The sequence below is a fragment of the Niveispirillum sp. KHB5.9 genome, from assembly GCF_048066115.1.
Taxonomy (GTDB): Bacteria; Pseudomonadota; Alphaproteobacteria; order Azospirillales; family Azospirillaceae; genus Niveispirillum.
On sequence record NZ_JBLTYX010000021.1, the window covers coordinates 1 to 57,671 of the forward strand.

At 65.7% G+C, this 57,671-nt stretch carries 46 protein-coding genes (1 of these 46 running past the window's edge); 25 read left to right on the plus strand and 21 right to left on the minus strand.

Translation table 11 applies throughout. The features are described 5' to 3' along the window. Nucleotides 1-104: 104 nt before the first annotated feature. Together ACM9HJ_RS25095 and ACM9HJ_RS25100 are read right to left on the minus strand one after the other, a co-directional pair. Nucleotides 105-1,205 (minus strand): LLM class flavin-dependent oxidoreductase, encoded by a 1,101-nt coding sequence (locus ACM9HJ_RS25095; protein ID WP_416574524.1) that lies wholly within the window; start codon nt 1,203-1,205, stop codon nt 105-107. Between the two features lie 147 nt (nt 1,206-1,352). Further along, entirely contained in the window at nt 1,353-1,976 is a 624-nt protein-coding gene (locus ACM9HJ_RS25100) for a helix-turn-helix domain-containing protein (protein ID WP_416574525.1), read from the minus strand. A 210-nt stretch (nt 1,977-2,186) separates the two neighbouring features. Here ACM9HJ_RS25100 and ACM9HJ_RS25105 point away from each other — a divergent pair, with 210 nt between their 5' ends. Further along, nucleotides 2,187-2,768: a nitroreductase family protein gene (locus ACM9HJ_RS25105; protein ID WP_416574526.1), complete on the plus strand. Its 582-nt coding sequence runs from the start codon at nt 2,187-2,189 to the stop codon at nt 2,766-2,768. A gap of 323 nt (nt 2,769-3,091) precedes the next feature. Here the strand turns inward: ACM9HJ_RS25105 and ACM9HJ_RS25110 are convergent, their stop codons facing one another. The 6 genes from ACM9HJ_RS25110 to ACM9HJ_RS25135 form a co-directional block, all read right to left on the minus strand. Next, complete coding sequence (locus tag ACM9HJ_RS25110; protein WP_416574527.1) at nt 3,092-4,189, minus strand: ABC transporter substrate-binding protein; 1,098 nt, start codon at nt 4,187-4,189, stop codon at nt 3,092-3,094. A 173-nt stretch (nt 4,190-4,362) separates the two neighbouring features. After that, entirely contained in the window at nt 4,363-5,154 is a 792-nt protein-coding gene (locus tag ACM9HJ_RS25115; RefSeq protein WP_416574528.1) for a nucleotidyltransferase domain-containing protein, read from the minus strand. A 4-nt stretch (nt 5,155-5,158) separates the two neighbouring features. After that, the gene (locus tag ACM9HJ_RS25120; protein WP_416574529.1) at nt 5,159-6,151 is read right to left on the minus strand and encodes a DNA polymerase beta superfamily protein; all 993 of its coding nucleotides are present in this window, start codon (nt 6,149-6,151) and stop codon (nt 5,159-5,161) included. Nucleotides 6,152-6,206: 55 nt separating this feature from the next. Beyond that, complete coding sequence (locus tag ACM9HJ_RS25125) at nt 6,207-8,063, minus strand: ABC transporter ATP-binding protein (protein ID WP_416574530.1); 1,857 nt, start codon at nt 8,061-8,063, stop codon at nt 6,207-6,209. Between the two features lie 2 nt (nt 8,064-8,065). Beyond that, nucleotides 8,066-9,841 carry an ABC transporter ATP-binding protein gene (locus ACM9HJ_RS25130; protein WP_416574531.1) on the minus strand — a complete coding sequence of 592 codons (1,776 nt, stop codon included), beginning with the start codon at nt 9,839-9,841 and terminating at the stop codon, nt 8,066-8,068. Between the two features lie 37 nt (nt 9,842-9,878). Next, on the minus strand, nt 9,879-11,039 hold the full coding sequence (locus tag ACM9HJ_RS25135; RefSeq protein WP_416574532.1) for an LLM class flavin-dependent oxidoreductase: 1,161 nt from the start codon (nt 11,037-11,039) through the stop codon (nt 9,879-9,881). A 213-nt stretch (nt 11,040-11,252) separates the two neighbouring features. Between ACM9HJ_RS25135 and ACM9HJ_RS25140 the strand changes: the two genes are divergently transcribed. The 10 genes from ACM9HJ_RS25140 to ACM9HJ_RS25185 all read left to right on the plus strand — a co-directional run bounded on the left by ACM9HJ_RS25140 (nt 11,253) and on the right by ACM9HJ_RS25185 (nt 26,849). Next, nucleotides 11,253-13,100 (plus strand): ABC transporter ATP-binding protein, encoded by a 1,848-nt coding sequence (locus ACM9HJ_RS25140; RefSeq protein WP_416574533.1) that lies wholly within the window; start codon nt 11,253-11,255, stop codon nt 13,098-13,100. Continuing rightward, nucleotides 13,097-14,905: an ABC transporter ATP-binding protein gene (locus ACM9HJ_RS25145; protein ID WP_416574534.1), complete on the plus strand. Its 1,809-nt coding sequence runs from the start codon at nt 13,097-13,099 to the stop codon at nt 14,903-14,905. Before ACM9HJ_RS25140 ends, ACM9HJ_RS25145 begins: the two co-directional genes overlap by 4 nt. 380 nt (nt 14,906-15,285) lie before the next feature. Next, nucleotides 15,286-17,736 carry a TonB-dependent receptor gene (locus ACM9HJ_RS25150; RefSeq protein ID WP_416574535.1) on the plus strand — a complete coding sequence of 817 codons (2,451 nt, stop codon included), beginning with the start codon at nt 15,286-15,288 and terminating at the stop codon, nt 17,734-17,736. 127 nt (nt 17,737-17,863) lie between these two features. Next, complete coding sequence (locus ACM9HJ_RS25155) at nt 17,864-18,895, plus strand: ABC transporter substrate-binding protein (RefSeq protein WP_416574536.1); 1,032 nt, start codon at nt 17,864-17,866, stop codon at nt 18,893-18,895. A 190-nt stretch (nt 18,896-19,085) separates the two neighbouring features. Continuing rightward, nucleotides 19,086-20,429 carry an LLM class flavin-dependent oxidoreductase gene (locus tag ACM9HJ_RS25160; RefSeq protein WP_416574537.1) on the plus strand — a complete coding sequence of 448 codons (1,344 nt, stop codon included), beginning with the start codon at nt 19,086-19,088 and terminating at the stop codon, nt 20,427-20,429. A 27-nt stretch (nt 20,430-20,456) separates the two neighbouring features. Next, complete coding sequence (locus tag ACM9HJ_RS25165) at nt 20,457-21,140, plus strand: class II aldolase/adducin family protein (RefSeq protein WP_416574538.1); 684 nt, start codon at nt 20,457-20,459, stop codon at nt 21,138-21,140. 115 nt (nt 21,141-21,255) lie between these two features. Beyond that, nucleotides 21,256-22,317 carry a microcin C ABC transporter permease YejB gene (locus tag ACM9HJ_RS25170; RefSeq protein WP_416574539.1) on the plus strand — a complete coding sequence of 354 codons (1,062 nt, stop codon included), beginning with the start codon at nt 21,256-21,258 and terminating at the stop codon, nt 22,315-22,317. A 5-nt stretch (nt 22,318-22,322) separates the two neighbouring features. Continuing rightward, nucleotides 22,323-23,435, plus strand: coding sequence for an ABC transporter permease (locus tag ACM9HJ_RS25175; RefSeq protein WP_416574540.1), 1,113 nt, complete (start codon nt 22,323-22,325; stop codon nt 23,433-23,435). Then, on the plus strand, nt 23,435-25,030 hold the full coding sequence (locus tag ACM9HJ_RS25180; protein WP_416574541.1) for an ABC transporter ATP-binding protein: 1,596 nt from the start codon (nt 23,435-23,437) through the stop codon (nt 25,028-25,030). The genes ACM9HJ_RS25175 and ACM9HJ_RS25180 overlap by 1 nt, the downstream gene beginning before the upstream one ends. A 10-nt stretch (nt 25,031-25,040) precedes the next feature. Continuing rightward, nucleotides 25,041-26,849 carry an extracellular solute-binding protein gene (locus ACM9HJ_RS25185; RefSeq protein ID WP_416574542.1) on the plus strand — a complete coding sequence of 603 codons (1,809 nt, stop codon included), beginning with the start codon at nt 25,041-25,043 and terminating at the stop codon, nt 26,847-26,849. Here ACM9HJ_RS25185 and ACM9HJ_RS25190 read toward each other — a convergent pair. From ACM9HJ_RS25190 to ACM9HJ_RS25205, 4 genes are all read right to left on the minus strand, one after another. Continuing rightward, complete coding sequence (locus ACM9HJ_RS25190; RefSeq protein ID WP_416574543.1) at nt 26,846-27,316, minus strand: MarR family winged helix-turn-helix transcriptional regulator; 471 nt, start codon at nt 27,314-27,316, stop codon at nt 26,846-26,848. The genes ACM9HJ_RS25185 and ACM9HJ_RS25190 overlap by 4 nt on opposite strands. Before the next feature lie 53 nt (nt 27,317-27,369). Next, nucleotides 27,370-28,911 carry an AMP-binding protein gene (locus ACM9HJ_RS25195; RefSeq protein ID WP_416574544.1) on the minus strand — a complete coding sequence of 514 codons (1,542 nt, stop codon included), beginning with the start codon at nt 28,909-28,911 and terminating at the stop codon, nt 27,370-27,372. A 101-nt stretch (nt 28,912-29,012) separates the two neighbouring features. Next, the gene (locus tag ACM9HJ_RS25200) at nt 29,013-29,825 is read right to left on the minus strand and encodes a p-hydroxycinnamoyl CoA hydratase/lyase (protein WP_416574545.1); all 813 of its coding nucleotides are present in this window, start codon (nt 29,823-29,825) and stop codon (nt 29,013-29,015) included. A gap of 28 nt (nt 29,826-29,853) precedes the next feature. Continuing rightward, nucleotides 29,854-31,314 (minus strand): aldehyde dehydrogenase, encoded by a 1,461-nt coding sequence (locus ACM9HJ_RS25205; RefSeq protein WP_416574546.1) that lies wholly within the window; start codon nt 31,312-31,314, stop codon nt 29,854-29,856. Nucleotides 31,315-31,611: 297 nt separating this feature from the next. Between ACM9HJ_RS25205 and ACM9HJ_RS25210 the strand changes: the two genes are divergently transcribed. Then, nucleotides 31,612-32,811: an MFS transporter gene (locus ACM9HJ_RS25210; protein ID WP_416574547.1), complete on the plus strand. Its 1,200-nt coding sequence runs from the start codon at nt 31,612-31,614 to the stop codon at nt 32,809-32,811. 93 nt (nt 32,812-32,904) lie between these two features. On the opposite strand, the gene ACM9HJ_RS25215 is transcribed toward ACM9HJ_RS25210, so the two are convergent. From ACM9HJ_RS25215 to ACM9HJ_RS25225, 3 genes are read right to left on the minus strand one after another with little or no spacing between them, the layout of a single operon-like run. Next, nucleotides 32,905-33,339 carry an ATP-binding protein gene (locus ACM9HJ_RS25215; RefSeq protein WP_416574548.1) on the minus strand — a complete coding sequence of 145 codons (435 nt, stop codon included), beginning with the start codon at nt 33,337-33,339 and terminating at the stop codon, nt 32,905-32,907. Nucleotides 33,340-33,352: 13 nt separating this feature from the next. Next, a complete protein-coding gene (locus ACM9HJ_RS25220) occupies nt 33,353-33,688 on the minus strand; it encodes an STAS domain-containing protein (protein WP_416574549.1) in 336 nt (111 codons plus the stop codon). Next, nucleotides 33,685-33,993, minus strand: coding sequence for a PP2C family protein-serine/threonine phosphatase (locus tag ACM9HJ_RS25225; protein ID WP_416574550.1), 309 nt, complete (start codon nt 33,991-33,993; stop codon nt 33,685-33,687). Before ACM9HJ_RS25225 ends, ACM9HJ_RS25220 begins: the two co-directional genes overlap by 4 nt. A 96-nt stretch (nt 33,994-34,089) precedes the next feature. On the opposite strand from ACM9HJ_RS25225, the gene ACM9HJ_RS25230 reads away from it, so the two are divergent. Genes ACM9HJ_RS25230 through ACM9HJ_RS25240 form a run of 3 tightly spaced genes read left to right on the plus strand, consistent with a single transcriptional unit; the run spans nt 34,090 to nt 37,759 of the window. Continuing rightward, entirely contained in the window at nt 34,090-35,334 is a 1,245-nt protein-coding gene (locus tag ACM9HJ_RS25230; protein ID WP_416574551.1) for a hypothetical protein, read from the plus strand. After that, a complete protein-coding gene (locus ACM9HJ_RS25235) occupies nt 35,268-36,128 on the plus strand; it encodes a hypothetical protein (RefSeq protein WP_416574552.1) in 861 nt (286 codons plus the stop codon). Before ACM9HJ_RS25230 ends, ACM9HJ_RS25235 begins: the two co-directional genes overlap by 67 nt. Further along, entirely contained in the window at nt 36,113-37,759 is a 1,647-nt protein-coding gene (locus tag ACM9HJ_RS25240; protein ID WP_416574553.1) for a beta strand repeat-containing protein, read from the plus strand. Before ACM9HJ_RS25235 ends, ACM9HJ_RS25240 begins: the two co-directional genes overlap by 16 nt. On the opposite strand, the gene ACM9HJ_RS25245 is transcribed toward ACM9HJ_RS25240, so the two are convergent. Further along, nucleotides 37,756-38,415 (minus strand): hypothetical protein, encoded by a 660-nt coding sequence (locus ACM9HJ_RS25245; RefSeq protein ID WP_416574554.1) that lies wholly within the window; start codon nt 38,413-38,415, stop codon nt 37,756-37,758. The genes ACM9HJ_RS25240 and ACM9HJ_RS25245 overlap by 4 nt on opposite strands. A 62-nt stretch (nt 38,416-38,477) precedes the next feature. On the opposite strand from ACM9HJ_RS25245, the gene ACM9HJ_RS25250 reads away from it, so the two are divergent. From ACM9HJ_RS25250 to ACM9HJ_RS25260, 3 genes are read left to right on the plus strand one after another with little or no spacing between them, the layout of a single operon-like run. Beyond that, complete coding sequence (locus tag ACM9HJ_RS25250) at nt 38,478-39,182, plus strand: hypothetical protein (protein WP_416574555.1); 705 nt, start codon at nt 38,478-38,480, stop codon at nt 39,180-39,182. A 2-nt stretch (nt 39,183-39,184) separates the two neighbouring features. Next, nucleotides 39,185-40,042 carry a response regulator gene (locus tag ACM9HJ_RS25255; RefSeq protein ID WP_416574556.1) on the plus strand — a complete coding sequence of 286 codons (858 nt, stop codon included), beginning with the start codon at nt 39,185-39,187 and terminating at the stop codon, nt 40,040-40,042. Between the two features lie 24 nt (nt 40,043-40,066). Continuing rightward, nucleotides 40,067-40,357, plus strand: coding sequence for a hypothetical protein (locus tag ACM9HJ_RS25260; RefSeq protein WP_416574557.1), 291 nt, complete (start codon nt 40,067-40,069; stop codon nt 40,355-40,357). An 828-nt stretch (nt 40,358-41,185) separates the two neighbouring features. Here the strand turns inward: ACM9HJ_RS25260 and ACM9HJ_RS25265 are convergent. From ACM9HJ_RS25265 to ACM9HJ_RS25275, 3 genes are read right to left on the minus strand one after another with little or no spacing between them, the layout of a single operon-like run. Then, nucleotides 41,186-42,520: an HlyD family type I secretion periplasmic adaptor subunit gene (locus tag ACM9HJ_RS25265; protein WP_416574558.1), complete on the minus strand. Its 1,335-nt coding sequence runs from the start codon at nt 42,518-42,520 to the stop codon at nt 41,186-41,188. Beyond that, the gene (locus ACM9HJ_RS25270) at nt 42,520-44,718 is read right to left on the minus strand and encodes a peptidase domain-containing ABC transporter (RefSeq protein ID WP_416574559.1); all 2,199 of its coding nucleotides are present in this window, start codon (nt 44,716-44,718) and stop codon (nt 42,520-42,522) included. Before ACM9HJ_RS25270 ends, ACM9HJ_RS25265 begins: the two co-directional genes overlap by 1 nt. Further along, nucleotides 44,715-46,187, minus strand: coding sequence for a peptidase domain-containing ABC transporter (locus ACM9HJ_RS25275; protein WP_416574560.1), 1,473 nt, complete (start codon nt 46,185-46,187; stop codon nt 44,715-44,717). Before ACM9HJ_RS25275 ends, ACM9HJ_RS25270 begins: the two co-directional genes overlap by 4 nt. 320 nt (nt 46,188-46,507) lie before the next feature. Here ACM9HJ_RS25275 and ACM9HJ_RS25280 point away from each other — a divergent pair, with 320 nt between their 5' ends. Together ACM9HJ_RS25280 and ACM9HJ_RS25285 are read left to right on the plus strand one after the other, a co-directional pair. Continuing rightward, a complete protein-coding gene (locus tag ACM9HJ_RS25280) occupies nt 46,508-47,230 on the plus strand; it encodes an IclR family transcriptional regulator (protein WP_416574561.1) in 723 nt (240 codons plus the stop codon). A 416-nt stretch (nt 47,231-47,646) separates the two neighbouring features. Further along, nucleotides 47,647-50,322: a TonB-dependent receptor gene (locus tag ACM9HJ_RS25285; protein ID WP_416574562.1), complete on the plus strand. Its 2,676-nt coding sequence runs from the start codon at nt 47,647-47,649 to the stop codon at nt 50,320-50,322. A 58-nt stretch (nt 50,323-50,380) separates the two neighbouring features. Here the strand turns inward: ACM9HJ_RS25285 and ACM9HJ_RS25290 are convergent, their stop codons facing one another. Continuing rightward, entirely contained in the window at nt 50,381-51,220 is an 840-nt protein-coding gene (locus ACM9HJ_RS25290; RefSeq protein WP_416574563.1) for an SMP-30/gluconolactonase/LRE family protein, read from the minus strand. After that, the gene (locus ACM9HJ_RS25295; RefSeq protein ID WP_416574564.1) at nt 51,207-52,373 is read right to left on the minus strand and encodes a mandelate racemase/muconate lactonizing enzyme family protein; all 1,167 of its coding nucleotides are present in this window, start codon (nt 52,371-52,373) and stop codon (nt 51,207-51,209) included. Before ACM9HJ_RS25295 ends, ACM9HJ_RS25290 begins: the two co-directional genes overlap by 14 nt. Before the next feature lie 167 nt (nt 52,374-52,540). Here ACM9HJ_RS25295 and ACM9HJ_RS25300 point away from each other — a divergent pair, with 167 nt between their 5' ends. From ACM9HJ_RS25300 to ACM9HJ_RS25320, 5 genes are all read left to right on the plus strand, one after another. Continuing rightward, nucleotides 52,541-53,794, plus strand: coding sequence for an MFS transporter (locus ACM9HJ_RS25300; protein ID WP_416574565.1), 1,254 nt, complete (start codon nt 52,541-52,543; stop codon nt 53,792-53,794). Between the two features lies 1 nt (nt 53,795). Further along, complete coding sequence (locus tag ACM9HJ_RS25305; protein WP_416574566.1) at nt 53,796-54,524, plus strand: SDR family NAD(P)-dependent oxidoreductase; 729 nt, start codon at nt 53,796-53,798, stop codon at nt 54,522-54,524. A 4-nt stretch (nt 54,525-54,528) separates the two neighbouring features. Then, the gene (locus tag ACM9HJ_RS25310) at nt 54,529-55,386 is read left to right on the plus strand and encodes an aldose 1-epimerase (protein ID WP_416574567.1); all 858 of its coding nucleotides are present in this window, start codon (nt 54,529-54,531) and stop codon (nt 55,384-55,386) included. 114 nt (nt 55,387-55,500) lie between these two features. Next, nucleotides 55,501-56,853 carry a hypothetical protein gene (locus tag ACM9HJ_RS25315; protein WP_416574568.1) on the plus strand — a complete coding sequence of 451 codons (1,353 nt, stop codon included), beginning with the start codon at nt 55,501-55,503 and terminating at the stop codon, nt 56,851-56,853. Continuing rightward, nucleotides 56,850-57,671 carry the 5' end (the start) of an ABC transporter substrate-binding protein gene (locus ACM9HJ_RS25320; RefSeq protein WP_416574569.1) on the plus strand. 1,725 nt of this gene lie beyond the right edge of the window, so only the first 822 of its 2,547 coding nucleotides appear in the window; its start codon is at nt 56,850-56,852; its stop codon lies off the right edge, out of view. Before ACM9HJ_RS25315 ends, ACM9HJ_RS25320 begins: the two co-directional genes overlap by 4 nt.

Consider the following 57,671-nt stretch of genomic DNA (forward strand, 5'->3'; position numbering starts at 1 on the left):
GGGGCGTAGGTCAGGTCGAGGCGTCAGCCGAGCCCTGACGGCAAAGGCATGGGGCTTGTTCTGTCAGGGCTCGCCTTCGGCTCGACCTGACCTACGGATCTGGGTCAGGCGGCGGCGGAACGGTCGGCGGCGAGCAGGGCACGGACGCGGGGGATGACATGCTCACCCACGCGATAGGCCTCCTCCAGGTGCGGGTTGGCCCCCAAGAGGAACCGGTCGATGCCGGCGCGGGCATAGTCGGCCAGGGTGGCGGCCACGGTCTCGTACCCGCCGACCAGACCCACGCCTTCCTCCCCGCGCAGCGCGGCAAAACCGGCCCACTGGCCGTCGGTCTGGCGGAAACTGTCGAAGTCGGGGCGGTCGGCTTCTTCACCGGTCAGGGTCACGGTGCGGCTGCCCGCCGCCTCCCACTGTCGGCGTAGATGGGTCCAGGCGGCCTCGTCCGAATGGCGGGCGATGATATCGGCGGCCAGACCGAAGCGAACCTCCCGGCCGGACGCCCGGGCGCGGATATCGGCGATGCGGGCCTTCAACTGGTCCAGCGGGGCCGGGGTCAGCAGGTAGATGTCGGCATGGCGGGCGGCCAGCTCCAGCTCCCCCTCCGTATCCCCCGACAGGTGGATTTCCGGCAGGGGCTGGCCCGCCAGGGGACCGGCGAAGCCGCCCTTTTCCACTTCGTAATAGGCACCCTTGTAATCGAAGGGCGTGTCGCTCCAGAAGCCCTTGACGATGTCCAGGAACTCGCCGGTGCGGGCCACCTGCTCCTCGCGCGACCGCGAACGGCCATGCCAGGCGCCGTTCTGCCCATCATCGATGTGCAGGTGCCAGGCCAGCCGGCCGGCGGTCAGACGCTGGAAACTGGTGGCGATCTTGGCGGCATAGACCGGGGCGATGAACTGTGCCGGGAAGGAGGGCAGCAGCTTCAGCCGGCGGATTTCCCGCGCCAGCGCGCCGGCGACGATCAGCGGCTCTTCCCCGGCGGCGGTCTGCGGGATCGACAGCCCGTCGAACCCGGCCAGTTCCGCCGCGCGGGCCACCTGGACCAGCAGGTCGTAATAGGTGAAGCCGTCGCGGCGCGTGCCGGTGCGGGCGTAATCATGCCGGTGGCCGGTGGCGGGCGTGTAATCGCCCCGGTTCCAGTCCTGACGGTCGGCGGCGCGGCCATCGCCCTGGGGCGGAAGGCGCCAATAGAATTCGGTGGTCATCGCGGATACTCCATCCAAGCCCGCCCGGATCTCCTGGACCCACGGCGCGACTTCTGTTATATTGGAGAAACTGTCCGCTAAATTCACACCACCGGCGACGGCGTGTCAATATATTTTACACAATGATGTTATAGTGGATGGTGGATTTTACCCAACCGCCTGGGCATAGGTGATGACCATGTACATAACCGCCTCTTCCTCGCCGGGATTGGCGTAGGAATGGGGCAGGTCGGCGTTGAACCAGGTGGCATCGCCGGCATCCAGCGTCACATGGTCCATGCCGACGCTGATCTCGATCCGACCCTTGGTGACCACGATATTCTCGATGGTGCCGGGTGCGTGGGCGCTGGCCTTTTCCAGGCTGCGCGGCTTCATCACCAGTTCGTAGAATTCGGTCTTGCGGTCGCCCTCGAACGGGAACAGGGCGCGCGAGGTGAAGCTGCCATCCTTGGAGGTCAGCAGCTTGGCATCCGCCGCCCGCATGACGCGCAGATTGGCCCGCTCCCCGCCGCCCATCAGCGTGGAAAACGGGATATCCAGGGCGGACGTGATCTTCCACAGCAGGCCGATGGTCGGCATGGACCGGCCGGTTTCGATCTGGCCGATCATGGCGCGGCTGACGCCGGCGGCTTTGGCCAGCGCCTCCAGCGACAGGCCGCGCTTGGTGCGGATACGCTTCAGGTTGGCGCCGATCAGTTCGCCCAGCTCATCCGCACTGGTGTCGGGCTTCACCGCTTCCAGCGTGTCGTCCAGCATCTCGTCCTTGGCCATGGCGCAGCCCCGTTCCGCATCACAAGGGTTGTAAAGGCAGCATGGCACAGGATGCAAAAACATCCACTATATTTTACAAACGTATGTTATAACGTCCATCCAATATAGCGGCACTTTCGGCCCGAACGCCCGCCCCTGCGGTTTACAAGAGCCGCACCGGACTTGGCAAGCCGCGTGCCTGCATTTTCCTTGAGCTTCCGGAGCCTTTCCATGTCGAGCCGCCAAAGCGCGCATCCCGTATCCGCCCAATTCACCGACCGCTGGTCCGCCCGTTCCCTGACGGGGGAGGCGATCGACGACAGCGACCTGCTGACCCTGTTCGAGGCGGCGCGGTGGGCGCCGTCCGGTTTCAACCAACAGCCCTGGCGCTTCGTCTATGCCAAGCGCGACACGCCGCATTTCCCGCTGTTCCTGGAACTGCTGGCGGAGACCAACCGCGCCTGGGCCGCCAAGGCGGCGGCCATCGTCTTCGTGTTGTCGGAGAAGCGGTTCGAGCGCAATGGAGAATGGCATGACAGCACCTCGCACGCCTTCGATACCGGTGCCGCCGCTTTCAGCCTGTCCTTGCAGGCCAGCCTGCTGGGCTGGAACAGCCGCACGGTGGGCGGCATCAACCGTGGGGCGGCGAAGGAGGCACTAGGCGTGCCGGATGATTACGCCATCAATGTCGCCATCATCATCGGCAAGCGCGGCACGGTGGAGGAACTGCCGGAGAAGTTCCGGGCGCGCGAGGTGCTGAGCGACCGGTTGCCGCTGGACAGGATCGTGGCGGAAGGGCGGTTCGTGGCCTGATACGCAACACCGTGAAACGGGGTTGAGGGGGGCGTTGCGCGGGGATGGGCTTCCTGTTCCGTGCGGCGTTCCTGCGCAACCGGGTGAAACGGTTGTGGCGGTGGTGTTGCACAGGTGCTGGCAGCGTACGCTACGCAACATCGTGAAACGCCGTTGAATGCGACGTCGCACAGGGAATGTCCTGCGCAACGCCAATAGCCACGCGCGGAGACGCATGGTGGAAAAAGCCGGAATTCGAGTGATTACGGTCCGCAGGATAGCGCGGAATTGGGGCGGGTAACAAGAGAAACCGGGGCCCGTCCTGCGACGGGCCCCGATCCCTATCAGCCCCGGCTGTTCAACAGCTTGCGGGCCTCTTCCAGCGGCCTTGGATCGGCCCAGGCATGCAGGTCGAAATCATGGTCCAGGAAACCATGGACCCAGAGGAACTTCTTCTGCTGGTCGAACAGGGTCAGGCGTTCCTCGGACAGGTCGGGATGCAGGCTCTTGTTGAAGTCGGCACCATAGGCCTCCGTCACCGCATCCCGGCTGCCGCGGGTTTCGTCCTGAAGGATGTCCTTCACCCCTTCCAGATTGCCGGCGGCCCAATCGGCGGCGCGCAGGGTCTGGGCCAGGAAGCGGACCACCAGGTCGAAATGCTTTTCCAGCAGGTGATTGTTGACGGTGATCGGGCGCGGGGTGCCGTTATTCACCCGGAACCGGCGTTCGGGCAGCTTGTCCAGATCGATGCCGACCACGACGCCATACTGCTTGGCGGCATCGACGGCGGACGCACCTTTCACATAGACGGCATCGACATGGCCGGCCGCCAGCGCGTCCAGCGCCCAGAGTGCGCGCACGCCCTCGCCACGCGGATCATTGCCGCCAGCCAGATCGGCACCACGGCCATTGGCGCGGCCCGACCCGACCTCCACGAATTCGACATCGTCGAAGGTCAGGCCGGCGAAGGCCAGCGCCCCCTTGTAACCATGCAGCGACATGCCACGGGCGATGGAGGTGCCGCGCACATGGTCGGGGATGGGGTTGGCGTTGTAGCTGGGCAGGGCCAGCTTCTTGCCCTTCAGATGCTTGGGCTCGGTGATGCCGCTGTTGGGACGGACCAGGATGGATTGCCATTCATCGATCCAGGTCAGGCCGATCAGGCGGGTCGGCGCCCCTTGGGCCCGTGCCCCCAATGCCAACATATTACCACCCTCGCGGATCAGCGAGGGCAGGTCATGGTCGTAATGATGGCGGCGCAGCTGCTGCTGGCCGGTTTCCTGCAGGGTTTCCAGTTCGATCTTGTCATTGGTGAACTCTCCCCCCAGCCAGCCCAGCTTGTAGGCCAGACCCGTGGCGGTGGGCACGGGGCAGCGTGTGAACCAGATCTTGTCGAGCGTGCTGTTATCGGCCACGGGGGCCTGGGCGTGGATGTCGGGCATGGTGGATTCCTTATGATGCAAGGATTGTTGCGGGCACAGGCGGGCCGGCAACGTCGGCAAGGGTGCGCGACGTAGGCGAAAGGGCCGTGCAGGCGGGAATGGATGGTGATTTAACGCCTATACGTCTAATATATTAGACGACACTGTGCAAGCGACAATCAGCGGCGAGGCGTTCAGGATTGCGCCAGAGCGATGGCGCAGAAGGCCCGGTCGATGGCTGCCGCCGCCGCATCCCGGTCGCGGGCAGGCAGGGGCGGCGGGGTGGGGTCCAGCCGTTCGGCCAGGAACCGGTCCAAGACGGGGTCGTGGGGCTGCCGATCCTGTTCCCCGCCATTGGCCTTGCGGGCCACCAGGTCGGCGACGCGGGAACGCACATCGTCAGACGGCGTCAGGCCGGCCAGCAACGAGGGCATGTCCATCGGCGGTGGTGCATGCCGCCTGACCAGCCATTCTAGGCAGCAGGCGGCGCGCAGGGCATAACAATAATCCTTGGGCCGGGCGGCATCACCGCCTTCGCGCACCTTTTCCAGGCTGCGCCGGCCCAGATGCAGGTAATGGCCGGCCAGCGCATTGGGATCGGCGGCATCCGCCACCAATTGCCGGATGGTGGTGACGGACGGCGCCTCTGGCTGATAGGAGATGGGGGAGGACAGCCATTCCAGCAGGGCGGCATTGGAGCGCAGGGACAGTTGCAGCGCCTTGCGCAGGTCCCAGCCGCCAATATCCAGGACCGGGTCGATGGGCCGTTCGATCACGTCACGCTGCGGCGTCACCGACAGATAGTCGGCGACGGGGCGCAGATAGACGAAGCGCACGTCATAATCGCTGTCGCGCGATGGGAAGCCCCAGGACCGGCTGCCGGATTCGATGGCGAACAGGATGGTGACCCTGTTCTCCGCCGCCATCCGGTCCAGTTCCGCCTGGACCCGGACGCGCATGGCGGGATCGATGGCTTCATGGCTCATCTCGTCAGGCTCCGTCGCAGATGCGGGCGCGGTGGGCCCGCAGGACCAGCGTTTCCATATAGTCCATGTCCGGCTGGTCGGGCAGGGGGGAGGCGGTGGCCGCCGCTTCCGCCTGTGCCATCAGGGCTTCCACCATTTCCTCCACCCTGTCCACGGGCACCAGCCCCTGGCGGATGGACAGGATTTCGGCGGCGTCGGGCAGGGGCAGGGTGATGTGGCCGCTGGTCAGCAGTTCCAGCGTCTGCCGGCCGATCCGCACGGCGTGCGCCATGCTTTTCCAGTCGATGCCGCCGGCGGCGGCGGTATCCAGGCTGCGGCGGCCATAATCGGCCAGCAGCCGTTCCACCACATCGCGCGCATTGCGGATGCCAGCCTGGAAGGACAGTTTCTTGCCGCAGACCTCTAGATGGCGGACCCGGTTGCCACCCGGCATGTCCAGATCGACGAAGCCGATATGGGGACCGGTATCGGCCAGACCCGCCTGCGGGTCGGCCGTGCCCAGGGCGGCACCCGGCCCGTGGAGCGCCTCCGCCGCGTTCAGCCAGTCGAGCGCCAGACGGGCGGCATTAAGGCGCTGGCCACGCTCACCGAAACGGTGGGCCTGACGCTGGCAATAGCGCAGGGCGGCTTCGACCTTGCGCGACAGGAAACGGTGGCGGTTGGCCTGGATTTCCCGCCAAAGCGGGTGCGGCGCGCCGATCAGGGCACTGTCGGGGGCGAACAGCATCTCCAGCGCCAGGGTCTGGCCTTCCGCCAGCAGGTCCAGATAGCGCTGCAGGCTGAACAGGTCGCGGTCGATGGCGCCGGGGGCGTTCTTCTGCCCATGGGCCTTGTCCGGTCCTTCATTGATGGTGGCGGGGACGCGTTGCAGCAGGATGTCGCGGACGGCGGGCAGAAACACGCCCTTGTAATCCAGATCGGATTGCGGGGTGGCCGTGCCGTAGAGGTGCGAGCCGCCCCACATTTCCACGATCAGTTCCACGGCCGGTCCCCGCAACCCGTCACATCCCAGTCATGGGGGTACCCGACATCGGCGGCGGGTGCAATGATGGTCACCCCACCGGCACCGCCCCCGATACTAGCCCAAGTGTATTCGCCTCATACGCCCGGTAGAGCCCGGCATAGGCACCGCCGGCGCCGATCAGGGCCTGGTGGCTGCCGATTTCCACGACGCGGCCCTGGCGGATCACGGCGATGCGGTCGGCGTCGCGGATGGTGGCCAGGCGATGGGCGATGATGATCGATGTGCGGCCTTCACACAGGCGGCGCAAGGCGCGCTGGATGCGGCGTTCGGTGTGGACATCCACGGCCGATGTCGCCTCGTCCAGCACCAGCACGGCCGGGTCGGCGATATAGGCGCGGACCAGGCAGACGAGTTGGCGCTGGCCCAGGCTGAGATGGCTGCCCATGGGGCCGACCTGGGTTTGGTAGGCGTGCGGCAGGCTTTCCAGCACTTCATCCGCACCCAGATCGCGGGCAGCGGCGATCAGATCGTCGTCGCTGGCGCCGGGGCGGGCCAGGCGCAGATTGTCCAGGATGGTGCCACCGAACAGGACATTGTCCTGCAACACCACGCCGACATGCCGGCGCAGGCTGCGCTGTGACAAGGTGCGGACATCATGGCCGTCGATGGTCACCGCCCCGCCATTGGCGTCGTAGAAGCGGGTGAGAAGCTGGACCAGGGTGCTTTTGCCATGGCCGGTGGGGCCGACGATGGCCAGCACTTCGCCGGCCTTGATATGCAGGTCCAGTTCCTTGATCACCGGTTCCGGGCGGCGCGGGTCATAGGCGAAGCGGACATTGTGGAAGCCGACATCACCGCGCACGGCGGGCAGATCGACGGCATCGTCGGCATCAACGATGTCGGGCTTGGTATCCAGGGTCAGGAAGATGCGCTGGGCGCAGGCGGAGCCATTGGCATAGCGTTCGAACAGGTCGTTCAACTCCTGCAGGGGCCCTAAGAACTGGAACACGAAGAACAGGCTTTGCGCCAGTTGCCCCACCGTGATCTCCCCCAGCGCCAGGCCGCGGGCACCGACCACCAGCATCACCGCCATGCCGGCCGTGGTCAGCACGGCGGTGAAGGGGGCGAACCAACCGGCGCGGATATTGCCGCTGACCAGGGCCCAGGAAAAATCCCTTACCAGCCAGGAGTAACGGTCCCAGTTCTGCTGTTCGCGCACCATCTGCTGGATCAGGCGCACACCCGACACGCTTTCCACCAGATGCGCGGTGAAGCGGCTGCGCGCCTCCGCCACCCGCGCCCAGTTGCGTTGCGACACCCGCTTGAACAGGATGGTGGCGCCGACCAGTACGGGCACGATGCCGGCCAGGGACAGGAACAGGTCGTGGCTGATGGTCCAGAGCAGGATGCCGGCCAGCCCGCAGCGCAGCAGGGCGGACAGCAGCTCCGGCGGACCCTGGATCAGCAGGGGTTCCAGCGTGTCGACATCGCGGTCGACGCGGGAGATGATGCGGCCGGCCTTGGTACGGTCGAAATAACCGACGCTGAGCCCCTGGACATGGGCGAAGACCTGGATGCGCAACCCGTTCAGCACCTTGAGTGCCGCCGTGCTGGCCAGATAGCGCGACAGGCCGCCCAGGGCGAAGCGTAGGGCCCAGGTGGTGAACAGGCCGATGGCGGCCCAGAGGATAACCTGATTTTGCGTCTGCCAATGGTCGCCGACCTTGATGAAACCATGGTCGATGACATAGCCGATGAAGAAGGGCCGCAGGAACACGGCCACGGCCAACAGTGCCTCGATCCCGATGACCGCCGCAATACGGTGGCTTACGGGGCCGAGCAGCGGCAGGAGGCGTTTGGCCATGGATCGGTTCAGCGACTGTTTGGCCAGATGCTCCTCGATCTCGATATCGGACAGGGCTTTCAGATTGCGGTTGGGCGGCATCGTCAGATCCCCATCAGATCGCGATAGGCTTGATTGGTGGCGGCCAGCTCCTCATGCGTGCCGCTGGCGGCGATGCGGCCATCGGCCAGCAGCAGCACCCGGTCGGCCATCAGGATGGTCGAGAGTTTGGAGGAGACGACCAGCAGGGTGACGTCGCGCAGGCCCCGGATATTTTCCAGCACGCGGCGTTCGGTGGCGGCGTCCAGCGCGCTGGTGGCGTCGTCCAGGGCCAGGATGGAGGCACCGGACAGCAGCGCGCGGGCCAGGCATAGGCGCTGGCGCTGGCCACCCGACAGGGTGACGCCCCGGTCGCCCAGACGCGTGTCGAAGCCGTCGGGCAGATGGTCCAGGATTTCCTCACCCGCCGCCAAAGCCAGAGCGTGGTGCAAATCCTCGTCGCTGGCCTCCGGCTTGGCGAAGCGCAGATTGGCGGCGAGACTGTCGGAGAACAGGAAGCTTTCCTGCGGCACGACATGCACGTGACGGCGCAAAGACCCGGTTTCCAGCACGCGGATATCGGCCCAGCCGCGCGTGTCGGACCCGACCAGGATCGACCCGCCATCGATATCGGCCAGACGCGGCAGCAGGCTGAGGATAGCGCTTTTGCCCGATCCGGTATTGCCGACGATGGCCACGATCTCCCCTGGATCGGCCCGCAACGACAGGTCGCGCAGGATGTCGCGACCACCACCAGGGGCGGCCAGCCGCACCCGTTCCAGGCGGATGCCCAGCAGGCCGGCGGCCAGGGTGCGGTCGCCGGGCTTGATCGCCGGTTCCTCATCCAGTAAATCCCAGATGCGGCCAGCGGATGCGCGGGCATCGGCGAAGGTCTGGATGACGGTGCCGATGCCTTCCACCCGCAGGACCAGGGTGTTGGCGGCCAGCAATGAAGCCACCAGCCCGCCCACCGTCAACTGGTCCGTCCCCACCAGCAGCGCGCCGTAACCCAGCACCCAGACATGGGAGATGGCGACGATGGTCTGTGGCAGGGGGATGTTGCGGGTGGCATAGGCGATGGCGTCGCGCGCGGCGTCGGTGAAGCGGGTGACCTGGGCCTGGAAGCGGCCGATGCGGGTTTCCTCCAGCCCGAAGGCCTTGACCACGCGCACGCCGTTGATGCCTTCCGACAAATCCTGGTTCACGGCGTCGTACGCCTCACCCACCACGCGGTCGAGCGCCACCAGCCGGTCGGCCTGGCGCATCAGCACGGTCAGGCCGGTCAGCATGGCCAGCAGCGGTACGATGCCCAGGGTGGGCGCGTACCAGAACAGGATGGCGACGGAGGAGACGAGCACCATGCCCGTTTCCACCACCTGCCGCCAGAAACCGACCAATGCGTCGCGGACCTTGTCGCTGTCGCGGGTGGTGCGGGTGATCAACTCACCGATGCCGTGGCGCCAGTGATAGGTGAGATCCAGGCGCTGCACCTGGGACAGGATGCGCTCGCGTATCAGCGTCAGCAGTTCCTGGCCGATGATCAGGGCCAGCACGCCCGCCCCGTACTGTATGGCCGAACGCAATGTGGCCAGCCCGATCAGGGCCGCCAGCCAGAACCAGGCCCGGTCGAAATCCAGCCCGCCGTCGGGCAGGAGCTTTACGACCTGCCCGTTGCGCACCTCGTCCACCGCGTGGCCGATCAGCCATTGCTGCCAGGCCATGGAGCCGTTGACGATGGCGTACAGCAGCGCGGTGGCCGTGAAGCGCACCGGCATCTCCCGGTAGATGGCGAGCAGGCGCAGCAGGGGCGAGGCGGCCAGGAAGGGTTTGGTGGTCGCCATGATATTTCCGTTCGAAATAGGAATGACGGAACGCGGATTACTCCGCCGCCTCGGCGAACTTCGCCTTGCGCCCGCGCACCAGGGGGATGACTTCCTCGCCGATGCGGTAGGCTTCCTCCAGATGCGGGGAGCCGGCCAGGATGAAGCCTTCGACGCCGAGATTGATCAGCGTGTCGATGCGCGCCGCCGCCGTCTCATACGATCCGACCACGCCCAGGGGCGTGCCCTGGCCGCCCAGGACGCCCAGGCCGGAGAAGAAACCGTCGATCTGCAAATCCTTGGGGTCCTTGTCGCGCGAGGGGACAAGGTGCGGGGGCAGGGGCGAGCCGATGCCGTCGCCGCGGCCACGGGCCTTCAGCTGGCGGTCGCGTTCGTCCCAATCGACATTGGTCCAGGCGCGGCGCACCTCGTCCCAGGCTTCCTCTTCCGTCTCCCGCGCCAGGATGTTGAAGCGCACGGCGGGTTTGACCTTGCGGCCTTCCTTCGACGCCAGTTCGCGCACCCGGTCGAACTTGATGCGCAGGTTTTCCAGCGGTTCCATATGGGTCAGGTTGAAATCGGCATGCTTGCCCTGGGCCTCTAGTGCGGCATTGGACGAGCCGGCGAAATAGAGGCTGGGGAAGGCCTGGCCGGCCAGGGGGGTGGGCAGCTGGGCATTGTCCAGCTGGAAGAATTTTCCCTGATAGGAGAAGGGCTTGCCTTCCCACAGACCCTTGAACACATCCAGGAACTCGGTGGTGCGGGTATAGCGGTCATCATGGGCGATGCGATCGCCCCACCAGAGCTGCGACGGGCCGCCGCCGCCGGTGATGATGTTGAAATTCAGCCGCCCGCCCGACAGGCGCTGCAGACTGGCCGCTGCCTTGGCAGCGTAAGCGGGGTCGATCCAGGCCGGCTGGAAGGCGATCATGAATTTGAAGGCCTTGGTGTGGCGCGCGATGGCCGCACCGATCACCCAGGGATCGTCGGTATTGGGAAAGGACGGCACCAGACCACCATCGAAGCCGGCCAGTTCCGCCGCCCGCGCGATTTCCAGCAGATGGTCGTGATAGGGGATGCCGTCGGGCTGTTCCCCGCCGACCAGACCGGGCGCCTGATTGCCCGCCTTCAGCGGACCCCAGTCGCCGCGCGTGTCATGCGGCAGGGAGACGTCGGCGCGATCGCCATGCGTGGGCAGGCGCCAGTGGAACTCAACCATCGAAACCTCCATCGATACCGTCCTGGCTCACCAATTCGGCCGGGGCGGTGTCTGGAGGAAGAATGACAATATAACAGACATAATGCAATTATAATGTACGACACGCCGTCGTTATAACAGATGCCATCCCTGCGTCCGGCGCGGTTGAATGACAATATATTGCCTGATATGGGGTTATATTGACATCGAAAAATCCGACCCGGACGGCAGAAAATGGCGCCAGCCCAAGCGACCGATGACTGGAAAAGCCTGCCCACGCTGGATGCGCGCGGCATGCCACGGGTGCTGGCGCGGCTGGCCGGTCTGGCCTGGCGCCATCCGGGCCGGTGCTTGGCGGCGCTGGGCTGCGCCCTGCTGTCGGCGGTGCTGGGGCTGGTGACGCCGGGGCTGCTGGCGGCGGCGGTGGACCGGGCGCATGGGCTGCTGTCCGCCGGTGGGGCCGGGCAGGAGCAGGCGGTTTCGGCGCTGTGGTTCATCGCCCTGCTGACGGTGGCCGCCGGGCTGGGGCGCGGTATCGCCACGGGGCTGCAGGGTTATTTCGGGGAATATGTGGCGCAGCGCGTTGGGCTGGACCTGCGGCTGGAATTTTTCCGGAAATTGCAGGGGCTGGGGGCCGCCTATCATGACGGCATGCATTCCGGCGAACTGATCACGCGCGGCATGCTGGACCTGGAGGGGGTGCGCACCTTCCTGGAATCGGGGCTGCTGCGGCTGGTGGTGCTTTTGCTGCTGGTCGGGGTGGGAAGCTGGCGGTTGCTGCATGTCGATGCGGTGACGGGGGCGCTGGCCCTGTCCTTCGTGCCGTTCGTGGTGTGGCGGGCGACGCGGATGGGCGCGCGGTTGCGCGTGTCCTGGGTGCGGTTGCAGCAGCTGATGGGCCGCATCACCCGCACCATGGAAGAGAATTTGCAGGGCGTGCGCGTGGTGCGCGCCTTTGCCGGTACGGATTTCGAGATGGCGAAGTTCGACCAGGCATCGGAAGCCGCCTTGCTGCTGTCCAACCGCCGCATCACGCTCAGGACCGGGTCGGTGACCATCATGAACCTGGCCTATTATAGCGCCATGGCCGCCGTGCTGCTGATCGGCGGACAGCGAGTGGCGGCGGGGCTGCTGTCGGTGGGCGGGCTGACGGAAATCCTCGCTTTCATGACCATCCTGCAACAGCCGGTGCGGCAGGTGGGCATGGTGGTCAATTCCAGCGCGCGGGCGGCATCTTCGGGCGCGCGGCTGTTCGAGGTGTTGGACCAAAGGCCCGACATCGTGGAGAGGCCGGACGCACCCGATCTGAAGGTGGGTGAGGGGGTGCTGCGGTTCGAGAATGTCGGGTTTGCCTATCCGGGCGGGGCGACGGCCGCCGTGACGCTGAAGAATATCAGCTTTGCAGTGCGGCGGGGCCGCAGCCTGGGCATTGTCGGCCCGCCGGGCAGCGGCAAGTCCACCATCGCCAAGCTGATCCCCCGTTTCTACGACGTCGATAGCGGTCGCATCACCATTGATGAGCAGGATATCCGCGATGTCAGCCTGTCGTCGCTGCGCCGGGCGGCGTTGGTGGTGCAGCAGGATGTGTTCCTGTTCGACATCTCCATCGCCGACAATATCGCCTATGCCGATCCCGAGGCGGGGCGGGAGGCGATCGGGGAGGCGGCGGAGACCGCCCAGTTCCATGATTTCGTTGCCACTCTGCCCGAAGGCTATGACAGTTCGGTGGGGGAGCGCGGGGTGGGCCTGTCGGGCGGGCAGCGCCAGCGGGTGGCCATCGCCCGCGGCCTGCTGGCCCGGCCGTCGGTGATGGTGCTGGATGACAGCACGGCGGCCATCGATGCGGTGACGGAGCGACGGCTGTCGGCGGCTTTGGACCAGGCGCTGGAGAATGCCGCCACCATCATCATCGCCCACCGCCTGGCCAGCCTGCGCCGGGCGGATGAGATCATCGTGCTGGACGAGGGCGGCATCGTGGAGCGCGGCAGCCATGAGGGGCTGCTGGCGCTGGACGGCCGCTACGCCGCGCTGTGGCGGTTGCAGAACGAGACGGCACCTTTGGCCCTGGAGACGGCGATATGAGTGTTTCCACCCTGATCACCCGGCGTCATGGGCAGGAGGAGCGCGACCTGGGTGACGAGGAGGGCTTTGCCCGCCTGGATGGCCAGGTCTTCCGCCGCTTCTGGAGTTTCGTGCGCCCTTATCGCCGGCAGCTGGGCGTGGCGCTGGGGTCGGTGCTGCTCTACACGCTGGCGCAGGTGGCGCTGCCGGTCAGCATCCGCCATGCGGTGGATGCGGCCGTGGGGCAGGGGACGGTGGGGCTGGATACGGCGCTGGCCCTGTTCGCCCTGCTGCTGGCGGTGAATGGCGTTTTCAGCTTCCTGCAGGAATGGCTGTCGGCGCGGCTGGCGCAGCGGGTGATCTTCGATCTGCGCCGCGCGATGTTCGCGCATCTGCAGGCGGTGTCGCTGTCCTTTCTGGACCAGATGCAGGTGGGGCGGCTGATGTCGCGCCTGCAGGGTGACGTCAATTCCTTGCAGGAATTCCTGGAACAGTCGGTGACGGCGCTGGGCGACCTGTTCCTGCTGGTCGGCATCACCGCCGTACTGTTATGGATGGATTGGAAGCTGGGCTTGCTGACCCTGGCGCTGCTGCCGGTGCTGGTTGGTATCCGGGCCTTATGGCTGCCCTGGGCACAGGCGCGGTTTAGGCGGGCGCGGGCCACATCGTCCATCGTCAATGCGGCCTTGGCGGAGAATATCGCCGGCATCCGTACCGTGCAGGAACATCGGCGGGAAGCGTTCAATCTGGGTATCTATCGCCGCAAGGCGGAGGATAATTTCAAGGCGCAGACGGATTCTGCCTGGGCGGGACAGCTGATGGTGCCGACGGTCGATGCGCTGACCGGGGCGGCCATGGCCATCATCATCGTGGTGGGCGGCAATGCCGTGCTTTCGGGCGACCTGAATGTCGGCGTCATGGTGGCGTACATCTTCTATGTGCAGCGCTTCTTCGACCCGATCCGTACCCTGTCACTGCAATATACGGTGCTGCAACGCGCCGTGACGGCGGGCCATCGCATCTTCGAGGTGCTGGATGTGCCCCTCACCATCCAGGACAAGCATGACGCCACGCCGCTGGGCGATGTGCCGCCATCGGTGGAACTGCGCCATGTCACGTTCGGGTACCGACCGGGATTGCCGGTGCTGCATGATATCGACCTGAAAGTGAAGCCGGGCCAGACATTGGCCCTGGTCGGGCCCACCGGGTCCGGCAAGTCATCCATCGCCGCCCTGGTGCATCGTTTCTTCGATGTCTGGGATGGGGAAGTGCGCATCGGCGGGCGCGACGTGCGTGACGTCACACAGGCATCGCTGGGTAAATCCATCGCCATGGTGTTGCAGGACCCGTTCCTGTTCACCGGCAGCATCCTGGACAATATCCGTTATCTTGACGGGACCGTCAGCCGGGAGCGGGTGGAGGAGGCCTGCCGCGCGGTCAGCGCCCATGATTTCATCATGCGCCTGCCCGATGGGTACGACACGCAGCTGGGCCAGCGCGGTGGCAACCTGTCGGTGGGCCAGCGGCAGTTGATCAGCTTCGCCCGCGCCCTGGTCGCCGATCCCAAAATCCTGATCCTGGATGAGGCGACGGCCAATATCGACAGTTTCACCGAACAATCGATCCAGAAGGCCCTGCGCGTGCTGTGCCGGGGCCGGACCAGCATCATCATCGCCCACCGTCTGGCCACCGTGCGCGATGCCGATATCATCGCCGTGCTGCGCCAGGGGCGGATTGTGGAACAGGGCAATCACGCCAGCCTGCTGGCCAAGGGCGAGCTGTATGCCCGGCTGCACGCCAGCAACCGCGCCGGTGACGAGCATTGATTTCACATAATCCACATTCCTGAAATGTTGTTCTGGATAAAATTTTCACATTTTCCACAAAGATGTTATTGCGGCGCATCATCCAATATATTAGACATGCATCTGTCATCCTGAAGTGACGGGATGGCGGGCCGGTGTCGCCAGTGGGGCGGCGGGTCCCGCGAACAAGGATGGATGTCGATGAGCGCCATCGCCGTGAAGGCAAAGACCAGCTGTTGATCGGGACCGCCGGCCGCATGCGCCCGTGAGCGCGCCGCCGGTCCGGTCCCCTGACAACAACCCCCCGGATAATCCGCATCCGTTATGGCAGGGGCGCCCCGATGATCGGCGCCGATGGGACGGGTGCGCCTTTCAAGACCGAATTCCAAGGATAAGAGAGAATGACCCGTACCCGCCGCCTGCTGCAATCCGTCAGCGCCCTGGCCCTGGTGGCCGTTCCCGCCGGTGCCTTTGCCAATGACGTGCCCGCCGGTGCCGCCCAGGTCGCGGAAGTGGCCGCCGACCCCACGGAAGTGGCGGAAGCCGGCATCATCGAGGACATCATCGTCTATGCCCAGCGCCGTGGCGAACGCGCGTCGGACGTGCCGCTGGCTTTGTCGGTGCTGACCGGCGAGGATTTGCTGAAGGCCGAACAGATCAAGACGACCAATGACGTGTTGCAGTTCGTGCCCAATGCCCAGGCATTGCAGCCGCACGGCCCCTCGCGCGCCCGCTGGTTCGTACGCGGCCTGGGCACCAACAATACCGGCAACAACACGGTCAACCCGCTGGGCATCTATTACGACGATGTCTATATCGCCGACATCGCCAACCAGGGGTACCCGCTGTACGACCTGGAACGGGTGGAGGTGCTGAACGGCCCGCAGGGCACGCTGTGGGGCAAGAATTCCAATTCCGGTGCCGTCAATTACGTCTCCAAGGCCCCGTCCTTCAACAAGGATGGCCATCTGAAGCTGGGCTTCGGCAGCTTCAACGAGAAGCAGCTGGAGGGCGCCGTCGGCGGCCCGGTGATCGGCGACAAGGTCGCGGCCCGTGCCGCCTTCTATTACAATGATTGGAACGGCTGGCAGAAGAATACCTTCACCGGTGGCCATCATCCGGGCGGCAGCGATGTCTCCGGCCGCGTGCAGCTGCTGTTCAAGCCGACCGAGGATCTGTCGATCCAGCTGAACGTGCATGGTCGCGATTTCTCCGGCGCGCAGCAAGGCTATCGCTACGCCCCCTCCACCTTCACCACGACGACGACCCCGGCCTGGCGGTCGGTCTATACCACCGGCTATGTGGTGGGGGACGAGGATGAGACGCATTGGGCCGATACCAGCCCGGAAAAGCTGAAGGCACGCGGCACCAATGCCAAGATCGTCTGGGATGGGGAGGGGTTCTCCGTCACCTCCATCACCGCGTATGAGGATAACAAGCAGGAGGTTGGGTCGGGTTCGGCCCCCATCCCGGCTGCCAGCCCCTTCTATAATAACGGCATTCCGTTCAGCCAGTCGGACACCGACTATGACAGCTGGCAAATCAGCGAGGAGTTGCGCATCACCTCCAACGATGACAGCAAGCTGACCTGGCTGGGCGGTCTCTATGCCTTCAAGGGTGTACTGGATAACCGCACGGTCCAGGCCTATTACGTACGTGGCAATCCCGGTTCCGCCACCGCGACCGGCAATGCCTGGGGCGCTGGGCCGCAATTTACCGACAGCGCCTATCGCCAGGAAACCAAGAGCATCGCCGGCTTCGGCAATCTTGGTTACAAGTTCACCGATGCGCTGAAACTGTCGGGTGGCGTGCGCTGGTCGCGGGAGACCAGCAGCTTCGACTGGGCGTACAGTGCGGCTAACATCGCCGGCACCCAGGCGACCTTCATCGCCAATCTGCCGCAGGTGAATTACCAGAGCTACGCACCCCGCGACCTGGTATTCACAGAGCGTGCGTCGCAGAAATCCACGTCCTGGACCTATGACGTGACGCCGGAATATATCTTCGATGAGCAGTTCCGGACGTATTTCCGCTATGCCCATGGCGTGCTGCCGGGCGGTTACACCACCACGGGCAATGTCCTGATCCCGGCGACCAGCACGGGTACCTTGTCCCTGCCGCTGGCCGCGACCGGCGCCCGGCCCGCCGCCATCCGCGTCAACCAGATCTATTCCCTGAACCCGGAAAAGATCGACAGCTATGAACTGGGCCTGAAGAGCAATTTCTTCGACCGGCGCCTGTCCATCGACCTGACCGGTTTCTATTACGATTATAAGAACCTGGTCGTGAATGTGCCGACGCAGATCGACCCGCTGCCCAACAATGCCACCGTGCTGTTCCGCAATGCTGGTGCGGCGGAGATCAAGGGCGTGGAACTGCGCTTCAATTCCGTGCCGTTCCCCGGCTTCCAGCTGTCGGGTTCCGCCGGCATCCTGGACAGCGAATATACCGAGGATTTCGGCCAGACGGCGACGATCCTGGGGGCGCGCACGCCGCGTACGTCCAAATACACGGCCAGCGTCATCGCCAGCTATACCCACGGTTTGCCCGGTGGCGGCAGCCTGACCTATGGCGTCGATGGCAACTGGCGGTCGCGCTATTACTTCTACCCGACCATCGCGTCGCAGATCACCGCACCCGACCCGCTGCTGAACCAGAAGGGCTTCGCCCTGTTCAATGCCCATGTCGGCTGGTCGGTCAATGAGGAGGACACGCTGTCCTTCGACCTGTCGGTCAACAACCTGACCGACAAGGTCTACAAGAACCACGCCCTGCCGGTGTCCAGCGGCTACAGCTCGCAGCTTTATGGCAAGCCGCGCAGCGTGCTGGCGTCCGTCACCGCCCGGTTCTGAGGTGTGCCCCGTAGGTAAGGTCGAGGGCGAAGCCCCGAGCCCTGACTTCACAGGCACCGTCGCTTGTCAGGGCTCGCCTGCGGCTCGACCTGACCTACGGCAATCATCCGCATAAAGGAGTGTTCCGATGAGCAAGTCTCCTGTCGATATCTGGTACACCCGCTGCGGCGGGGCCACCGCCTCCACCATCGCCATCCGCAATGGATGGCTGGCGGCGGAGTTCGATCCGGGCGAGGTCACGCTGCATTCGCTGCGTGACAGCAATGACCGCGCCGTCCGCGAAAGCCATTTCGACCATTCCATTACCTCGATGTTCCGGGAGGGCGGCAATATCCCGCCGATCTGGGCGCGGGCACGCGGTGCCGACAGTGTCGTGCTGGGCATCACCTGGGTTGATGAGTTCCAGTCGGTGGTGGTGCGGTCGGACAGCGGCATCCAAGACCTGCGGCAGTTGAAGTGCAAGCGCCTGGGCGTGCCGCTCTATGCCGGGATCAGCATCGATTTCCAGCGCGGGGCGAACTTCCACGGTTTCGCCAATGCCCTGTCCATCGTCGGGCTGGGCCGCGATGATGTGGAGTTCGTTGATATCGTCATCGACCGGGCGGCGGGTGACAATCCCGGCCCGTCGGGGGCGGCGGAACTGGCGGCCCTGGCCACCGGCCGGGTGGATGCGGTGTTCCTGCGCCAGGCATCGGGTTACAAGCTGGCGGCCGACCGCAAGCCGCACCTGCGCGAACTGGTGCGCCTGACCGATGAGGCCGATCCGCTGCGCCGCATCAATAACGGCACGCCGCGCCCGGTGACCGTGCATCGCGACTTCCTGGACAAGCATCCGGACCTGGTGGTGCGCTACCTGTCGGTGCTGTTGCAGGCGTCGGACTGGGCCGTGGCCAAACCGGATGCCGCCATCGCCACCATCGCGGAGGAGGATGGGCGCGTGGGGCCGGATATCACCGCCGCCACTTTCCCCAAACTGGCCACCAGCCTGCGTCCGCGCCTGACGGCGGAATATGTGGCGGGGCTGGCGGCGCAGAAGGATTTTCTGCGCGACTGGGGCTTCCTGGAGCGGGATTTCGACGTTGCGGACTGGATCGTCCATGGCCCGCTGGCCGAGGCCGAACGGCTGGTGGCAAAGCGGGCGGCGCTGGCGGCGGAGTGATTTCACACTGCCAGTATTGTCCAATTTCACAGCGCCACGTCTAATATATTGACAGTCTCCGCTGTGATATGTTCCTATCCCATCACCGGGGAATTCCCCGACCCGATCCCTGATTTCACCAATTTCGCGGCGTGCAACCGGCGTCCCTTGCGGGCGTGTGGAGACGTGCGCCTGCCCGGAGGTTTCCGCCATGGCTGGACCCAAGCGCCAACTGGTCCTGAACGTCTTCCTGACCCGGCATGGCCATCATCCGGGCGCCTGGCGGCAGCCGCAATCGCCGGGCGGCGGCAACCCGTCCTTCGCCTACTGGGCCGAACAGGTGAAGACGGCGGAGCGGGGCAAGCTGGACGCGGTGTTCTTCGCCGATTTCGTGGGTAGCGGCGGTGCCGATGTGCGCGGTGCCGGAAGGCGCCCGGCGGGCCAAGGGTTCGAGCCGCTGACGCTCGCCGGGGCACTGGCGGCGATCACCGAGAAGATCGGCATCGTCGTCACCGCCAACACCAATTTCAACGAGCCGTTCAATCTGGCCCGCCGGCTGGCGTCGCTGGACCATCTGTCGGGCGGGCGCATCGGCTGGAATGTCGTCTCATCCCTGTCCGAAGGGGCGGGCAAGACGTTCGGGGTGGATAATCCGCTGGAACATGCCGCGCGCTATGCCCGTGCCGGGGAATTCATCGACGTCGCTCGCCAGCTTTGGGACAGCTATGAAGACGGCGCCTTCGACCATCCCGACAAGGTGACGGGCGTGTTTCTCGATGCGGGATCGATACACCCCGTCCATCACGCGGGGGAGTATTTCAAGGTCGATGCCCTGCTGGACATCGCCCGGCCCATCCAGGGCTATCCCGTCTTCGTCCAGGCCGGCAATTCCGATACGGGCCGTGAGTTCGCCGCCAAGTACGCGGAAATGATCTATGCGTCCGTCCAGCTGCTGGAGGATGCGCAGGCCTATTACAGCGATGTGAAGGGCCGCATGGCCAAATATGGCCGCCATCCCGATCATCTGAAGATCACGCCCGGCCTGTCCTTCGCCATCGGCTCCAGCGAGCAGGAGGCCCGCGACAAGTTCGAGGCGCTGCAGGCGTCGGTGAATTTCACCGGCCCGATCGAACTGGGCGGCCATGATTTGACCGGTTACGACCTGGACGGGCCGTTGCCGGATTTGCCGGAGCCCACCAATGGCAAGGGCCGCTGGCAGCAGCTGTTGAAGCTGGCACGCCGCGAGAACCTGTCCATCCGGCAGCTGATCCTGCGTTTCAACGTCGTGCGCGGTCACCGGGTGCTGCTGGGCACGCCGGAGCAGCTGGCCGACCAGATCGAGGATTGGTTCATCAATGGTGGCGCCGACGGCTTCAACCTGATCCCGCCGCTGCTGCCCGACAGTCTGCGCGACTTTGTCGATCTGGTGGTCCCGCAGCTGCAGCGCCGCGGCATCTTCCGCACCGACTACGAGGGCGCGACCCTGCGTGAGCATCTGGGTCTGCCGCGCCCCGGCCATCCCCATGCCGCCGCCCGCGCGGTGGCTGCCGAATAACCCCCATTTCCCAAAAGGAGACCGACCATGACCAATACCCTGACCGATGTGGAACTGTCCGAATATGTGGCCCAGGCCAAGACCGACAGCGCCTTTGCGTTTGAATTCCTGAAGGATAGCGGCACCCTGACCGCCAGCCTGATCTTCAACATCGCCCATCGCATTCCGGGGCATGACACACTGCTGTCGGTGCGCTTCCCTTCGCCCTGGACGCGGGACAAGGAGGTGAAGATCTCCATCACCAAATTCTCCGACCATAAGGACCATATCCTGTCCGACGAGCGGCTGGACAGCGACACGCTGATCCATGCCCATACGCCGCACCTGGCGGCATGGTCGCTGTCGCACAAGCCGTTCCCGATCCTGTATGTCGCCGCACAGCGCCATCTGCTGGCCCGCGAGATCCCCAACCATCTGGAGCGCACAAGGTCGGTGCTGAGCGTGGTGCAGGAGCGGCTGGACAATCATCCGGAACTGGCCCCGCCGCCGGCCCTGCTGGAAAGCAATGGCGGGGCGAATTTCTGGGGCAAGGGCATCCTGAAGACCGCGCAGCTGATCCTGCTGATCGAGGAAAGCGCCCGGTTGCAGGCCATCGCCGCCCAGATCGGCGGGGCGCAGGTCTATACGCCGGGTGCCCTGGATTTGCAGTGGAAGCGCACGGGCCTGCTGGAAAAGGCGCGTTCCTATTCGGGCGATTACGCGCCGGCGTGAACCTGCTTCGTAGCGCGGATTAGGCGCCAGCCGTAATCCGCGGAACACCATCAACGGGGTTTCCGCGGATTACGCTTCGCTAATCCGCGCTACGCTCCAAAGCGGATTGCCCTCCATGTGGCCCTACATCATCAAGCGCCTGTTCATCATGATCCCCACCTTGCTGGGCGTGCTGACCTTCACCTTTCTGGTGACACAGTTCGTGCCCGGCGGGCCGGTGGAACATGCGCTGGGCGAGATGGACCATGCCTCGGCCCGCGCCGGGGCGGAGGGCGGGCCGGTCGAGGGCGGCTGGACCTATAGCGGACGCAAGGGCATCGATGCCGGGCAGGTGGAACAGCTGACAGCGCTTTACGGCTTCGACAAGCCGCCGCTGGAACGCTACGTCCTGATGGTCGGCAATTTCCTGCGCTTCGACCTGGGCGACAGCTATTTCCGCAACGAGAGCGTGTCCAGCCTGATCCAGTCCAAGCTGGGCGTGTCGGTGGCACTCGGCACCTGGACCTTCATCCTGACCTACCTGATCTCCATCCCGCTGGGCGTGGCCAAGGCGGTGCGGTCGGGGTCCAGGTTCGATGTGGTGACGACGGTGGCGGTGCTGCTGGGCTATGCCGTGCCGGGCTTCGTGCTGGGCGTGCTGCTGATCGTGCTGTTCGGCGGCGGGTCGTTCTGGGACATCTTCCCCTTGCGCGGGCTGGTGTCGGAGAATTGGGACCAGCTGAGTGCACCGGGCAAGGTGCTGGATTATCTCTGGCACGTCACATTGCCGGTGACGGCGTCGGTCGTGTCCAACTTCGCCATCAAGACATTGATGACGAAGAACACCTTCCTGGATGAGCTGGGCAAGCAGTACGTGCTGACCGCGCGGGCCAAAGGATTGTCGGAACGCACCATCCTGTGGAAGCACGTGTTCCGCAACGCGCTGCTGCCGATGATCACGGCCTTTCCCATCACCTTCATCTCCGCCTTCTTTACGGGCAGCCTGCTGATCGAGAGCCTGTTCTCTCTCGATGGGCTGGGGCTGCTTTCCTATGAATCCATCGTCAGCCGGGATTTCCCGGTGGTGCTGGGGGCCCTTTACCTGTTCACGCTGGTGGGGCTGGTGATCAAGCTGCTGGGCGACATCGCCTATGTGCTGGCCGATCCCCGCATCAAATACGACGCCCAGGAGGTCTGAAGCCGATGAGCGCGCCCGACATCAACCTGTCGCCGGCAAATGCCGCCCCGTTGTTTGGCGGTGCCGTCCGCCCCGTGGCGGTGGACACTCGCGCCAAACCGGCGACCTGGTGGCAGGCCTTCAAGCGCCACCGCCTGGGCTATGTCAGCCTGATCATCTTCGCGAGCCTGTATCTGTTCAGCCTGGGCGCGGAGCTGGTGTCCAACAACCGGCCGCTGGTCGTCTATTACGGTGGGGAATTCTATTTCCCGCTGGTGCGGGATTATCCGGAGGCGACGTTTGGCGGCAACCTGCCGATCAGTACCGATTATCTGGACCCGTTCATCCGCGACCGGCTGAACAGCGGCGGCAATTTCGCGCTCTACCCGCTGAATGCCTACCGGTTCGACACGCTGTCCTATTATTCCCCTGCCATCCATCATCCGGGTGCGCCGAATGCGGAGAATGTGCTGGGCACCGATCCGGTCGGTTACGATGTGCTGGCCCGCATCATCTATGGTTTCCGCATTTCCGTGACCTTCGCCCTGGCCCTGACCCTTTTCGGGACGGCGCTGGGCATCCTGATCGGGGCGGTGCAAGGCTATTTCGCCGGCAAGATCGACCTGTTCGCCCAGCGCCTGATCGAGGTGTGGGGGGCGATGCCGGAACTGTATCTGCTGATCATCTTCGCCAGCCTGTTCCAGCAGAGCTTCCTGCTGCTGTTCGCGCTGATGACGCTGTTCGGCTGGGTGCATGTGTCGGACTATGTTCGCGCGGAGTTCCTGCGCAATCGGCAGCTGGAATATGTGAAGGCGGCGCGCGCGCTGGGCCTGTCCAGTGGGCAGATCATGTTCCGTCATATATTGCCCAACAGTCTGACGCCGGTGATCACCTTCCTGCCGTTCCGCATGTCGGCCGGGATCATGGCGCTGGCCAGCCTGGATTTTCTGGGCCTTGGCGTGAACAACGCGCCGTCGCTGGGCAAGCTGCTGCTGCAGGGCAAGGAGAATTTGGATGCCTGGTGGATATCGCTGTCGGCCTTCACCGTGCTGGTTGGCACCATGCTGCTGCTGACCTTCATCGGGGAGGCGCTGCGCGGCGCACTGGACACGACCAGCCGCGGCCGGGGTGATGCGTGATGGCGGAACCGCTGCTGTCGCTGACCGACGTTTCCATCCGTTTCGGGGCCAAGCCGGCGGTGGAAGGATTGTCGATGGAGGTACGGGCCGGGGAACGGCTGGCGCTGGTGGGGGAGAGCGGGTCGGGCAAGACGGTGACGGCGCTCTCCATCCTGCGCCTGATCGCCAATGTCAGCGTGACGGGCAGCATCCGCCTGGAGGGCCAGGAACTGCTGTCCAAGTCCGATACGGATATCCGCCGGATCCGCGGCGGCGATGTGGCCATGATCTTTCAGGAGCCGATGACGGCCCTGAACCCGCTTTTCACCATCGGCAGCCAGATCGTGGAGACCCTGACCCTGCATGAGGGACTGGCGCCCAACGAAGCGCGGGCCAAGGCCATCCAGCTTCTGGCCCGCACCGGCGTGCGCGAGCCCGACCGCCGCATCGACAGCTACCCGCACCAACTTTCCGGCGGGCAGCGGCAGCGGGCCATGATCGCCATGGCGCTGGCCTGCCGGCCGAAGCTGCTGATCGCGGATGAGCCGACGACGGCGCTGGACCCCACGGTGCGGGCGCGCATCGTCAAGCTGCTGCTGGATTTGCAGGCGGAGGAGGCGGCCAGGGGGCGGCCCATGGCCATCCTGCTGATCACCCACGATCTGCACCTTGTCCGCCGCTTCGCCCAGCGCGTGGCGGTGATGGAGCGGGGGCGCAAGGTGGAGGAGGGGCCGACGGAGGCGATCTTCACCGATCCGCAGCATCCCTACACGATCCGCCTGCTGAACAGCCTGCCGGTGCGGCAGGTGGAAAAGCTGCCCGATGATGCCCCCATCCTGCTGGATGCCAAGGGCTTGCGGGTGGAATACCCCAAGCCGGTCCCCGGCTGGCGCGGCTGGCTGGGCAAGGGGCGGTTCGTGGCGGTGGCCGGGGCCGATCTGCGCCTGCGGGCGGGGGAGACCATCGGGGTGGTGGGCGAAAGCGGGTCGGGCAAGTCCACCCTGGCCCAGGCCTTGCTGAACCTGATCCGGCCGCAGGCGGGGGAGATCGTATTCGATGGCATGCCCATCGCGGCGCGCAGCAAAGCAGAGCGCCGGAAGCTGCGCGCCCGGTTGCAGGTGGTGTTCCAGGACCCGTTCGGGTCGCTGTCGCCCAAGCGCACCGTGGAACAGACGGTGGGTGAAGGGTTGGAACTGCATTTCCCGCATCTGTCGGCGGATGAACGACGGGCGCGGATCGTGGCGGTGCTGAACGAGGTAGGGCTGCCGGAAAGTGCGCTGCATTCCTTTCCGCACCAGTTTTCCGGCGGGCAGCGCCAGCGCATCGCCATTGCCCGGGCCATCGTGCTGGAACCATCGGTGCTGATCCTGGACGAGCCGACATCGGCGCTGGACGTGTCGATCCAGAACCAGGTGCTGGACCTGCTGCGCCGTCTGCAGGCCAAGTACAATCTGGCCTATGTGCTGATCAGCCACGACCTGTCCGTCATCAATGCGCTCGCCCACCGGGTCTATGTGCTGAAGGACGGGGAGATCGTGGAGGATGGCGATACCGAACAGGTCATCGCCTCCCCCCGCCATCCCTATACGCAAAGCCTGATCCAGGCGTCGTTGTGACGAGATGCTTATGAAACGCCTCGCCCTGCTCGCCGCCCTTACCTTCGCCACCCCCGCCCTTGCCGCCCATGGTGTGGCGCAGTTCGGGGCGCCGAAATATCCGGCCGGGTTCAGCCATTTCGACTATGTGAACCCCGATGCGCCCAAGGGCGGGTCGGTCACCCTGTCGCTGATCGCCCAGCACAGCAGCTACGACAAGTTCAACCCCTTCAACCTGAAGGGCAAGCTGGCGCCTGGGCCCCTGGAACTGATGTTCGAGACGCTGACGGTCAACAGCCTGGATGAGGAGAATACCCAGTATGGCTTGCTGGCCGACGACATCAGGGTCGCACCGGATTTCACCTGGGTGGAGTTCCACATCAACCCCAAGGCACGATTCAGCAATGGCGATCCGGTCACGGCGAGCGACGTCAAATATTCCTTCGACACGCTGACATCAAAACAGGCCAGCCCGCGTTTCAAATCGTACTTCGCGGAGATCAAGCGGGTGCTGGTGGATGGCCCGACCGTGCGGTTCGAGTTCACCCGGCCGGGGCGTGATCTGTCCTTCGTGGCCGGCAGCCTGCCGGTCTTTTCACCGAAATGGGGGCTGAAGGCCGACGGTACCCGCACGCCGTTTGGCGATCTGCGACTGGAGGAACCGGTGACCAGCGGACCCTATGTCATCGATCGGGCCAATCCGCTGTCCATCACCTATCGCCGTGACCCCAATTACTGGGGCCGGGACCTTCCCACGCGGCGCGGCGGCTATAATTTCGATCAGGTGATCTACAAGCTGTACAAGGATGTCGACACGCAGGTGGCGGCGTTGCGCGCCGGGGACTTCGACTTCTTCAATGAAACCCGCATGCGCTACTGGTGCTGCCAGTTCATCGGCCAGCGGTTCGATGAGGGCGAACTGGTCAAGGAGAAGGTGCCCAACGGGTCGCTGTCGCCGATGAGCGGCTATGTCCTGAACCTGCGCCGCCCGGAATTCCAGGATATCCGCGTCCGTCAGGCGCTGTTCCTGGCCTATGACTGGGAATGGCTGAACAAGATGATCTTCGATGGGGAGTTCGAGCGCCAGGACGGGTTCTTCGCCAATTCGCCCTTGGCGGCGCGGGGGCGGCCGGGCCCGGATGAACTGGCGCTGCTGGAGCCGTTCCGCGATCAGCTGCCGCCCACTGTTTTCGGTCCCATGGCAAAACAGCCGCGCACCGACACGCCCGGCGGGTTGCGCGCCAATCTGGCCAAGGCCATGGAGTTGTTTGCCGATGCCGGGTGGAAGAATGTTGACGGGGTGCTGCGCAATGCCAAGGGGGAGCCGTTTACCATGGAGGTGACGGGGGGCAACGGCAATGTGCTGCTGGATGCCTATTACCTGAACCTGACGAAGATCGGCATCCAGCTGACCCGGCGCGTGGCAGACCCAACGGGCGACCGGCAGAAGCTGCGGCAGTTCGATTTCGACTTCACCTCTATCGCGCTGCGCAAGGCGCGCGATCCGGCCCCGGAAATCTGGCGCAATTTCAACAGTGCGGATGCCGATGTGAAGGGGTCGGAGAACCTGGCGGGGGTGAAGTCACCGGCGGTCGATGCGCTGATGAAGGCGTTGCTGGAGGCCGACACGCCGGAACAGGTGAAGGCGGCGGCCGGTGCCCTGGACCGGGTGCTGATGCATAATTATTACGTCATGCCCTGGCGCTATCTGAAGAACCATTACCTGATCTATAACCACCGCCTGAAGCGGCCGGCGGCCACGCCTCAGTATTTCGGCCCCTATGAATGGCTGCTGGCGGCATGGTGGGATGGCGGGGCATCACACCCCGTCGTGAATTAACCCTCACCATCCCCATCGCCGCCCGCCAGCTTGAACCCGTCCAGCAGGGCCAGCATGGCGCCGCGCCCGGCGGGCCCCAGGGGCGCGGTCAGTTCCTGTTCATAGGCATCGTGGCGGGCCTGGATGTCGCGCATGCGGTCCTGGCCGTGATCGGTCAGGTGCAGGCAGTAGGAACGGCGATCGGCGGGGGAGGGGGAACGGACCAGCAGCCCGCGTCCCTCCAGCCCATCCAGCAGCGGCACCAGATTGGCGCGTTTCAGCCCCAGCGCGTCGCTGATCTGCGACTGGCTGAGGCCGGGATTGTCGCGGATCACCGTCAGGATGGCGAACTGGGTGGGGCGGATGTCGAATTCGGCCATGAATTGCGTGAACAGGGTGAAGGCCGCGATCTGCGCCCGGCGCAGCCGGTAGCCCACCGACCCTTGCAGCGCCGAAAGATCGATGCCGCTGCGTTCCCGTTCATCCATGCCGCTCACTCCACCCCGAGATATTCACCTTGCCGGTGCAAATTATCGTTATGTCATCCGGATTTCGAGGGGTTCGTATCACCCAATGCCTGTTGGCGCAGCAGATGTTTCTGCACCTTGCCCGAACCGGTGCGTGGCAGGCTGTCGGTGATGACCACACGCTGCGGGCGCTTATACCGGGCGCAGCGCCCGTCCAGATGCGCCATGACCTCTTCGGCGGTCACCCCATGGCCGGCGCGCGGCACGATATAGGCCCAGCCGACCTCGCCCCAGCGCTCGTCCGGCATGCCGATCACGGCCACTTCCGCCACGCTGTCCAGTTCCAGCACGGCGGCCTCCACCTCCGCCGGATAGACATTCTCCCCGCCGGAAATGAACATGTCCTTCTTGCGGTCGACCAGATAATAGAACCCGTCCGCATCGCGCCGCGCGGCATCGCCGGTGCGCAGCCAACCGCCCTGATCGGCCAGGGTCGGCAATTCCGGGCGGTTCCAGTATCCGGGCGACAGGTTGGGGCCGCTGATCCAGATTTCCCCCACCTGTCCGTCGGGCACGTCGTTGCCGTCATCATCGACCAGGCGCAGGCGTAGGGTGGGACCGGGGATGCCGGCCGAACCCGGCTTGGCCAGGATGCGGGCGCGGTCGGCGATGGGCATGCCCAGCACGGTGCCTGCCTCGCTCATCCCATACCCATCAGCGATAGTGATGCCGTCATCGCTGTAGCGCTGGACCAGCGCGGCGGGCATGGGTGCGCCGCCGGTACACAGGGCCACCAGCCGGCGCAGGCGGGCAGGATCGTAATCCGGGTGCTGGCGCAGGGTCTGGGCCATCTGCGGCACACACATGTAATGGGTGACGCCCAGGCCGGGGTCCGACAGGCGGGCCAGCGTCACCGATGGATCGAACCCGCGCGACAGCAGCAGCGTGGCGCCCTGCGTAAACGTCGTGCGCACCATGGTGACCAGCCCGACGATATGGAACAGCGGCATGTCGCATAACAGCACGCTGTCGGCATTCACCCGGTTCATCAGGCTGAAATTGACCGTCGTGGCGAACAGGTTGCCCTCGGTCAGCAACGCCCCCTTGGGCCGGCCCGACGTGCCGGAGGTGTAGAGCAGGGTGGAGGGGCCGTCGGCGGGTTGGGGTGTGGCCGGAGCCGGTTCCATCCCGCTCCACGCCGCCTCTGCCGTGGCCAGTTCCAGCACGCTCGTGCCCGTTCCATCCACCGCCTGCCGGGCGGTGTCCAGGAACTCCGCATCGGTCAGCAGCAGGGCGGGGGCGGCATCGGCCACCTGGAAGGCCAGTTCCGCCACCGTCAGGCGCCAGTTCAGCGGCGCATAGATCGCTCCCGTCCGCGCCACCGCCAGATGCAGCACCGGCATGGCGGCATCATTGCGGCCCAGCATGGCGATGCGCTGGCCCACCGGATCTCCCAGCCGCACCGCCAGCCAGGCGGCGCACCGGTTCACCGCCGCATCCAGGGTGGCATAGGTGACCTGCCGGCCGCCGGCCAGATCGACCATGGCGATCTTGTCCGGCTGCGCCGCTGCCTGGAAGGCAAGCGGGTCGGGCGCGGGGAGGGAGGGAATGGTCATGGCTTTCCTCTTCGGGCGAGGAGAGATCATCATACATCCAACCATCTCGTCATCCCGGCGAAAGCCGGGATGACGAGATGGGGCAGGGGGAAGGAACGAAATTAACCCCGCTTATACGCACCCAAACCGGGCTTGTAGCTCTTCTCGTCGATGAACTGGCGGATACCTTCCTTGCGGCCGTCATTGTCGAAGGAATTGGCCGCTTCCTGCGCGCGGACCAGGAAGTCCTCGGCATTGTCATAGGTCATTTCCTTGACCCGGCGCACGGCGTCCTTTGTGGCCTTCAGGGCCACGGGGTTCTTGGCCAGCAGGACCTTGGCGATCTCCGTCACCCGGTCCTTGAGCTGGGCCAGGGGCACCGCCTCGTTCACCAGGCGCCATTCGGCGGCCTTCGTGCCGTCGATGGCCTCACCGGTCAGGGCGTGGTACATGGCGTCGCGCATGGGGATCAGGTCGACCACCACCTTGGTGGCCCCACCGCCCGGCAGGATGCCCCAGTTGATTTCCGACAGGCCGAACTTGGCCTCTTCCGCCGCGATGGCCAGATCGCAGGAATAGAGCGGGCCATAGCCGCCGCCGAAGCACCAGCCATTGACCATGGCGATGGTCGGCTTCTGGTACCAGCGCAGGCGGCGCCACCAGCCATAGCTTTCCCGCTGTGCCTGACGCGTGGCGCCCAGGCCCTTTTCCTCCGTCTCGCGGAAATATTCCTTCAGGTCCATGCCGGCGGACCAGGCCGTGCCCTCGCCCGACAGGACCAGCACGCCGACATCGTCACGGTATTCCAGTTCGTCCAGAACCTCCATCATGCGGCGGTTCAGGGTCGGGCTCATGCAATTGCGCTTTTCCGGGCGGTTGAAACGGACCCAGGCGATGCCATCGGCGACATCGAATGCAACGGTATCGGTCGTCATGCTTTTGTTCCTGAAAGGAGAAATGGGATCAGATCGGGAAATGGCCCGGCAGGGTTTCCAGCGTGATCCAGCGCAGTTCGGTGAAGGCGTCGATGCCGGCCTTGCCGCCGAAGCGGCCATAGCCGCTGTCCTTGACACCGCCGAAGGGCATCTGCGCCTCGTCATGCACGGTGGCGCCGTTGACATGGCAGATGCCGGACTGGATGCGCCGGGCCAGACGCAGGCCGCGCGCCGCGTCGCGGGTGAAGATCGCGGCCGACAGGCCGTATTCGGTGTCGTTGGCGGTGCGGATGGCCGCATCCTCGCCCTCCACCCGGACGATGGTGGTGACGGGGCCGAAGCTTTCCTCGCCATAGATGCGCATTTCCGGCGTCACATGGTCCAGAATGGTGGCCGACATCAGCGTTCCGGTGGTGACGGTGGGCTGGTACAGCTTCGCCCCCTTGGACACGGCATCATCGATCAGCGCCTGGATGCTGGTCACCGCATGCGGATCGACGACGGAGCCCAGCGGCGTCTTGCCCTCGCGCGGGTCGCCGGCCACCAGGGTGGCGGCCTTGGTGGCGAATTTCGCCACGAACGCGTCGGCGACCTTGCTATCGACCACGATGCGTTCGGTCGACATGCAGATCTGGCCGGAATTGAAGAAGGCACCGAAGGCGGCGGCCTTCACCGCTTCGTCCAGATCAGCATCGTCCAGCACGACGAACGGCGCCTTGCCGCCCAGTTCCAGCAGCACGGGCTTCAGATTGCGGCCCGCCCGTTCAGCGATGATGCGGCCGACGCGGGTGGAGCCGGTGAAATTGATGCGGCGCACGGCGGGATGGTCGATCAGGGCGCCGACAATGGCGCCGGCATCTTCCGGCGCGTTGGTCAGGACATTGACCACCCCGGCCGGGAAGCCGGCATCGGCCAGTGCCGCGCCGATCAGGGCATGGGTGCGTGGGCACAGTTCCGACGCCTTCAGGATCACGGCATTGCCGCAGGCCAGTGCCGTGGCAACGGCGCGCACGCCCAGGATGACCGGCGCGTTCCAGGGCGCGATGCCCAGGATCACGCCCACCGGCTGGCGCACGGCCATGGCGATGCAGCCGGGCTTGTCCGACGGAATGACCTCCCCATTGATCTGGGTGGTCAGCGACGCCGCCTCGCGCAGCATGGAGGCGGCAAGGGTGACGTTGAACCCTGCCCAGCCGGCCGTGGCCCCGGTTTCCTGCGCCATCGCCGCCACGAAGTCGGGCATGCGGGCGGCAAGGGCGTCGGCGGCCTTCAGCAGCAGGGCGCGGCGTGCATTGGGGCCCGTCTCCGACCAGGCGGGGAAGGCGGCTGCGGCGGCTTCGGCGGCGGCCTGGGCGTCGGCGACGCTGGCGGCGGCGGCCGTGCTGGCCACGCCGCCGGTCAGCGGGTTGCGGCGGGTGAAACTGCGCCCGTCGGCAGCCGGGCGGGTCGTGCCGCCGATCAGCAGGGCGGCATCAAGATGGGTGCTCATGCGCAATTCCTCCCGGATGGGGCCGTTCCGGCCGCTATTAGTTATGAGATATAACATATTTGCCGGCACCGCAAGGGGCGATCTATGGCGCATGCATGATCTTTCCAGCGTGATGACCTGCGGGTTGGGCCTGTATCAAAAGCTGAAAAGCAGACGGCGACCAGGCTGGCCGGATTTTAACCGCCAATTCCAACCCTTGTCCAATTTAATGATTATGCTTGATAACAAGAATCTGTATGATGCCGGCCGAGATCATGCAAGCCCCCGTGACGAGGGGCATGAAACGGGAGGTTACCCATGGGCGCATCCGCCCAGGCCGTGCCGCGCGGCCGCGTTACCCTGTTGCTCTGCTTCTTCATCGCGCTGCTGGAAGGGTTCGACATCCAGGCCATCGGCGTCGCCGCCCCCTATCTGATCCCGCAGCTGGGCCTGTCACCCGGTCAGGCGGGGTTGGTGTTCGGGGCCGGCATGGCGGGCTTGGTCTGTGGTGCCGTCACCGGCGGCTGGCTGGCCGACCGGATGGGCCGCAAGGGGCTGCTGATGGTCTGCGTGGCCATTTTCGGCCTGTTCACGCTGGCCACGCTGGTGGCTGCCGGTCCCGTCTCCCTGGGGGCATACCGGTTCCTGGCCGGGGCTGGCATGGGGGCCGCCATGCCCAGCCTGGTGGCCGTGGCATTGGAGATCGCCCCGCCGGAACGGCGTACCCGCACCATCACCCTGATGTTCTCCGGCATGCCGGCGGGTGGGGCGCTGGCCGCCTTGTTCGCGGCGGGATTCCTGGAGGATTACGGCTGGCATTCGATCTTCCTGGTGGGCGGCGTGCTGCCCATCCTGCTGCTGCCGGCCATGTTCTGGCTGATGCCCGACATCCGTTCCGCTGTGAATGCGGGCGGGGCGCGGCCGGGTGCGGTGCAGGCCCTTTTCGGGGAAGGACGGCTGCTGGTGACGCTGCTGGCCTGGTTCACCTTCGGCATGACGCTGCTGGTGCTGTATCTGATGCTGAACTGGCTGCCGTCGCTGGTGGCGGCCAAGGGGCTGGGCGGGGTCGGTGGGGCTGGTGCCGCCTTCGCCTTCAATGCCGGCAGCGTCGTCGGCGCCTGGGGCATCGGTACCCTGGTCGACCGGCTGGGCCCCCGCATCCCCATCATGGCGGCCTACCCCTGTCTGGCGCTGGCCATGTTCGGGCTGGCGGGGGCGGAAAGCCTGGTGCCGGTGCTGGTGCTGGCCGGTCTGGCCGGGTTCTTCCTGCTGGGCGCGCAATATTCGCTCTATGGCGTGATCCCGCTTTATTATCCAGGTGCGGTGCGCGGGCTGGCCACCGGTGCCGCCATCGCCGTGGGGCGCGTGGGGTCCATCGCCGGGCCGCTGGTGGCGGGCCATCTGCTGGGCCAGGGTTGGGGACCGGCCGGGGTGGCCATGGCCATGGTGCCCGTGGTTCTGGCCGCCGGCCTGTCGGCGGGGATCATGACGGTGCGGGGACGCTATCTGGACAATTGAACAATTATCCAGCGTAACGAATATGGGCCCGCTTCAGCCTTGTTGCGGGCCTTTTTCGCATCTGGCGATCATTGTTACGTGACATGACGTTTTTCAGGCGCGAACCATGTCCAGGTCATAGACGGCGGTGACATTGTTATGCCCGCCCATATGCTGGAAAACGACGCGCTTGAAGCATTTCTTGATGATGCCCAGCCCGCGGCCGGAGGTGGCGTCCAACGACGCCTCCTCCGATAGATTGTCGTAGCGTTCCTGCAACCCGTCGGGGATGGCTTCCCCGGTATCGATAATCCGCAAGGTCACTTGCGAGCCCTTCAGTTCGCAGGTCACATCCAATATGCCGGGCGGCGTCTGCCCGAACCCGTGTTCAATGATGTTATTGACGATTTCCACGATGCCGATTTCCAGGAGGATGAATTCATCCTCCCGCAGGTGTGTGGATGTGATACTGCGCAGCCAACTGGTCAGCCGGCCCACTTGGTCAAGATGGGCCGGCAAAGAGAAACTGAAAGCAGGCTCGTCGGACATGGCCAGAGGCCCTTCAGCCAAGGTTTGGTATCGCACTATCTACGTCTGGATGGATGGCGAAGACCTTGTCCATGCGGGTCAGCGAGAACATGGTCTGCACCGATTTCTGCAGGCCGCAGATGGAAGGCCGCTGTTTCAGCCCCAGCGCCTTGATGATGGAGATCAGGGCCCCCAGGCCGGAGCTGTCGATGAACACGACCGGGGATATGTCGATGACGATGCCATCGGCACCGGATGGCACCATTTCCAGGAACTGCTGCCTGAAGCGCACCGCCACGGCCGCGTCGATGCGGGGCACGGAAACGGTGACCACCGGGACAGAGCCAGCATGTCGGAGTTCGATCATCATTTCCCTCGATGTCTCGTCACAACTTCAAAGGCCAGCACGCTCACATCATCCTCGAAGCGCCGCCCCCCCTGCCATGTGGTCAGGGTCTCATAAAGAATGGGTTCCAGGGTGTTCAACGGCCAGTCCCGCGCCTGATCAAACAGGGCGTGCAGCCGTTCCTCCCCGTACTGGACGCCTTCGGGATTGGTACATTCCGTCATGCCGTCGGAATAGAGGATGACCCGCGATCCGGGGGTCAGCGGCACCGTGACGGCGGAATATTCCTCATGCGCCATCAGGCCGACGGGAAAGCCGCCATCGCCCACCGGCCCGGCACCGGCGGCGGCTCCACGGGCAGCGAGACGGGGCCATCCGCGCCATGGTTGACTGTTTATTCGGCTGCAGGTCTTGAGGACCAGGCCGTGTCGCTGTCGATTGCCGTCGGGTCCGGCGGAAGCGTCTCTGGCGAGACCCTGTCGGTTACCATCGCGGGCATCCCTGCCGGAGCCAGCCTGTCGGCCGGCACCATCAACCTCTCCGTCACGGCAACGGCCAGCGTCGGCGGCAACAGCGTCAGCAACAGCGGCAACCTGGCGGTCACCGTGGCGCCGATCGCCGATGCCCCCACCTTGACCCTGGCACCTGCGACGGGGCTTGAAGACCAGCCGGTGGCATTGTCCATCGCCGCATCCCTCACCACCCCGGCTTCGGGCGAAGTGCTGTCGGTCACCGTCTCCGGCGTCCCCGTCGGCGCCAACCTGTCCGCCGGCACCAACAACGGCAATGGCACCTGGACCCTGACCAGTGCCCAGCTGTCGGGCCTTACCCTGACACCGCCCAGCGATTACAGCGGCACCATCAACCTCTCCGTCACGGTGACGGCCAGTGTTGCCGACACCTCCGTCGCCACCAGCGGCAGCCTTGCCGTCACCGTGGCGCCGGTCGCCGATGCCCCCGTCCTGACCCTGGCCCCCGCGACGGGTGCCGAGGATCAGGCCATCGCCCTTTCCATCGCCGCAGGCCTGCACAGCCCCGCCGCCGGGGAAATCCTATCGGTCACCGTCTCCGGCGTCCCCGCCGGCGCCAGCCTGTCGGCCGGTACCAACAATCATGACGGCACCTGGACCCTCACCGGGGCGCAGCTGTCGGGGCTGAAGCTGACACCGCCCGCCGATTACAGCGGCATCATCGACCTCACCGTCACCGCAACCGCCTCTGTCGCAGGCACCTCGGTCAGCACGTCGGGCCATCTGGCTGTCACCGTGGCACCCGTCGCCGACCTGCCCACCCTTGTGGTCCTGCCGGCGATCGGTCTTGAGGATCAGCCCATCGGCCTTTCCGTCGCCGCCAACCTTGTGGGGGCGGCTGTTGGCGAAGTGCTGTCGGTTACCGTCAGCGGGGTGCCCGTTGGGGCCAGCCTGTCGGCCGGCACCAACAACCATGATGGCAGCTGGACCCTGACCAGCGCCCAGCTGTCGGGCCTGAAACTGACCCCGCCCGCCGATTTCAGCGGCAGCCTGAACCTGACCGTCACGGCCACGGCCGGGGTGGACAGCACCTTCGCACGGTTAGCGGCAACCTGTCGGTCACGGTCGCCCCCGTGGCGGATGCACCGGCCCTGGCCGTGCTGCCGGCCTCGGGTCTGGAGGATCAGCCCATCGCCCTGAACATCATGGGCCAGCTGCGCGATCTGGACGGGTCGGAGACCCTGACCTACACCGTGTCGGGCCTGCCGGTCGGTGCCACCCTGTCGGCGGGCACACTGGTCCCCGGCGTGGGCTATGTGTTGACGGCCGGCCAGCTGTCGGGCCTGACGGTGACGCCGCCGGCCAATTACAGCGGCAGTTTCAACCTGACCGTCACCGCGTCCGCCACCGAAGGCATGGGTGGATCGACGGCCACCACCGCATTGTCCCTGCCGGTCAGCGTGACCGGTGTCGCCGATACGCCGGTGCTGGTGACGACCCCGGCGCTGGGTGTAGCCAACGCCGCCATTCCGCTGGTGGTGGCGCCGGTGCTGACCGATCTGGACGGGTCGGAGCGGCTGTCGGTGACCATCACCGGCGTGCCGGCCGGTGCCGTGCTGAACCATGGCGCCATCGCCGCCGTCGCGGCGGATGGCAGCACCACCTGGTCGCTGTCATCCAGTGATCTGACGGGCCTGACCATCACGCCGGCCCATAATTACAGCGGCACCCTGAACCTGGGCGTGCAGGCCATCGCCACGGAAACCTTGAGCGGCAGCCAGGCCAGCGCCAGCGGGACCCTGGCTGTCACCGTGACCCCGGCACTGGGCCTGCCCAATCTGGGCCAGGCCAACCTGTCGGTCAGCCTGGGCACCCAGGTGGGTGTCGAGGGGCAGCCCGTGTCGCTGAACCTGCTGTCCGGCCTGTCCACGGTGGCCCTGACCGGAGAAGTGAACACGGTGCTGGTTACGGCCTGCCCGTGGGCGCCACGCTGAACCACGGCACGGTGCAGGCCAACGGGTCCTATCTGTTGTCCCTGGCCGACCTGACCGGGCTGAAGCTGACGCCGCCCGCCAATTACAGCCAGGATTTCAACCTCTCCGTCTCCTTCGGTGTCGGTGCAGGCAGCAACGCGCTGACCGTCAACGGTACGCTGGCCGTGGACATGACGCCCGTGGCCAACCTGCCGACGCTGGCCGTGTCGGCCGCGGCTGGCGTCTACCACGCCGCCATCCCCTTGGTCATTTCCGGCGCGCATCTGTCGGCCGGCGTCAATAATGGCGACGGGTCCTGGACGGTTCTGCCCAGCCAGTTGGCCGGGTTGACCATCACGCCGGCGCTGAACTTCAACGGCACCCTGCCCATCACCGTGACGGCGCAGTCGAGCACCGCCGACGGTTCCACCAATTCCATCTCGCAGACGTTGAACGTCACGGTGGCGGCACAGATCGGCCAGGTGCTGACCGGCCTGCTGCTGCCGGCCATCAATGGTTTGGAGGATACCTCCATCACCATCGGCACCAGCCTGGTCAGCCTGAACCTGCTGGGTGCTGTGTCCGTCACCATAGGCGGCGTGCCGGCGGGGGCCACCCTGTCGGCCGGCACCAAGAATGGCGACGGCACCTGGACCGTGGGCCAGAGCCTGCTGTCCACGCTGAAGATCACGCCGCCGACCAAAGACAGCAGCGATTTCCAGCTTGGCATCTCCGTCAAGATCCTGGGCATCACCACCCAGATCGGCCTGCTGAATGTCAATGTGGAGGGTGTGGCCGACCTGCCCACCGTCACCTTCTCCGCCCCCGCCGGGGTGGAGGATCAGGCCATCGCCCTGACGCTGGGCGGTGCCCTGGGCGATCTGGACGGGTCGGAAGCCCTGTCCTTCGTGGTCAAGGGCCTGCCGGCCGGGGCCACCCTGTCTGCCGGGCGCTACAATGCCGGCACGGGTACCTGGACGGTGACCGCGGCGGAGACCGTGGGCCTGAAGCTGAACCCGCCCGCCAATTTCAGCGGCACGATCAATTTCCAGGTCGGCAGCGTCGCGTCGGAGTTCGAGGGCAATTACAACACCAAGCTCCAGAACGTCTCCGTTACCGTCGCACCCGTCACCGACACGCCCATCCTGACGCTCGCCAAGGCCAGCGGCAACGAGGGCACGGCCATCGCGCTGAATGTCGGCGTCGTCCTGGGTGATACGGACGGGTCGGAAAGCATCACCGGTGTGCAGATCACCGGCGTGCCCACCGGTGCCGTGCTGAACCATGGCACCAACCTGGGTGGTGGTGTCTGGTCGCTGACCTCTGGCGATCTGTCGGGCCTGACCATCACGCCGCCGGCCACTTATTCCGGCAACCTGACACTGGGTGTGGCCGCCACGGCCAAGGACGGTACGGCCACCGCCGTGACGGCCAGCGGCAACCTGACGGTCGCCGTGGCCGCCGTGGCCAACACCCCCACCCTGACGGTAGGCCCACCGACCCTGTCGGTGGCGCAGGGGGCAACGGTGGCGCTGAACCTGAATTCCGCCCTGGTCGATACCGACGGGTCGGAGACGCTGACGGTGACCATCGGCAATTTGCCGGCGGGCGCCATCCTGTCGGCCGGCACCAACAATGGCAACGGCACCTAGTCGGTCACCGCCGCGCAGCTGTCCGGCCTGACCCTGAAGCTGCCGGAAGGGGTGGCCACCGGCAACCTGAACCTGTCGGTCACGGCGCGGGCAGAGGAGGCCAGCACCGGCTCCATCGCCCAGGCCAGCTCTTCCGTGACATTGCAAGTGCAGCCGGCGGCGGCGGCCATCCATCTGGCCGCCCTGGACGTCACCACGCGGGAGGATATGGCGGTGCCGCTGGATCTGCGCATCGCCACCGATGCCCTGGGCGTGGGCGGGGTCCTGTCCGTCACCGTGGCGGGCGTGCCGACGGGGGCCACCCTGTCGGCCGGCACCAACAACGGCAATGGCAGCTGGACCCTGACGGCCGCCCAGCTGACGGGCCTGAAACTGACGCCACCGGCCAACAGCGACGTGGATTTCGACCTCAGCGTCACCGCCAGGGTCACCAGCGTCGCCGGCATCAACAGTTCCGTCAGCGCCCAGGTGCATGTCAATGTCCTGCCGGTGGCGGATACGCCCAGCCTGCAGGTCGCGGCGGCGGTGGGCGTGTCGGGCCATGGCATCCCGCTGAACATCCAGTCGGCACTGACCGATCTGGACGGGTCGGAAAGCCTGCACATCACCATCGCCGGCGTGCCGGCCGGTGCCCTGCTGTCGGCCGGTACCGACAATCATAATGGTTCCTGGAGCCTGACGGCGGCTGAGTTGACCAACCTGAAACTGCTGGCCCCCGATGGCAGCAGCGGTGACGGTCAACCTGACCGTCACCGCCAATACGGTGGAAGCGGCGGACGGCAGCCACGCCAGCACCTCGGCCAATCTGTCCGTGGCCCTCAGCGCCGATACCGGTGCCCTGTCGGGCGAAATGCTGGTGGCGACGGGCATGGATCTGTCGCTGCTGGGCGGACAGACGGTGACCAAGGCCATCATCGCCCTGGATCCGCTGGACTTCCACCAGGGCGACGATTTGTCCTTCGCCGGCCTGCATCTGGAAACCACGGTGGATGGCAAGGTGATGATCGCCAGCACCAATATCGAACTGCTGGGCGGCGGCTTCGACAATGGCACCCACACGCTGGTCCTGTCGGGCAATGCCGATGCCTCGGTCTATCAATCGGTGCTGCGCAGCCTCAGCCTGGATCCCGGCGGCGATGGCGGGGTGCGCAATATCAGCATCGACCTTTACGACCAGGCCGGTGTGTCGCTGCCGGCCGGCCATCAGAACCTGCATTATGATGTCGATAATGGCGGCCATGCCCTGTCCACCATGATGTCGGCGCCGATGCCGGACATGGGTGGTGCGGATACGGGCGGGCTTGATGGTGGCCTGATGTCGGATGGGCTACACACGGCCGATCCATTCGGGCATGATGGTGGAAGTTCCACCAGTGATCCGTCTAACGATCCACTGCACCCGCTGGAACATACTGGTACGTGACCATGGAAAGACAGACCCACGTCCTGGTTGTCGATGACGATGAGTTGATGCGCAAGCTGCTGACGGCCCTGATCCGTCAGCACGATTTCCAGGTCACCCAGGCCGAAGATGGGACCGCCGCCCTGGCGGTCATCCAGAGCGGCAAGGAGGTGGACCTGATCATCAGCGACTGGGAGATGCCGGGCATCACCGGGGTGGAACTGTGCCGCGCCATCCGGCGCATGAAACTGCCCCATTATATCCACTTCATCCTGCTGACTGCCCGCCAGCAGCAGGATGATTTCATGGCCGCCACGGATGCCGGCGCCGATGATTTCCTGCTGAAACCGATCAGCCCGCCGATCCTGAAGGCAAGGCTGGAGGTGGTGAAGCGCATCCTCAGCCTGCATGACCGCCTGCAGCGCAAGAACCGCCTGCTGACCGAAGCCAATGAGCAACTGCGCCTGACCAATGTCAAATTGCAGGAGGATATGGAGGCGGCGGCCCTGGCCCAGCGCTGCCTGCTGCCCGATGCCTACAGGGAGGTGGGGAACCTGCGATTCGCCTCCTGCCTGCTGCCGTCGGCCGTGGTGTCGGGTGACATGTATAATTATCTGGCGCTGCCGGACGGGTCGGTGGCCTTCTACATGGTGGATGTGGCGGGTCACGGTGCCCGTGCCGCCCTGTTGTCGGTGACGCTGAACCATCTGCTGGATGTGTCGGCCTTCCTGCCCAGCCGCACCGATGCCACGCCCCGGCCGGATCTGGTGGTGACGGAACTGAACCGCCGCTTCACCCGCGCCGATATCGAGATGCTGGATTATTTCACGATGATCTGCGGTGTGGTCAGCGCCGATGGCACCAGCATGACCTTCTGCTAGGCCGGCCATCCCAACCCCATCCTGGTGCAGCCGGGCAAAAAGGCCGGTGCCCGTGCCTGTGCCGGTTTCACCGCCCGTGGAGCCACCGCCGGTGCCGGTTCCCGTGCCCGTGCCGGTCTCGCCCCCCGTGGAGCCGCTGCCAGTGCCGGTTCCCGTGCCCGTGCCGGTCTCACCGCCCGTGGAGCCGCCGCCGGTGCCGGTGCCCGTGCCTGTGCCGGTCTCACCGCCCGTGGAGCCGCCGCCAGTGCCGGTTCCCGAACCCGTGCCGGTCTCGCTGCCCGTGGAGCCGCCGCCGGTGCCGGTGCCCGTGCCTGAGCCGGTCTCGCCACCCGTGGAGCCGCCGCCGGTACCTGTTCCCGAACCTGTGCCGGTCTCGCCACCCGTGGAGCCGCCGCCAGTGCCGGTTCCCGAACCTGTGCCGGTCTCGCCACCCGTGGAGCCACCGCCGGTACCGGTTCCCGTTCCCGTGCCGGTCTCGTCACCGGTGCCCGTATCCGTCGACCGGGCTTCGACAGGTGCCGCGCTGCTGGTGCCGGTTGGGTCGGCCGATGCCGGTTCCGCACCTTCAGGGACAGCCGTGGTCTGTGGAGCCGACGGGGTGGCGAAGGGACCTTCAGCCACCGCGACTTCACGGGCGGCCGCTGCGGAGGAGGAACCTGCCGCCGCATCGGCGACCTGCACAGCGCCACCGCCACCGCCTTCCGCGATGACGTCGACCGTCTCCTCCGTGACAACCTGCGTGCCGGGGGCGAAGTTCTGCTGGAACCCGCCGATATTGGTGTTGCCGCCTGTCAAGCTGGCGATGCCGGGCGGGGGCGTCGTGGATGAGGAGATGAAAATGCCCTGGGCGAAGCTTTCCCCGACGCCGCCTTCCTGCTGGCTTCCATTATGCACCGTGGCCAGATATCCCGGGCTCTGCTGCGTCTGGCGCGCGGTCTCGGCGACGGGACGCTCCAGCGCCTTCAGCGGCCGGTCGGGCGTATCGGCGACACTCTCGCGCACGATGGGCTGCGTCGGCACCGGCTTGGACGGAGCAGCGGCGGGGGCGGCGGTCTTGTCGTCGGTGGGCTTGGCCATGGGGGATCTCCAACCAAATGGGAGTATGGGCGTGAAGCTGAAGCGGGGAGGGGATCGGGACGGGGATCAGCGTTCGCGGAACGCGCCGTCGATCGTCGTGTAGACCGGCTTCAGCAGATATTGGATCAGCGACTTCTCGCCGGTGGTGATGTCGGCCTGCACCGTCATGCCGGGGACCAGCACATGGTGCAGGTCCTGGTTGCCGACATGGTTGGAGGCGAGGCGGACGCGCGCCTGGTAATAGGGCTGCTTCTGTTCATCCAGGAATGTGGTCGGCGACACGCTTTCCAGCTTGCCCTCCACCCGGCCGAAGCGGGTGTAATCGAAGGCCTGGATCTTCACCTTCACGGGCTGGCCGACCTTGACGAAGCCGATATCGCGCGGGGAAACGCGCACATCAGCCACCAGTTCGTCATCCACGGGCACCAGCCGGGCAACGATTCCGCCCGGTGCGACAACGCCGCCGACGGTCTTCACCGGCAGTTCCTGGACGATGCCGCGCATGGGGGCGATGGAGACCAGCCGTTCGACCCGGTCCTCCTGCCCGTCCAGCATCTTTTCCAGCTCGCCCAGCTCGGCATTCACCACGCCCAGCTTGTCCAGCGCCTCCTGCTTCAGGCGGCTGTCCAGTTCGGCCAGACGCGAGGCGTTGCCGTTCAGGTTGCTGCGGGTCCCGGCGATCACGCCCTCCAGCCGCTGGCGCTCCGACATGGCGGCGGCACGCTCGCGCTCCGCCTCGATCAGCAGCAGCTTGGAATTCAGGCCCTTTTCCACCAGATCGGCGCGCAGCGCCACCTTGCTTTCGGCAAAGCCCAGATTGGTGTTGACGCTGGCCAACTGCTCCTTGCTGGAGAACAGCATGGAGCGCAGTTCCTGGGCCTGGTCGGCCAGGATCTTGCGCTGGTTGTCGCGTGCCTCCACCTGGCTGGCCAGCAGGCGGATATTCTCCGTCACCAGATCGGGATTCTCGTTGAAGGCGGAGAAATCGGGCTCCCGTCCGTCGGCGAAGGCCGACAGCCGTTCCGCCTGGGCCTTCAGCGCCTGCTGGCGGACCAGCATCTGGTCGCGGCTGGACTGGGTGGCCGCACCCTGGAAACGCAGCAGCGGCCGACCGGCCTCCACCAGCTCACCCTGGCGGACCAGCATCTCGGCGACGATGCCGCCCTCCAGATGCTGCACGGTCTGCACGGCACCGGCGGGCACGATCTCCCCGAAGGAAACGGCAACCTCCTGCACGGGCGTCAGCGATGCCCAGCCGATGAAGGCCACGACGCTGACGCCGGCCAGCAGGATGGCGGCGCGGGTCAGGGGGCCGACGCCGGGATCCTCGACCATCTCGTCCGTGGCGAAGGGGGCGCGGGCGGCAGCGGTGGGCAAGGACAGGATTTGGGCGGTGCGCATCAGATCATCCCCTTCGGAATACGGTCGCGGACCTTGTCGGCGGTACCGAAATAGCGGGTGGTGCCGTTCTCCAGGATCAGCACCTTGTCGGCGATCCCGAGATGGCTGCGGCGATGGGTGGCGAAGAACACGGTAGCCTGCTGGCGCAGCGCCTCGATGGCCGACATGAAGGCGAACTCGCCCTCGAAATCGAAGCCGCTGATCGGCTCGTCCAGCAGCACCAGCGGTGCATTGCGTAGATAGGCACGGGCCAGCGACAGACGGGCCTGCACGGCGGTGGGCAGCGGCTTCTCATGCAGGTCGAAGCGGGTCTCCAGCCCGCCCTTCAGCCGGCGCACGGCGTCCAGGGCGCCGGCACGGTCCAGCGCGTCCATCAGCTCATTGTCGCTGGCCGTGGGGGCGGCCAGGCGCAGATTGTCGGCCAGGGTGCCCTGGAAGAATTGCGGCACCTGGGTGACGAAGGCGATGGAACGGCGCAACTGCACGGGATCGAACTGGCGGATGTCGCGCCCGTCGATGCGCACCGACCCGCCCTGGGCCGTGTAAAGCCCGCTGACCAGCTTCAGCAGCGTCGACTTGCCGCCGCCGCAGCGGCCGACCAGGGCGATCACCTCACGCGGGGCCACCTCGAACGAGATGTTGCCCAGCACCGGCTCGGACTCGCGGCCATAACGGAAGGTGACGCGGCTGAAAGTGACGCGGCCTTCGATCTCTCCACCGCGGTTGGGGCGCGCTGCTTCGGACCGTTCCGGTGCCGTGGCCATCAGCGTCTCGATCTGCTTCATGGAGGAGCGGATCTGGGTGAGGCGGGCGCTGGCGGTGAAGGCGGCCTGCAACGGGCCCAGCATGCGCCAGATCAGCATCATCGACGCGATCAGGCCGCCCGTGGTCAGCGTGCCTTCCATCACGAAATGGATGCCGGTCAACAGTGTGGCCAGCGCCGTCAGCGTGCCCATCATCACCGAAACGGTGGCGACGGTGGCGGCACCCTGGGAATGGCTGAGATTGGCGGTGGCCGCCTCGCGCACGACATTCTCGTACCGCTGGCGCCAGATATCCAGGTCGCCCAGGATGCGGATGGCCTTCATCCGCTCGATGATCTCCAGCGCCAGTTCCTGGCGCCGGGCATTGGCCATGGCGGAGCGGGTGACACGGCGCTGGATGATGGCGTTGGCGATCACCGCCACCAGCGCATAGATGCCGACGGCGACCAGCGGCACCAGACCCAGCCAGCCGCCCATCACGAAGATGGCGGCGATGAACAGGAACATGAAGGGCAGGTCCATGCAGGCCTGGGCCAGCGGCCCGGTCAGCAGGTCGCGCACCCGGTCGATATCGCGCACCCGGGCCAGCTGTGCCGCGATGGACACGCGTTCCGTCATGGAGCTGGGCAGGTTCAGCAGGCGGCCCAGCACGGCATTGCCCACCAGATAGCCCAGCCGCGCGCCGGCATGGCCCATGGTACGGCTGCGCGCGCGGCGCACGGCCAGCTCCATGGCGCCGGCGCCGATGGCACCGATCCCCAGCATGACCAGCAGGTCGGGCTGGTTGGCGGCGATGACCTTGTCATAGACCTGCATCACGAACAGCGGATTGGCCAGCGCCAGGATGTTGGCCAGCAGGGTCAGCAGCATGGAAACCATGACCAGCGGCATGCCTTCGCCCAGGCGGGAGCGCAGCCAGGGCTGCTTGTCGCCGCCCATGGCACCGGTGACCGGTGGTGCCAGCACGATGACGAACCCGGCTTCCAGCCCTTCACGCTGTTCGGTGCGATAGGCGGTGCCGCCTTCCTGCGGGCGGATCACGGTCAGATGATGGTCGCGCGGTTCCACCAGCAGCGGCGCGCCGCCGCCGGCGGCCGGCAGATACATCAGCGGCAGGCGCCGGTCGCGGCGCATCTCGTACAGCCGTTCCAGCGTCTTCAGGCTGAAACGGTCGCCGGCCTGCACCATGGCTGAAAAGCCCAGGCGGCCCAGCACGTCGCGCAGGTCGGTGGCGGCATCCGGTCCGGGCGCCGGCGGCAATGCCTCCAGCACCTGGCGGGGGGTGACGGGCCAGCCCAGATGGCGCAGCAGCACGGCGACGCGCTCATAGCGGGCCAGCATGCTGTTGACGATGGCCGGCGATGCCAGCTTCAGGCCATCATCATGCGCGGGGGAAGGTGACCGGGTATCTCCGGCTTCCAGCGACAAGGTCATGCCTGGAACTCCTGCGTGAGATCGAGTTTGCCGTCGGACAGGCTGTAGATGCGGTCCGCCAGCTTCAGGACGGCCGGGCGGTGGCTGACCAGGATGACCAGGCTTTCCGACCGTACCTCGTTCAACAGGGCGAACAGGCTGCGGTCGCCATCGTCATCGACGGCGGAATTGGCATCATCGAACAGGATGATGCGGGGGCGGTTCATCAGGGCGCGGGCCACCGCGATCCGCTGCGCCAGACCGCGGGGCAGGGGCTCCGTGGCGCCGTCGCCAACATAGGTGGAAAAACCATGCGGCAATGCATGGATCAGGTCCAGAAGACCGACCCGTTCCGCCGCCATCATCGCCGCTTCCTCCAGTTCCGGGCGGAACATGGTGATGTTCTCGGTGATGGTACCGCGGAACAGAATTTCATGCTGCGGCAGCAGGGCGATGGCGTGGCGGAGGCTTTCGGGCTCGTAATCCGTCAATTCCCGCCCGTCCAGCAGCAACCTTCCCTGCGACGGGGTGTAGAAGCCGGCGACGATGGAGAGCAATGTGCTCTTGCCGCTGCCATTGGCACCGACCAGGGCCACGATCTCGCTCCGGCGCACATCAAGGTCGATGCCGTCCAGCAGATCATTTCCATTTTCGAAACCGAAATGTATGCCTTCCAGGGCGAGCTGCGGTTCGGTCGCCGTGGCATCCTGCGTACCGGCACCACGGGCGGCCAGCGGCATCTCATAGATCTGCGACAGCTGCCGGCGGGCGATGGAAGCCGATTGCAGGCGCGACCAGAACTGCATGATGCTCTGCATCGGGGCCAGCGCCCGGCCGACCAGCAGCATGCAGGCCGACAGGCCGCCGACGGACAGCGCGCCGTCCAGGACCATCAGGCTGCCGAACCCGACGGTCAGCAGGCCGGCGATCTGCACCGTGAACTGCCCCAACTCCGCCAAGTGCTGGCCGGACAGTTCGGCCTGCTTGTGTTCGGTCAGCCGATCCTCCTGCAGCCGTTCGTACCGGCGCAGAAGCGGCTGTTCCAGGGCCATGGCCTTCACCGACTGGATGCCCGTCAGCAGGCTGATGATGAAACTGAGGCGCCGGTCCTCCACCTGGGTGATGCGGGTCAGGGCGGTGTGGGCGTGGCGCAGTTCCGGCAGCGCCGTGACGCACAGGAACAGCATGCCGACCACCGGGATCGCCGCCAGCGGTCCGCCGATATAGATGATCAGCCCCAGATAGATGGCGATGAACGGCACGTCGTACAGGCTGATCATGATCTGGCCCGAGGCGAATTCGCGCAGCGTCGAAATGGAACCGAGAAATTCCATGTGCGTGCCAGATGAATGCGCCTGGAAACCGCGCAAGTCCGAATCCATCATGTGCGACACGGCGCGGATGTTCTCGCGCGTTTCGAAACGGGCACCCAGAACGCCAAATATCTGCTGCCGCAGCAGGCGCAGGCCAAAATCCAGCGCCAGCGCCAATATTACACCTTATTGGATTCTATTCTTGATATATTTGCAATAATTTTAAGTAAAAATATAATGGAGGTGGGGAATTTTTGTATGTTATGTGGGGTTTTTTATTACACGTCCAGTGAAGGATCGCATCAAGGTTAATGATCGCGACGCACGGATTCCATCACATGCATGCATCACACACGCGGAGCGGTCTTGGCGGTGCGGGCATGACATCCTGTTGTACATTTAGCGACATGGCCGTCCTTCCTGTGCTAAGTTCCGCCCCGCCGGCGCACATGTGTGGGAGGCCGGTATCCGCTCCTCTCCCGCACGCCGGTGGTCCCATGAAGGTCAAGCCAAACGCGCAACCTAACCAGAGCCTGATCGACGGCATCGCTACCCTGCAGGCACTGGCCGCGTCCCCGGCGCCGGTGGGCAATCGGGAACTGGCGCGCCAGCTGGGGTTCGATGCCACACGCGTTAACCGCCTGCTGAAGACCCTGGCCTATCTGGGCATCGCGCGGCAGACAGCGAACCGCAAATACACGTCGGGCCCCGGCATGCATGTGCTGGCGGCGCAGAGCCTGTTCGCGTCGGGCCTGATCCGCAATGCCTTGCCGGTGCTGGAGAAGCTGCGCCGTTTCGGCCATACCGTGGCGCTGGGCGTGCTATGGCGGGACAATGTCAGCTACCTGTTCCACGCCCCGCCGACGGTGGAGACGGCGCAGGGCCTGGGCCGCATCGGCCTGCTGCCCGCCAGTTCCAGCGGCATCGGTATGGCCCTCCTGGCCCAGTATGATGATGAATATGTGGCCGGGCTCTATGCGGACAAGGAGGAGATCCCCTCCTTCCCTGGCGGCCTGCCGGCCTTGCTGGCGGCCCTGGCGCAGGTGCGGGCCCAGGGGTACTCGCGGGTGGCGGTTGGCCCGGATCTGGATCGGCATACGATCGCCGTGACGGTGGAGAATATCGGGGCGGCGGTCGGTGTGTCCGGCTGGATCCCGGAAGCCAATACCGACCTGATCGTCGAGGCGCTGCGCCAGGCGGCGCAGGAAATCCGGGACTGAGCGTTCCCCTTGTCAGGAACGATGGATGATGGTCGCGGACAGGGCGGCGAGCCCTGACGCTTGCCTGCGCCTCGTTGGATTAGGTGCTGCTATGAAAGCATCAATCCTGAAAAGACATGGCTGAATGAGTCCGCTGCCCATCACACGTCGATTTATCTCATTCATAGCAACATATCGTTTGGAGGTGCGGCCAAAGCCGCCCTTTCGACCTGGTCCAATATTGCTTTGAAATGCCTGAATTTGTCATGATTTCTGACATCCTGATGGGAAGGCCACAGGAACGTCGCACTTAAAATGTTGCTATAATATAAACACTAAGCTTGACGCTTCCGCCGTGCCGGGATAATTTCCACCTCAACAAGGGAAGCCCGGGTCCGCGTTCGCGCGGTCAATCGGCGACAAGGGAGGAGAAACATATGAGTGTGCGGGTTCTCAAAACGGGCACGAGCGTCGCGGTCATGGCCGCGGCGATGATGGCCGGCGGCAGCGCCCTGGCCCAGGACGCGCCGGCAGCGCTGGAGGAGATCGTCGTCACCTCCTACCGCCAGGGCCTGGCCAAGGGCGTGGACGTGAAGCGCAACTCCCCGCAATTCGTCGATGCCATCGTGGCGGAGGATATCGGCAAGTTGCCCGACGTGAATGTCGCGGAATCCCTGCAGCGGGTGTCCGGCGTGCAGATCAAGCGCTCCCTGGGCGAGGGCACGCAGGTGTCCATCCGCGGCCTGACCCAGAACCTGACCCTGATCAATGGCCGCGACATCATCGACGCCGCCGGCCGCGGCGGGTCGGGCATCGACACGCTGGGCACCGGCAGCTACGGCTTGCTGGCGCAGCTGCCGTCGGAGATCATCCAGCGCCTGGATGTGACCAAGCTGGCCTCGGCATCCGATGTCGAAGGTGCGCTGGGCGGCACGGTCAATATCATCTCCGCCAAGCCGTTGAGCGCCAAGGATGATGTGACGGCGTTCTCCGTGGAAGGCATGGTGAACGACCGCAAGTCGCGGGGCAATTATCGCGGCTCGCTGCTGCTGTCGCACAAGTTCAGCGATGATTTCGGCGCGTTGCTGAACGTCTCCTATTCCGACCGCACCATCCGCGACGAAAGCGCCTTCTCCTTTTCAGGATACCTGCCGTTGACGGCGGCGTTCGACAGCGGGGCCACGGCCAACCGGCTGGGCACGGGCGGCACCGCCATTTCCCGCGATCCCAATGGCGACGGCACGCCGGGATATTACCTGGCCGATATCCGCGACACCCAGATCGACGACAACCGCAAGCGCCTGGGCGTCAACGGCTCGCTGCAATGGCGACCCACGGACAGCACGGAATTCTGGTTCGACACGCTCTATTCCAAGCAGGACATCACGCGCGACCGCTATTGGCTGTCCACCAACCTGTCGACCAGCGGCAGCGCCTATACGTCGCTGACCTTCTCGCCCACCGAGACGGTGATCGCCGGTACGCTGAACACGGTGGTGCAGGGCAATACCGAATATTACACCAATGACGGCACCACCCTGTCGTCGGGCCTGGGCGGCCGCTGGTCGGGGGAAAGCCTGGAGGTGACGGGCGACCTGTCCTATTCACGCTCCAAACAGTACGGGTTGCAGACCTTCCTGCGCGCATCGACCAAGAGCAATTACCCGGTGACGTTCGAGTTCCGCGATGTCGATGTGCCGCAATGGTCCGTGGCCGGGCTGAACATGACCGACCCCAGCCTGTTCCGCTTCACCAACGCCTTCGACAATGCCGATCAGGCCGTGTCGGAGAACAAGGCGGCGCGGTTGGATGCCAGCTACAGCCTGGACACGTCATTCCTGTCGGCCCTGAAGACCGGCCTGCGCTTTTCCAAGACCGATGTGGCCATCGACAAGTGGCAGACGCAGCTGGGCATCAATGTCTCCGCCGACACCGTGCCCGACAGTTTCGAGATCAAGACGCTGGACATCCTGAAGGGGGCCAGCGGGTACACGCCGCTGGCCTATATCTCGCCCGTGCTGTTCGGTGGTTCCAAGACGCTCGCCTGCCAGGTGACGGGCACCACCTGCACCCCGCGCGTGCACGCGCCGCTGTCATCGTTCGAGACGGCGGAGAAGGATTGGGCCGGCTATGCCCAGGCCGATATCGATACGGAATTCCTTGGCATGCCGGTGCGCGGCAATGCCGGCATGCGCTATGTCCATACCGATTTCACGGCCGAAGGGTTCCGCACCACGGCCGGCAGCGCCAGCACCTTCCTGCCCACCACCTATGGCAAGAAATATGATGATTTCCTGCCCAGCGTGACGCTGAACGCGGAGCTGATGGAGGATGTCGTACTGCGCTTAGGCGCTGCCAAGGTGATGGCGCGGCCCAATTCGGCCGACCAGAATCCCGGCGTGACCCTGGACCCGATCGCGTCACTGGCCGTGGGCGCCATCCCGACCGGCACGGCGGGCAATCCGCAGCTGGACCCGTTCCGGGCCAAACAGGTTGACCTGTCGCTGGAATATTACTTCAAGCCGGCCTCGCTGTTGTCCCTGGGCCTGTTCCGCAAGGATCTGGCCACCTTCATCGTGTCCAAGGGCGCGTTCGAGACGTTCGACAATTACCAGTACCTGGTGCGGCGCCCGGTCAATGGCACGGGCGGCGACATCAATGGCATCGAGGTCAATTTCCAGGACAATTTCGACTTCCTGCCTGCCCCCTTCGACGGGTTCGGCATGGTGGCGAATTACAGCTATATCGACAGTTCCACGCCCTTCATCAGCCCGCGTACCGGCGAACAGCTGCCGATCCCCGGCCTGTCAAAGAACAATGTCAATCTGATCCTGTTCTATGAGAAGGGCGATTATGGGGTGCGGCTGGCCTATAACTGGCGCGATACGTTCATGGACAGTATCGCGGCCGGCGGCGACGGCGTGTTCTTCGACACGACCCAGGACCTGTCACTGTCCACCCGCTGGCAGTTCACGCCCGAACTCAGCGTCGATATGCAGATCTCCAACCTGCTGGACAGCCGGGTGCGGCAGTTCGGCGGGGTGGAGGATGCCACCAAGCTCTATGCGCTGAACGGCCGGACCTATTCGGTCGCCCTGCGCGGCAAGTTCTGACCTGCTTCCTTCCCTCCACCCGCCGGCACCGGTTTCTCCCGGTGCCGGCGGTTTTTTGTCACCAACCAAACACCGATACCGCCAAGCCCTCGACCGCCGTCTTGAAGACCAACGGTCGCCCCGACAGCGGTGTGTCGCGCAGCTGTGCATCGCTCAACCCCCGCCTGGCGGTGGTGACCAGCATGCAGCCGGGGGCGAAGGCTAGGCTGGTGGGCCGGGGGACCAGCACAGGCAGCAGGTCCAGCAGCTGCCCGTCCGGTGACAGGCAGGCGATGGCCGCCCCGTCCCACAGGGCCGACCAGATGCGGCCCTGGACATCGACGGCCAAACCGTCGGGCTTGCCCATGGAAACGGGGAAGCGGAACAGCATTTCGCGCGGACCCAGGCGGCCGGTTTTCAGGTCGAACGCGTAGCGGTAAATCAACCGCTGCCCGGTGTCGGTCAGGTAGAACCAGCGGTCATCGGGGCTGAAGCCGATGCCGTTGCAAACATCGAATCCCCTGTCCATGTGCATGATGTCCCCATCCACCCGATAGAGCGTGCCCAGCCCCGGTGCGCCGGCGAGCCCCATGCTGCCGATCCACAGCCGCCCAAGCCGGTCGCACTTGCCGTCATTGAAGCGGGCGCCGTCCAGCGGCGGGGTGGGGCGGGGGATCGGCCGGCCGCCTTCGGTGAAATCCGCGATCCGGTCGTGCGTGGCCAGCAGCCAGCCACCGGCAGCCTTGGGCACGGCCAGGGCCAGCGGCACGCCCGGATCGATGCTGCGCAGGCGGGTTCCGTCCCAGAGGTGCATGCCCCCGCCGCCGCCATCGATCCAGGACCAGCGGTCATGGGCGGGGTGCCAATGCGGCCCCTCGCCCACGTCGCAAGTGACGGGCAGCGCCTCAGGCGACGACATGGCGCCACAGTTCCTCGCGCGGCTCGATACCCAGGCCGGGCGCGTCGGGCACGTGATAGAAGCCGGCCTCGCACTTCATCGCCGTTTCGAACAAAGGCAGGTGGCGCGGCAGAACGCTGTTCTGGAATTCATGCCAGGGCAGATCATGGATGGCGGCCGATGCCTGCAGGCTGGCGGCCATGAAGATGCCGAAGCCGATGGTGGCGTGCGGCATGGTACGGGCATGATGGACATCGGCCAGGGCGGCCATGCGCATGAACTGGGTGATGCCGCAGCGGCCCATCTCCGGCTGGATGATGGTCAGGGCGCCCGATTTCAGGCGCAGATGCGCGTCATGCACGGTGCGCCATTCCTCCCCACCCGCGATGGGGATGCTGGACCCTTGGGCCACGCGGGCCAGGCCGTCCAGATCCTCGTACCGGCAAGGGGCTTCCACGAAGGCGATGTCGTAGGGTTCAATCTTGCGGATGATCGACAAGGCCTCCGCCGAGGTATGGACCCAGTGCAGGTCCAGCATCAGCGTGATGTCGGGAAAATTTGCCCGCAGGTCGCGCAGCAGGGCGACATAGTCGAAGCTGGTGGCGGCATGCACCTTGAACGCCCGGAAACCCTTGTCATACAGGGCCCGCACGCTGTCCAGCCTTGCCGCATTGTCGCTGCCGGCGATGTTGGTGATATAGGCGGGGATGCGGTCCCGCTGCTGCCCGCCCAGCAGCTTGTGCACCGGCCGGCCCAGGATCTTGCCGCACAGGTCCCACAGCGCGATATCGACCGCGGCCAGCGCGTCCAGCCAGAAGCCGGACGTGTAGCCCCGCACCCGCATCATGTTGTACAGGCTCTGCCAGATCACCTGCACATCCAGCGGGTCGCGGCCGCGCAGCACTGGCTGGATCAGGTCCTTGACCAGTTCGCCAACCACAGTGCCGGCGGCGATGCCATAAGTCTCACCCCAGCCGACCCGCCCCCCTTCCGTGGTGATCCTCAGGATCACGGTGCGGTCGTCCGCCGGATAGATGGTGCCGTTATCGTCATCGACGATATAGCCCCGCTCATTCACCGGCGGCTGCCGGCCCATATGCGGCGACTGGGCGCGAGGAATGCGCAGATAGATCGCCTCTACAGTGCGGATGGCATCGGCTTGTACGCTTGGCATATCGCCTCCTGGGTAAATTTTTGCTATATTAGCATCATATATGTCGGACGCCTAGTGCTGGCGCTGCATCGCAGATTTTTGTTGCTATAATATCTACATTAACCTAGCCTGACCCCAGGCCTTCGCAGAAAGGCCGTTTCAGGGACGGAACAGGAAGGCTTTTGCCCGTGCGCGAAGACGCCCTTGATGGACGTATGCCGCCGGCCCCCAATCGCTGGGTGGTGGTGGCGCTGCTGTCCGCATCGACATTCCTCAACTATATCGACCGGCAGATCCTGGCGCTGCTGGCCCAGCCGATCCAGCATGAGCTGGCGATGGATGACAAGGGCTATGCCTTCGTTGTTTCCGCCTTCATGGTGGCCTATATGGCGGGCAATCTCGTCTCCGGCTGGATGGTGGACCGGGGTGGTGCGCGCTGGGCCATGGCGTTCTTCGTGACCTGGTGGTCCGTGGCCAGCTGCCTGTCGGGCCTGGCGCAGGATACGCACCAGCTGGCGGCCACCCGCTTCGCTCTGGGTCTGGCGGAGGTGGGGAATTTCATCGCCGCCCCGGTACTGGTGGCGATCTATTTTCCGCCGTCACAGCGGGCATTGGGCATCGGCATCTATACGGCCGCCGCCATGTTCGGCGCCGCCCTGTCACCACCGCTGATCACCGGGCTGGCGGCGGCCACGGGCTGGCGCCCCGCCTTCCTGATCACCGGCGGCATCGGCCTGCTCTGGACCGCGGCCTGGCTGGGTTGCGTGAAGGGTGGGGCCGCGGCACCGTTGCCAACGGGCGGGGCGGCCAAGGCGGGACAGGGCGCCATCGACCTTCCCACCTGGTGGGACGCATTGCGGACGCGGCAGGTCTGGGGCATCGCCCTGGGCATCACGCTGACCTGGCCCGTCTGGTATTTCTATCTGAACTGGTTTCCCAAATATCTGGTCGATGAACGCGGCCTGTCGACGCTGGAGATGGGGGCGAAGGCCTGGATCGTCTATCTGGCGGCGGGCATCGGCTGCCTGGTCGGCGGCAGTGCCAGCGGGTTGCTGGCCCGGTACGGATTGCGGCCACGCACGGCGAAGCTGTGGGTGCTGGGGGCCGTCTGCATCCTGGCACCCGTCGGGGCGGGCAACGCCTGGGGCCCGCCGGTCGGGGTCAGCCTGGCCTTCGCCGCCGCCGTGGCCCTGCTGCACATGTTCTGGCAGGTGAACCTAACGGCCCTGCCCACCGACCTGTTCACCAGCCGGTCGATCAGCAAGGTGATGGCCCTGTCCGGCATCGCCAGCGGCGTGGCCGGGATCGGCACCACCTGGCTGATCGGGCAGCTGGTGGGGCAGATATCCTACCGGCCGATGTTCGCGCTGATGGCCGTGGTCTATGCGCTGGGTTTCCTGGCGATCCTCTGGCTGTGCGGCCGGGGCGGGAAGGGGGAGTGAGATGCGGTTCAAGGACAAGATCGCGGTGATCACCGGGGCCGGCAGCGGCATCGGCCTGGCCATCGCCCAGGCTCTGGCCGCCGAAGGGGCCAAGGTGGCGGGGCTGGACCTGCGGCCCGGTCCGGCGGGGTTGGGATTGACCTGCGACGTGGGGGACGACGGGGCGGTCATGGCGGCGGGCGACAGGGTGCTGGAAAGCCTGGGCGTGCCCGACATCCTGGTCCATTGCGCGGCCACCACCTTCAAGGGGCCGGTGCTGGACACGCCCATGGGTGATGTCCAGCGCATCATGAATATCAATGTCCATGGTGCCTTGCGGCTGGCCGGCCGGTTCCTGCCCGCCATGCGGCAGCGGCGGTCGGGATCGGTGTTGTTCATGTCGTCGGTGAATGCGGAATTCGCCACGCCGGGACAGGGTATCTATGCCGCTTCCAAGGCGGCCATCGACAATCTGGTCAAGACCCTGGCCGTGGAACTGGCGCCCGACGGCATCCGCATCAACAGCATCCGCCCCGCCTCGGTGGCCACGCCGCCCATGGTGGACAGTTTCAACGCCCTGCCGGACGCCGATGCGGCGATCCGCGCCAATGTCGCCCGCCATCCGCTGGGCCGCTGGGGACGGGCCGACGAGGTGGCGGCGCTGGCCGCCTTCCTGCTGTCGGATGAGGCCGGATGGATCACCGGCGCGCATTACGCCATCGATGGCGGTGCCGGCGTCACGCGGCGATAAGGGGGTGAGGCTGCAGGGCGGCGGCTGGTCCCTGGTTCTGGCACCGGAGATGGGTGGATCGGTGCTGGGCCTGTACCATGATGGCCAGCCGGTGCTGCGGTCCGCGCCGGCGGTGGCAGAGGTGCGGGAGACGGCGTGCTTTCCACTGCTGCCCTTCGCCAACCGTATCATCGATGGGCGGTTTTCCTGGCAAGGGCGGGATATCGCCCTATGGCCCAACTTCCCCCCGGAACCGCATGCGGTGCACGGGCTGGGCTGGCAACGGCCCTGGCAGGTGGCGGAATGGGGGACGGATCATGCCATGCTGGTCCTGGACCATGCGGCCGATCCATTCTGGCCGTTCGACTTCCAGGCCCGCCAGCATTTCCGGATCGGTCCGGACGGGCTGCGCGTCGAACTGAACCTGCGCAACCGCGCAGGTGGAGTGATGCCCGCGGGTATCGGCCTGCACCCCTATTTCCCGTGCTGTCCATCCACGATTCTGCGCTTCCGCGCGGAGGGGGCGTGGCTGAACGGGGATCATGGCCTGCCCGACCGGCGGGTGCCGGGAGGGGCATGGGATTGCCGCGACGGGCGGCTGGTCGCGGAACATCCGCTCAACCATGATTTCGATGGATGGGATGGGGTGGCCGAGATCATCGGGCCCGATGCGCCGGCCATCCGGGTACAGGCCGGCGGTGCCTTGCGCTGGCTGCGCATCTTCGCCCCCGCCGGCCACGATATCCTGGCCGTGGAACCGGTCAGCCATGGGGCGAACGCCTTGGCACGGCCGGACCCGGCGGCATTGGGGTGCGTGGCGCTGGCCCCGGATGCGGTGCTGTCCGGATGGATGCGGATTTTTGTTCGGTATCCTAACTTTTAAGGCGCCCCCAGCCGCACGCCCCCCATTCCCCCGGCGGCGTTGATCAACTAACCTGCCGTCGGCCGGGTCCGACGCGGACGTTGCCGACTTCCTGGACCGCAACATGGGTGCGTGATGGCCAAGGACCTGCTGGGCAATTCCGTGACGGTACCGGAAGGGGCATTGTCTGCCATCAATGATTTCGTGGGCGGCATGATCGCGTACGAGGCGCGGGCGCTGAACATCCTGGAGGCCGCCGAGGCGCCCGATGCACCGGCCCTGGTGCATGTCTATGCCGGGTTCCTGAACCTGCTGGCCGAGGCGACGGGGGCGGCGGAGGCCGCCCGCCCACATCTGGCGGCCGCACGGCTGCGGCTGGCCTGTGCCAACGAAAGGGAGGTGCGGCTGGCCAATGCGCTGTCCGCCTGGATCGATGATGATATCGAGGCGACGGTCGCCATCCTGTCCGCCATCCTGGCCGATCATCCACGCGACCTGACCACGCTGAAGCTGCTGCATTACCACCAGTTCAACCATGGTGACTTCCCCGCCATGCTGCGCGCGGCACAAATCGTGGAGGCAACGGACCCGCACCTGCCCTATCTTGGCGGCTGCCTGGCGTTCGCCTATGAACAGTTGCATCTGCTGGACGCGGCGGCGGCGGCGGCGCGTGCCGGTCTGGCTCTCGTGCCCACCGATCCCTGGGCCCAGCATGCGCTGGCCCATGTCTGGCTGACGCAAGGCCGGATCGGCGAAGGTCTGGCGGCGCTGACCGCATGGTCGCCGGGCTGGCAGGGGCTGAACAGTTTCATGGTCACCCATCTCTGGTGGCACCTGGCTTTGTTGCACCTGGGCCGGGGCGATGCGGACCGGGTGCTGGAGGTCTACGACACCCAGGTCTGGGCCCACGCCAGGGATTATTCCCAGGATCAGGTGGGGGCGGTGTCACTGCTGGCCCGGCTGGAGCTGGCCGGGTACGGGGTGGGGGATCGCTGGGCCGGGCTTGCCGCCTATCTGGCGGCGCGGGCCGGGGACGTGGTGCAACCCTTCCTGTCGGTCCAGTACGCCTATGGATTGGCAAGGGCCGGGCGGGCGGAGGCCGACGGCCTGCTGGCCGCCATCGCCCGCGCGGCGGAAAACGGTCCGCCCCATAGCCGGGCCACCTGGCACGACGCGGCCCTGCCGCTGGCACGGGGGCTGGTCGCCCTGGCGCGCGGCGATGCGGAGGCGGCCCTGCCGTTATTGTCCGACGCCGTGCCGCGGCTGGCCCGGTTGGGCGGCAGCCACGCGCAGCGCGACCTGTTCGCGCAATTCCTTCTGGATGCGCAGATCAAGGCCGGTGCCTGGATCGAGGCGCAGCAGGCCCTGGAACTGCGCCGCGCCACCGATCCCGGCAATGTGCCGCTGAACCGGGCGCTGGCCGCGCTTTATCGCCGCCTGGACCTGCCGCAACTGGCTGAACAGGCCGAAATGCGGGCGGTGGCATGAGGCTGCTGAACTGTCTTCTGGCCGTGCTGGTCCTGCTGCTGGTCCCGGCCGCTGCCGCTGCCCCGCGCGACACGCTGCGCATCGGCCTGCAGCTGGAACCACCCAATCTGGACCCGACAAGCGGGGCCGCCAATGCCACGGACGAGGTGGTCTATGCCACCCTTTTCGAGGGGCTGGTGCGCTTGGGCCCCGACGGGTCGGTCCAGCCCCTGCTGGCCAGCGGCTGGACCCTGTCGGCGGATGGCTGCACCTATGTCTTCGACCTGCGTCCCGGCATCCGCTTCCATGATGGCGCCCCGCTGACGGCCGATGATGTGGTGTTCAGCCTGTCGCGTGCCATCGGGCCGAACTCCAGCAATGCCCAGGTCCAGGCTTTGCGCGGTGCCATCCGGTCCGTCACGGCGACGGGGCCTTTGCAGGTGCGTTTGGAACTGGCGGAACGGGATTCCGGCTTCCTGACGCTGATGGGCCTGGCAGACGCGGTCATCGTGTCGCGCGGTGCTGCCGACGCTCTGGCAACCCAACCGGTTGGGACCGGGCCGTTCCGTTTTGCCGATTGGCGGCGGGGTGATGCGGTGGTGCTGGACCGGTTCGATGGTTATTGGGGAAGGCCGGCCCGGCTGTCGCGGCTGGTCTTCCGCTTCATCGCCGATCCCAACGCCGCCTATGCCGCCATGAAGGCCGGCGACCTGGACCTGTTCCCGGATTTCCCGGCGCCGGAGGTGTTGGACCGGCTGGCCGCCGATCCCCGTCTGAAACTGGCCATCACCCCGTCGGAAGGGGAGGTGATCCTGGCCATGAACCAGCGCACCGGCCCC

Bases quoted from the DNA above. Each gene is read 5' to 3' on its own strand.
- ACM9HJ_RS25220 (WP_416574549.1), bottom strand. From the start codon at position 33,688: ATGATGATCGAACTCCGACATGCTGGCTCTGTCCCGGTGGTCACCGTT.
- ACM9HJ_RS25205 (WP_416574546.1), bottom strand. From the start codon at position 31,314: ATGAGCACCCATCTTGATGCCGCCCTGCTGATCGGCGGCACGACCCGC.
- ACM9HJ_RS25140 (WP_416574533.1), top strand. From the start codon at position 11,253: ATGGCGCCAGCCCAAGCGACCGATGACTGGAAAAGCCTGCCCACGCTG.
- ACM9HJ_RS25255 (WP_416574556.1), top strand. From the start codon at position 39,185: ATGGAAAGACAGACCCACGTCCTGGTTGTCGATGACGATGAGTTGATG.
- ACM9HJ_RS25180 (WP_416574541.1), top strand. From the start codon at position 23,435: ATGGCGGAACCGCTGCTGTCGCTGACCGACGTTTCCATCCGTTTCGGG.
- ACM9HJ_RS25125 (WP_416574530.1), bottom strand. From the start codon at position 8,063: ATGCCGCCCAACCGCAATCTGAAAGCCCTGTCCGATATCGAGATCGAG.
- ACM9HJ_RS25145 (WP_416574534.1), top strand. From the start codon at position 13,097: ATGAGTGTTTCCACCCTGATCACCCGGCGTCATGGGCAGGAGGAGCGC.
- ACM9HJ_RS25185 (WP_416574542.1), top strand. From the start codon at position 25,041: ATGAAACGCCTCGCCCTGCTCGCCGCCCTTACCTTCGCCACCCCCGCC.
- ACM9HJ_RS25280 (WP_416574561.1), top strand. From the start codon at position 46,508: ATGAAGGTCAAGCCAAACGCGCAACCTAACCAGAGCCTGATCGACGGC.
- ACM9HJ_RS25135 (WP_416574532.1), bottom strand. From the start codon at position 11,039: ATGGTTGAGTTCCACTGGCGCCTGCCCACGCATGGCGATCGCGCCGAC.
- ACM9HJ_RS25110 (WP_416574527.1), bottom strand. From the start codon at position 4,189: ATGCCCGACATCCACGCCCAGGCCCCCGTGGCCGATAACAGCACGCTC.
- ACM9HJ_RS25175 (WP_416574540.1), top strand. From the start codon at position 22,323: ATGAGCGCGCCCGACATCAACCTGTCGCCGGCAAATGCCGCCCCGTTG.
- ACM9HJ_RS25285 (WP_416574562.1), top strand. From the start codon at position 47,647: ATGAGTGTGCGGGTTCTCAAAACGGGCACGAGCGTCGCGGTCATGGCC.
- ACM9HJ_RS25215 (WP_416574548.1), bottom strand. From the start codon at position 33,339: ATGTCCGACGAGCCTGCTTTCAGTTTCTCTTTGCCGGCCCATCTTGAC.
- ACM9HJ_RS25195 (WP_416574544.1), bottom strand. From the start codon at position 28,911: ATGACCATTCCCTCCCTCCCCGCGCCCGACCCGCTTGCCTTCCAGGCA.
- ACM9HJ_RS25150 (WP_416574535.1), top strand. From the start codon at position 15,286: ATGACCCGTACCCGCCGCCTGCTGCAATCCGTCAGCGCCCTGGCCCTG.
- ACM9HJ_RS25290 (WP_416574563.1), bottom strand. From the start codon at position 51,220: ATGTCGTCGCCTGAGGCGCTGCCCGTCACTTGCGACGTGGGCGAGGGG.
- ACM9HJ_RS25305 (WP_416574566.1), top strand. From the start codon at position 53,796: ATGCGGTTCAAGGACAAGATCGCGGTGATCACCGGGGCCGGCAGCGGC.
- ACM9HJ_RS25190 (WP_416574543.1), bottom strand. From the start codon at position 27,316: ATGGATGAACGGGAACGCAGCGGCATCGATCTTTCGGCGCTGCAAGGG.
- ACM9HJ_RS25210 (WP_416574547.1), top strand. From the start codon at position 31,612: ATGGGCGCATCCGCCCAGGCCGTGCCGCGCGGCCGCGTTACCCTGTTG.
- ACM9HJ_RS25095 (WP_416574524.1), bottom strand. From the start codon at position 1,205: ATGACCACCGAATTCTATTGGCGCCTTCCGCCCCAGGGCGATGGCCGC.
- ACM9HJ_RS25170 (WP_416574539.1), top strand. From the start codon at position 21,256: ATGTGGCCCTACATCATCAAGCGCCTGTTCATCATGATCCCCACCTTG.
- ACM9HJ_RS25165 (WP_416574538.1), top strand. From the start codon at position 20,457: ATGACCAATACCCTGACCGATGTGGAACTGTCCGAATATGTGGCCCAG.
- ACM9HJ_RS25200 (WP_416574545.1), bottom strand. From the start codon at position 29,825: ATGACGACCGATACCGTTGCATTCGATGTCGCCGATGGCATCGCCTGG.
- ACM9HJ_RS25160 (WP_416574537.1), top strand. From the start codon at position 19,086: ATGGCTGGACCCAAGCGCCAACTGGTCCTGAACGTCTTCCTGACCCGG.
- ACM9HJ_RS25250 (WP_416574555.1), top strand. From the start codon at position 38,478: ATGGCAGCAGCGGTGACGGTCAACCTGACCGTCACCGCCAATACGGTG.
- ACM9HJ_RS25115 (WP_416574528.1), bottom strand. From the start codon at position 5,154: ATGAGCCATGAAGCCATCGATCCCGCCATGCGCGTCCGGGTCCAGGCG.
- ACM9HJ_RS25105 (WP_416574526.1), top strand. From the start codon at position 2,187: ATGTCGAGCCGCCAAAGCGCGCATCCCGTATCCGCCCAATTCACCGAC.
- ACM9HJ_RS25155 (WP_416574536.1), top strand. From the start codon at position 17,864: ATGAGCAAGTCTCCTGTCGATATCTGGTACACCCGCTGCGGCGGGGCC.
- ACM9HJ_RS25265 (WP_416574558.1), bottom strand. From the start codon at position 42,520: ATGCGCACCGCCCAAATCCTGTCCTTGCCCACCGCTGCCGCCCGCGCC.
- ACM9HJ_RS25100 (WP_416574525.1), bottom strand. From the start codon at position 1,976: ATGGCCAAGGACGAGATGCTGGACGACACGCTGGAAGCGGTGAAGCCC.
- ACM9HJ_RS25270 (WP_416574559.1), bottom strand. From the start codon at position 44,718: ATGACCTTGTCGCTGGAAGCCGGAGATACCCGGTCACCTTCCCCCGCG.
- ACM9HJ_RS25295 (WP_416574564.1), bottom strand. From the start codon at position 52,373: ATGCCAAGCGTACAAGCCGATGCCATCCGCACTGTAGAGGCGATCTAT.
- ACM9HJ_RS25130 (WP_416574531.1), bottom strand. From the start codon at position 9,841: ATGGCGACCACCAAACCCTTCCTGGCCGCCTCGCCCCTGCTGCGCCTG.
- ACM9HJ_RS25315 (WP_416574568.1), top strand. From the start codon at position 55,501: ATGGCCAAGGACCTGCTGGGCAATTCCGTGACGGTACCGGAAGGGGCA.